The organism is Superficieibacter sp. (assembly GCF_032071645.1).
Taxonomy (GTDB): Bacteria; Pseudomonadota; Gammaproteobacteria; order Enterobacterales; family Enterobacteriaceae; genus Superficieibacter.
Window position 1 is genome coordinate 115,343 of the sequence record NZ_DAMAPU010000007.1, and the last position, 57,671, is coordinate 173,013.

At 55.6% G+C, this 57,671-nt stretch carries 48 protein-coding genes and 1 riboswitch (1 of these 49 cut by a window edge); of the genes, 28 read left to right on the forward strand and 20 right to left on the reverse strand.

Translation table 11 applies throughout. The features are described from left to right. Positions 1 to 267: 267 nt before the first annotated feature. From rluA to araB, 6 genes are all read right to left on the reverse strand, one after another. Positions 268 to 927, reverse strand: a complete 660-nt coding sequence (rluA, locus tag RT197_RS14625) for a bifunctional tRNA pseudouridine(32) synthase/23S rRNA pseudouridine(746) synthase RluA (RefSeq protein WP_312951801.1) — start codon at positions 925 to 927, stop codon at positions 268 to 270. A 12-nt stretch (positions 928 to 939) separates the two neighbouring features. Further along, positions 940 to 3,846: an RNA polymerase-associated protein RapA gene (gene rapA, locus RT197_RS14630; RefSeq protein ID WP_312951803.1), complete on the reverse strand. Its 2,907-nt coding sequence runs from the start codon at positions 3,844 to 3,846 to the stop codon at positions 940 to 942. A 130-nt stretch (positions 3,847 to 3,976) separates the two neighbouring features. Next, complete coding sequence (gene polB / locus RT197_RS14635; protein WP_312951805.1) at positions 3,977 to 6,334, reverse strand: DNA polymerase II; 2,358 nt, start codon at positions 6,332 to 6,334, stop codon at positions 3,977 to 3,979. Between the two features lie 312 nt (positions 6,335 to 6,646). Beyond that, entirely contained in the window at positions 6,647 to 7,342 is a 696-nt protein-coding gene (gene araD / locus RT197_RS14640) for an L-ribulose-5-phosphate 4-epimerase (RefSeq protein ID WP_312951806.1), read from the reverse strand. A gap of 75 nt (positions 7,343 to 7,417) precedes the next feature. Further along, complete coding sequence (araA, locus tag RT197_RS14645; RefSeq protein ID WP_312951808.1) at positions 7,418 to 8,920, reverse strand: L-arabinose isomerase; 1,503 nt, start codon at positions 8,918 to 8,920, stop codon at positions 7,418 to 7,420. 10 nt (positions 8,921 to 8,930) lie between these two features. Then, positions 8,931 to 10,640, reverse strand: coding sequence for a ribulokinase (gene araB / locus RT197_RS14650; protein WP_312951810.1), 1,710 nt, complete (start codon positions 10,638 to 10,640; stop codon positions 8,931 to 8,933). A 326-nt stretch (positions 10,641 to 10,966) separates the two neighbouring features. On the opposite strand from araB, the gene araC reads away from it, so the two are divergent. After that, positions 10,967 to 11,812 carry an arabinose operon transcriptional regulator AraC gene (gene araC / locus RT197_RS14655; RefSeq protein ID WP_312951812.1) on the forward strand — a complete coding sequence of 282 codons (846 nt, stop codon included), beginning with the start codon at positions 10,967 to 10,969 and terminating at the stop codon, positions 11,810 to 11,812. A gap of 121 nt (positions 11,813 to 11,933) precedes the next feature. Continuing rightward, the gene (locus tag RT197_RS14660) at positions 11,934 to 12,704 is read left to right on the forward strand and encodes a DedA family protein (protein WP_312951813.1); all 771 of its coding nucleotides are present in this window, start codon (positions 11,934 to 11,936) and stop codon (positions 12,702 to 12,704) included. On the opposite strand, the gene thiQ is transcribed toward RT197_RS14660, so the two are convergent. From thiQ to sgrR, 4 genes are all read right to left on the reverse strand, one after another. Next, on the reverse strand, positions 12,654 to 13,397 hold the full coding sequence (gene thiQ / locus RT197_RS14665) for a thiamine ABC transporter ATP-binding protein ThiQ (RefSeq protein ID WP_312951814.1): 744 nt from the start codon (positions 13,395 to 13,397) through the stop codon (positions 12,654 to 12,656). The two genes, RT197_RS14660 and thiQ, sit on opposite strands and share 51 nt — an antisense overlap. Next, complete coding sequence (gene thiP / locus RT197_RS14670) at positions 13,381 to 14,991, reverse strand: thiamine/thiamine pyrophosphate ABC transporter permease ThiP (RefSeq protein ID WP_312951816.1); 1,611 nt, start codon at positions 14,989 to 14,991, stop codon at positions 13,381 to 13,383. Before thiP ends, thiQ begins: the two co-directional genes overlap by 17 nt. After that, on the reverse strand, positions 14,967 to 15,950 hold the full coding sequence (gene thiB, locus RT197_RS14675) for a thiamine ABC transporter substrate binding subunit (protein ID WP_312951817.1): 984 nt from the start codon (positions 15,948 to 15,950) through the stop codon (positions 14,967 to 14,969). Before thiB ends, thiP begins: the two co-directional genes overlap by 25 nt. 32 nt (positions 15,951 to 15,982) lie before the next feature. After that, positions 15,983 to 16,075, reverse strand: a riboswitch (TPP riboswitch). Between the two features lie 36 nt (positions 16,076 to 16,111). Further along, positions 16,112 to 17,767, reverse strand: coding sequence for an HTH-type transcriptional regulator SgrR (gene sgrR / locus RT197_RS14680; RefSeq protein ID WP_312951818.1), 1,656 nt, complete (start codon positions 17,765 to 17,767; stop codon positions 16,112 to 16,114). An 88-nt stretch (positions 17,768 to 17,855) separates the two neighbouring features. Here sgrR and sgrT point away from each other — a divergent pair, with 88 nt between their 5' ends. From sgrT to hokA (RT197_RS14695), 3 genes are all read left to right on the forward strand, one after another. Continuing rightward, positions 17,856 to 18,008, forward strand: a complete 153-nt coding sequence (gene sgrT / locus RT197_RS14685; RefSeq protein WP_312951820.1) for a glucose uptake inhibitor SgrT — start codon at positions 17,856 to 17,858, stop codon at positions 18,006 to 18,008. 104 nt (positions 18,009 to 18,112) lie between these two features. Continuing rightward, positions 18,113 to 19,294 (forward strand): sugar efflux transporter, encoded by a 1,182-nt coding sequence (locus RT197_RS14690; RefSeq protein WP_312951821.1) that lies wholly within the window; start codon positions 18,113 to 18,115, stop codon positions 19,292 to 19,294. A 236-nt stretch (positions 19,295 to 19,530) separates the two neighbouring features. Beyond that, complete coding sequence (gene hokA, locus RT197_RS14695) at positions 19,531 to 19,683, forward strand: type I toxin-antitoxin system toxin HokA (protein ID WP_312951823.1); 153 nt, start codon at positions 19,531 to 19,533, stop codon at positions 19,681 to 19,683. A gap of 71 nt (positions 19,684 to 19,754) precedes the next feature. Here hokA (RT197_RS14695) and aroD read toward each other — a convergent pair whose 3' ends face one another. Then, positions 19,755 to 20,510, reverse strand: coding sequence for a type I 3-dehydroquinate dehydratase (aroD, locus tag RT197_RS14700; protein ID WP_312951824.1), 756 nt, complete (start codon positions 20,508 to 20,510; stop codon positions 19,755 to 19,757). A 305-nt stretch (positions 20,511 to 20,815) separates the two neighbouring features. On the opposite strand from aroD, the gene hokA (RT197_RS14705) reads away from it, so the two are divergent. After that, complete coding sequence (hokA, locus tag RT197_RS14705) at positions 20,816 to 20,968, forward strand: type I toxin-antitoxin system toxin HokA (protein ID WP_312951823.1); 153 nt, start codon at positions 20,816 to 20,818, stop codon at positions 20,966 to 20,968. Positions 20,969 to 21,035: 67 nt separating this feature from the next. On the opposite strand, the gene RT197_RS14710 is transcribed toward hokA (RT197_RS14705), so the two are convergent. The 9 genes from RT197_RS14710 to leuL all read right to left on the reverse strand — a co-directional run bounded on the left by RT197_RS14710 (position 21,036) and on the right by leuL (position 31,765). Next, complete coding sequence (locus RT197_RS14710; protein WP_312951825.1) at positions 21,036 to 22,394, reverse strand: NosD domain-containing protein; 1,359 nt, start codon at positions 22,392 to 22,394, stop codon at positions 21,036 to 21,038. A gap of 23 nt (positions 22,395 to 22,417) precedes the next feature. Beyond that, entirely contained in the window at positions 22,418 to 24,106 is a 1,689-nt protein-coding gene (locus tag RT197_RS14715; RefSeq protein ID WP_312951826.1) for a glycoside hydrolase family 32 protein, read from the reverse strand. 3 nt (positions 24,107 to 24,109) lie between these two features. Continuing rightward, positions 24,110 to 25,510 carry a glycoside-pentoside-hexuronide (GPH):cation symporter gene (locus RT197_RS14720; protein ID WP_312951828.1) on the reverse strand — a complete coding sequence of 467 codons (1,401 nt, stop codon included), beginning with the start codon at positions 25,508 to 25,510 and terminating at the stop codon, positions 24,110 to 24,112. Positions 25,511 to 25,587: 77 nt separating this feature from the next. Beyond that, positions 25,588 to 26,598 carry a LacI family DNA-binding transcriptional regulator gene (locus tag RT197_RS14725; protein ID WP_312951952.1) on the reverse strand — a complete coding sequence of 337 codons (1,011 nt, stop codon included), beginning with the start codon at positions 26,596 to 26,598 and terminating at the stop codon, positions 25,588 to 25,590. A gap of 299 nt (positions 26,599 to 26,897) precedes the next feature. Next, positions 26,898 to 27,503: a 3-isopropylmalate dehydratase small subunit gene (leuD, locus tag RT197_RS14730; protein WP_312951830.1), complete on the reverse strand. Its 606-nt coding sequence runs from the start codon at positions 27,501 to 27,503 to the stop codon at positions 26,898 to 26,900. Positions 27,504 to 27,513: 10 nt separating this feature from the next. Further along, entirely contained in the window at positions 27,514 to 28,914 is a 1,401-nt protein-coding gene (gene leuC, locus RT197_RS14735; RefSeq protein ID WP_312951832.1) for a 3-isopropylmalate dehydratase large subunit, read from the reverse strand. A gap of 2 nt (positions 28,915 to 28,916) precedes the next feature. Then, positions 28,917 to 30,008 (reverse strand): 3-isopropylmalate dehydrogenase, encoded by a 1,092-nt coding sequence (leuB, locus tag RT197_RS14740; RefSeq protein ID WP_312951834.1) that lies wholly within the window; start codon positions 30,006 to 30,008, stop codon positions 28,917 to 28,919. Continuing rightward, the gene (leuA, locus tag RT197_RS14745; RefSeq protein ID WP_312951835.1) at positions 30,008 to 31,579 is read right to left on the reverse strand and encodes a 2-isopropylmalate synthase; all 1,572 of its coding nucleotides are present in this window, start codon (positions 31,577 to 31,579) and stop codon (positions 30,008 to 30,010) included. Before leuA ends, leuB begins: the two co-directional genes overlap by 1 nt. A gap of 90 nt (positions 31,580 to 31,669) precedes the next feature. Next, positions 31,670 to 31,765 (reverse strand): leu operon leader peptide, encoded by a 96-nt coding sequence (leuL, locus tag RT197_RS22015; protein ID WP_409529700.1) that lies wholly within the window; start codon positions 31,763 to 31,765, stop codon positions 31,670 to 31,672. A gap of 612 nt (positions 31,766 to 32,377) precedes the next feature. On the opposite strand from leuL, the gene leuO reads away from it, so the two are divergent. The 22 genes from leuO to secA all read left to right on the forward strand — a co-directional run. Next, positions 32,378 to 33,322: a transcriptional regulator LeuO gene (gene leuO, locus RT197_RS14750; RefSeq protein ID WP_312951837.1), complete on the forward strand. Its 945-nt coding sequence runs from the start codon at positions 32,378 to 32,380 to the stop codon at positions 33,320 to 33,322. A 366-nt stretch (positions 33,323 to 33,688) separates the two neighbouring features. Then, on the forward strand, positions 33,689 to 35,413 hold the full coding sequence (gene ilvI / locus RT197_RS14755; protein WP_312951839.1) for an acetolactate synthase 3 large subunit: 1,725 nt from the start codon (positions 33,689 to 33,691) through the stop codon (positions 35,411 to 35,413). A gap of 2 nt (positions 35,414 to 35,415) precedes the next feature. Further along, positions 35,416 to 35,907, forward strand: a complete 492-nt coding sequence (ilvN, locus tag RT197_RS14760) for an acetolactate synthase small subunit (RefSeq protein WP_312951841.1) — start codon at positions 35,416 to 35,418, stop codon at positions 35,905 to 35,907. Between the two features lie 172 nt (positions 35,908 to 36,079). Continuing rightward, complete coding sequence (cra, locus tag RT197_RS14765; protein ID WP_312951843.1) at positions 36,080 to 37,084, forward strand: catabolite repressor/activator; 1,005 nt, start codon at positions 36,080 to 36,082, stop codon at positions 37,082 to 37,084. A gap of 620 nt (positions 37,085 to 37,704) precedes the next feature. Next, positions 37,705 to 38,163 (forward strand): division/cell wall cluster transcriptional repressor MraZ, encoded by a 459-nt coding sequence (gene mraZ / locus RT197_RS14770; RefSeq protein ID WP_312951844.1) that lies wholly within the window; start codon positions 37,705 to 37,707, stop codon positions 38,161 to 38,163. Between the two features lies 1 nt (position 38,164). Then, positions 38,165 to 39,106, forward strand: coding sequence for a 16S rRNA (cytosine(1402)-N(4))-methyltransferase RsmH (gene rsmH / locus RT197_RS14775; RefSeq protein ID WP_312951846.1), 942 nt, complete (start codon positions 38,165 to 38,167; stop codon positions 39,104 to 39,106). Then, positions 39,103 to 39,468, forward strand: a complete 366-nt coding sequence (gene ftsL, locus RT197_RS14780; protein ID WP_312951848.1) for a cell division protein FtsL — start codon at positions 39,103 to 39,105, stop codon at positions 39,466 to 39,468. Before rsmH ends, ftsL begins: the two co-directional genes overlap by 4 nt. A 15-nt stretch (positions 39,469 to 39,483) precedes the next feature. Beyond that, positions 39,484 to 41,250, forward strand: a complete 1,767-nt coding sequence (locus RT197_RS14785) for a peptidoglycan glycosyltransferase FtsI (RefSeq protein ID WP_312951849.1) — start codon at positions 39,484 to 39,486, stop codon at positions 41,248 to 41,250. Further along, positions 41,237 to 42,724 carry a UDP-N-acetylmuramoyl-L-alanyl-D-glutamate--2,6-diaminopimelate ligase gene (gene murE, locus RT197_RS14790; protein WP_312951851.1) on the forward strand — a complete coding sequence of 496 codons (1,488 nt, stop codon included), beginning with the start codon at positions 41,237 to 41,239 and terminating at the stop codon, positions 42,722 to 42,724. Before RT197_RS14785 ends, murE begins: the two co-directional genes overlap by 14 nt. Beyond that, positions 42,721 to 44,079 carry a UDP-N-acetylmuramoyl-tripeptide--D-alanyl-D-alanine ligase gene (murF, locus tag RT197_RS14795; protein ID WP_312951853.1) on the forward strand — a complete coding sequence of 453 codons (1,359 nt, stop codon included), beginning with the start codon at positions 42,721 to 42,723 and terminating at the stop codon, positions 44,077 to 44,079. The genes murE and murF overlap by 4 nt, the downstream gene beginning before the upstream one ends. Beyond that, positions 44,073 to 45,155 carry a phospho-N-acetylmuramoyl-pentapeptide-transferase gene (gene mraY, locus RT197_RS14800; protein ID WP_312951855.1) on the forward strand — a complete coding sequence of 361 codons (1,083 nt, stop codon included), beginning with the start codon at positions 44,073 to 44,075 and terminating at the stop codon, positions 45,153 to 45,155. Before murF ends, mraY begins: the two co-directional genes overlap by 7 nt. 2 nt (positions 45,156 to 45,157) lie before the next feature. Further along, positions 45,158 to 46,474: a UDP-N-acetylmuramoyl-L-alanine--D-glutamate ligase gene (murD, locus tag RT197_RS14805; RefSeq protein ID WP_312951856.1), complete on the forward strand. Its 1,317-nt coding sequence runs from the start codon at positions 45,158 to 45,160 to the stop codon at positions 46,472 to 46,474. Then, positions 46,474 to 47,718 (forward strand): cell division protein FtsW, encoded by a 1,245-nt coding sequence (gene ftsW, locus RT197_RS14810; RefSeq protein ID WP_312951858.1) that lies wholly within the window; start codon positions 46,474 to 46,476, stop codon positions 47,716 to 47,718. Before murD ends, ftsW begins: the two co-directional genes overlap by 1 nt. After that, entirely contained in the window at positions 47,715 to 48,782 is a 1,068-nt protein-coding gene (gene murG / locus RT197_RS14815; protein ID WP_312951860.1) for an undecaprenyldiphospho-muramoylpentapeptide beta-N-acetylglucosaminyltransferase, read from the forward strand. Before ftsW ends, murG begins: the two co-directional genes overlap by 4 nt. A gap of 53 nt (positions 48,783 to 48,835) precedes the next feature. Continuing rightward, on the forward strand, positions 48,836 to 50,311 hold the full coding sequence (gene murC, locus RT197_RS14820) for a UDP-N-acetylmuramate--L-alanine ligase (protein WP_312951862.1): 1,476 nt from the start codon (positions 48,836 to 48,838) through the stop codon (positions 50,309 to 50,311). Next, positions 50,304 to 51,224 carry a D-alanine--D-alanine ligase gene (locus RT197_RS14825; protein ID WP_312951864.1) on the forward strand — a complete coding sequence of 307 codons (921 nt, stop codon included), beginning with the start codon at positions 50,304 to 50,306 and terminating at the stop codon, positions 51,222 to 51,224. The genes murC and RT197_RS14825 overlap by 8 nt, the downstream gene beginning before the upstream one ends. A gap of 1 nt (position 51,225) precedes the next feature. Next, on the forward strand, positions 51,226 to 52,056 hold the full coding sequence (gene ftsQ, locus RT197_RS14830) for a cell division protein FtsQ (protein ID WP_312951865.1): 831 nt from the start codon (positions 51,226 to 51,228) through the stop codon (positions 52,054 to 52,056). Beyond that, positions 52,056 to 53,312 (forward strand): cell division protein FtsA, encoded by a 1,257-nt coding sequence (ftsA, locus tag RT197_RS14835; protein ID WP_312951867.1) that lies wholly within the window; start codon positions 52,056 to 52,058, stop codon positions 53,310 to 53,312. The genes ftsQ and ftsA overlap by 1 nt, the downstream gene beginning before the upstream one ends. 61 nt (positions 53,313 to 53,373) lie before the next feature. After that, positions 53,374 to 54,522, forward strand: a complete 1,149-nt coding sequence (gene ftsZ / locus RT197_RS14840; protein ID WP_176917977.1) for a cell division protein FtsZ — start codon at positions 53,374 to 53,376, stop codon at positions 54,520 to 54,522. Positions 54,523 to 54,622: 100 nt separating this feature from the next. After that, positions 54,623 to 55,540, forward strand: a complete 918-nt coding sequence (lpxC, locus tag RT197_RS14845) for a UDP-3-O-acyl-N-acetylglucosamine deacetylase (protein ID WP_312951873.1) — start codon at positions 54,623 to 54,625, stop codon at positions 55,538 to 55,540. A 269-nt stretch (positions 55,541 to 55,809) separates the two neighbouring features. Then, a complete protein-coding gene (gene secM / locus RT197_RS14850) occupies positions 55,810 to 56,307 on the forward strand; it encodes a secA translation cis-regulator SecM (RefSeq protein ID WP_312951874.1) in 498 nt (165 codons plus the stop codon). A 58-nt stretch (positions 56,308 to 56,365) separates the two neighbouring features. After that, positions 56,366 to 57,671, forward strand: the 5' portion of a protein-coding gene (gene secA / locus RT197_RS14855) for a preprotein translocase subunit SecA (RefSeq protein ID WP_312951876.1). 1,400 nt of this gene lie beyond the right edge of the window; the window shows 1,306 of its 2,706 coding nt (coding positions 1–1,306); its start codon is at positions 56,366 to 56,368; the stop codon falls past the right edge of the window.

Below are 57,671 nucleotides of genomic sequence, written 5' to 3' on the forward strand. Positions count from 1 at the left end.
TTTTCCCCCTCTCCCTCGAGGGAGAGGGCCGGGGAGAGGGGGCGTCTGGTGAAATTAGGTGGGTATGGGGATGCTTTTTCGCCCTCTCCCTGACCCTCTCTCCCAGGAGAGGGAACTGTCCGTGGCACAGGTTTACCCCTGTTCCCCGACGCCGCTTTTCCCCCTCTCCCTTGAGGGTGAGGGAACAGTCCGGCGTCATAGTCACGTTCAGTGACGCTTTTCCCCCTCTCCCTCGAGGGAGAGGGCCGGGGAGAGGGGGGGAAGCCCTCAGAAATCAGCCGGAGCCTTAAACGTCATTGAATTTCCGTACGCCGGATGAGTAATGGTCAGCATTTCGGCATGGAGCTGCAGGCGTGGTGCCATTGCCAGCGCGTCCGGTGTGGCATAGAAGCGATCCCCAAGAATCGGATGCCCCAGTGCCAGCATATGGACGCGCAGCTGATGCGAGCGCCCGGTAATGGGCTTTAGCACCACGCGGGCGGTGTTATCCGCCGCGTAGTCCACCACCTCATACTCCGTTTGCGCCGCTTTCCCGGTCTCAAAACAGACTTTCTGTTTTGGCCGGTTCGGCCAGTCGCAAATCAGCGGCAAATCTACCAGTCCTTCCGCTTTTTCCGGATGTCCCCAGATGCGTGCAACGTACTGCTTTTTCGGTTCACGCTCGCGGAACTGGCGCTTTAGTTCCCGCTCGGCGGCTTTGGTCAGCGCCACTACAATCACGCCGCTGGTCGCCATATCCAGACGATGCACTGATTCCGCCTGCGGGTAATCCCGCTGAATGCGCGTCATCACGCTGTCTTTGTGCTCTTCAAGACGCCCCGGCACGGACAGCAGGCCGCTCGGCTTGTTGACCACCATAATGTGCTCATCCTGATACAGAATGACCAGCCAGGGTTCCTGCGGCGGATTGTAGTTTTCCATCCCCATTTTTAGTTTCCGTTACTGATGCGTGACGACAATCAGACGCAGCGCGTCCAGACGCCAGCCCGCCTGCGCCAGGCTTTCCAGCACCTGCTGGCGATTGCTGTCAATGGCGGCCAGCTCGTCCTCACGAATGTTCGGGTTGACCGCCTTCAGCGCTTCCAGACGCGACAGCTCCGCCGACAGTTTTTCGTCTGCTTCATGGCGTGCCGCGTCGATCAGCGCGCGGGCAGCTTTCTCGATCTGCGCTTCGCCCTGTTGCAGAATGGCGTGAACCTCCTGCTGGACGGCGTTGACCAGCTTGCTGCCGGTATGACGATTCACCGCGCTAAGCTGGCGGTTAAAGGTCTCAAACTCGACCTGCGCCGCCAGGTTATTGCCGTTTTTATCGAGCAGCATCCGCACCGGTGTGGCAGGCAGGAAGCGGTTAAGCTGAAGCTGTTTCGGGGCCTGCGCTTCGACCACGTAAATCAGTTCCAGCAGTAGCGTACCGACAGGCAGCGCCTTGTTTTTCAGCAGAGAAATCGTGCTGCTACCGGTATCGCCGGAGAGGATCAGATCCAGACCGTTGCGGATCAGCGGGTGCTCCCAGGTAATAAACTGCGCGTCTTCCCGCGACAGCGCCACGTCACGTTCAAAGGTGATGGTGCAACCGTCTTCCGGCAGACCAGGGAAATCCGGCACCAGCATATGATCGGAAGGCGTCAGTACAATCAGGTTATCCCCGCGATCGTCCTGGTTAATGCCGACGATATCGAACAGGTTCATGGCGAAGGCGATGAGACTGGTATCGTCATCCTGCTCTTCAATACTCTCAGTCAACGCCTGCGCTTTTTCGCCGCCGTTAGAGTGGATTTCCAGCAGGCGGTCGCGCCCCTGTTCCAGCTTCGCTTTCAGCGCGTCATGCTGCTCGCGGCAGGATTTGATCAAATCGTCAAAGCCGTCGGTGTTTTCCGGCGTCGCCAGATAGGTAATCAGGCTGTTATAAACGGTGTCGTAAATAGCGCGTCCGGTCGGGCAGGTGTGCTCAAACGCGTCCAGCCCTTCGTGATACCAACGCACCAGCACTGACTGCGCGGTTTTTTCCAGATAAGGCACGTGGATCTGAATATCGTGCGCCTGACCGATGCGGTCCAGACGACCAATGCGCTGCTCCAGCAGATCCGGGTTAAACGGCAGGTCAAACATCACCAGGTTGCTGGCAAACTGGAAATTGCGCCCTTCCGAGCCGATTTCCGAGCACAGCAGCACCTGCGCACCGCTGTCTTCTTCGCCAAACCACGCGGCGGCGCGGTCACGTTCGATGATCGACATCCCCTCGTGGAACACGGCGGCGCGAATGCCTTCACGCTCGCGCAGTACCTGCTCCAGTTGCAGCGCGGTGGTGGCTTTGGCGCAAATCACCAGCACTTTCTGCGAGCGGTGAGCGGTCAGGTAGCCCATCAGCCATTCAACGCGCGGGTCAAAATTCCACCAGGTGCCGGTATCGCCTTCAAACTCCTGATAAATCTGTTCCGGGTAAAGCATGTCGCGGGCGCGGTCTTCCGCGCTTTTGCGTGCGCCCATAATGCCCGAGACTTTAATCGCCGTCTGATACTGGGTCGGCAGCGGCAGCTTGATGGTGTGCAGTTCACGCTTCGGAAAGCCTTTCACGCCGTTACGGGTGTTGCGGAACAACACGCGACTGGTGCCGTGGCGGTCCATTAACATGGCGACCAGTTCCTGACGGGCAGACTGCGCGTCATCGCGGTCGCTGTTGGCGGCCTGGAGCAGCGGTTCAATATCCTGCTCGCCGATCAGATCGCCCAGCATATTCAGTTCGTTGTCGCTGAGTTTATTGCCCGCCAGCAGCATCGCCACGGCGTCGGCGACCGGACGGTAATTGTTTTGTTCTTCAACAAACTGGGCAAAATCGTGGAAGCGGTCGGGATCGAGCAGGCGCAGACGTGCAAAATGGCTCTCCATGCCGAGCTGTTCCGGCGTCGCGGTCAGCAGCAGTATGCCGGGGACGTGACCTGCCAGTTCTTCGATAGCGGCATATTCACGGCTGGGCGCGTCTTCGCTCCACACCAGATGATGCGCTTCATCGACCACCAGCAAATCCCACTCGGCCTCGCACAGATGCTCCAGGCGCTGTTTATTACGGCGCACGAAGTCCAGCGAGCAGATCACCAGTTGTTCAGTCTCAAACGGATTATCGGCATCATGCTGCGCTTCGGCATAGCGTTCGTCGTCAAACAGGGCGAAGCGCAGGTTAAAGCGGCGCAGCATTTCTACCAGCCACTGGTGTTGCAGGGTTTCCGGGACGACGATCAGCACGCGCTCGGCGGCACCTGACAGCAACTGCTGATGCAGGATCATCCCGGCTTCAATGGTTTTACCGAGACCCACTTCGTCCGCCAGCAGCACGCGCGGCGCGTGGCGACGACCCACATCATGGGCAATGTTAAGCTGGTGCGGGATCAGGCTGGTGCGCTGTCCGCGCAGGCCGCTCCACGGCATCCGGTACTGTTCGCTCTGGTATTTACGCGCGCGAAAACGCAGCGAAAAGCGGTCCATCCGATCGATTTGTCCGGCGAACAGACGGTCCTGCGGCTTGCTGAACACCAGTTTGCTGTCGAGGAACACTTCTCGCAGTAGCACGTCAGTCTCTTCAGTATCCAGGCGCGTGCCGGTATAGGCGAGCAGGCCGTTTTCTTCTTTCACATCTTCAATGTGTAACTGCCAGCCTTCATGACTGGTCACCGTATCGCCGGGGTTAAACATGACGCGGGTCACAGGGGAATCACTGCGTGCATAAAGACGGTTTTCACCGGTTGCCGGGAATAGCAGGGTGACAGTGCGCGCATCCATCGCGACGACGGTTCCAAGTCCTAGTTCGCTTTCGGTGTCGCTGATCCAGCGTTGACCAAGTGTAAAAGGCATATGTGTTCGGCTCTATTTCTTTAATTTCAGGCAATAACTGACCTCTGCCTGGCTAAGAGGCAGGGATCTGAATTGGGTCCAGGGATGGAGAGGGCGCTATGGTACTGGATGGCAGCGGATTCGTCACCTGTCAAAACAGTCCCAGTTGCCCCGTCACTAGTGTAGCAAAGTTATCATTCATGAAAGGGAGTATCCCTTCGGCCACCGGCTCCAGTTGGCGGGTCAGATAATGGTCGTAATCCAGCGGTGAACGCTGATAATCCACCGGCTCCGGGCCGTTGGTGGTCCAGACGTATTTAATGGTCCCGCGATTCTGATACTGCGCCGGTCGACCAAGCCGCAGGTTTTCTTCGTCCGCCAGCCTTGCCGCGCGCACGTGTGGCGGGACGTTACGCTGGTATTCCGCCAGCGGCCGACGCAGCCTTTTGCGATACACCAGCTGTGCGTCCAGTTCGCCCGCCATCAGTTTTTCGATGGTTTCGCGCACGTAGTCTTTATACGGCTCGTTGCGGAAAATGCGCAGATACAGCGCCTGCTGAAACTGCTGCGCCAGCGGCGTCCAGTCGGTTCGCACCGTCTCCAGCCCCTTAAAGACCATCCGCTGCTGCTCGCCTTCCTGAATCAATCCGGCGTAGCGTTTTTTGCTGCCGGTATCTGCGCCGCGAATGGTTGGCATCAGAAAGCGGCAAAAATGGGTTTCAAATTCCAGCTCCAGCGCGCTGGTCAATCCCTGCTGCTGCAACGACTGCACCCACCAGGCGTTAACATGGCTGACCAGTTGGCGACCGATTTTCGCGGCGTCTTCTTCAGAATGGGCCTTTTTCAGCCAGACAAACGTGGAGTCGGTATCACCGTAAATAACGTCGTAGCCCTGCGCTTCAATCAGCGCCTGGGTCTGGCGCATGATCGCATGGCCGCGCATGGTGATCGACGAGGCCAGCCGGGGATCGAAGAAGCGGCAGGCGCTGGTCCCCAGCACGCCATAAAACGCGTTCATGATGATCTTCAACGCCTGGGAAAGCGGCTTATTGCCGTGGCGCTTTGCCTCATCGCGCCCGTGCCAGATTTGGGTGACGATTTCTGGCAGGCAGTGCTTTTCTCGCGAGAACCAGGCGTCAAGAAAACCTTCAGTGCTGTGCGCCGGGTCGGGCTGCGCCATACCTTCAATCAGCCCGACCGGATCGATAAGAAACGTGCGGATGATCGACGGATACAGGCTTTTGTAATCCAGCACCAGCACCGAATCATACAAACCGGGCCGCGAGTCCATTACGTAGCCACCGGGGCTGGCCTGCGGCGGCACCGCGCCCATATTAGGCGCGACGTAACCCGCGCGGTGCATTCGGGGAAAATAGAGATGGCTGAAGGCCGCGACCGATCCACCGTGCCGATCCACCGGCAGGCCGTTGACCGTCGCGCGCTCCAGCAGGAAAGGCATAATTTCCGTTTTGTGGAAAATGCGCGTGACCAGCTCGCAGTCTTTCAGGTTATAGGTGGCGAGCGCGGGTTTATCTTCGGCAAAACGGCGGTTGATTTCGTCCATCCGATCCCAGGGGTTGTCGATGGATTTGCCTTCACCCAGCAGCTCCTGTGACACGGACTCCAGCGAAAAAGAGGAAAAATTCCAGAACGCCGATTTGAGAGCGTCAATGCCGTCGATAATCAGCCGACCGTTCGCCTGCGCGAAAAATACGCCGTTTTTAAAGCCGTGCTCGCGCCACTCCAGCTCGCTGTTGCCACGTCCCAGACGCAGCGGCACCCCGTAGCGCTCGGCGTGTTTTTGCAGCATTCGCAGGTCGAACTGCACCACGTTCCAGCCGATCAGCACGTCCGGGTCATGCTCGGCAAACCAGGCGTTGAGTTTTTCCAGCAGCAGTGGACGGCTGGCGACGTATTCAAGCTGAAAATCGACGGAGGAAGCATCGCCGTTGGGCGGCCCCAGCATGTACACCACCCGCTGCCCGCAGCCTTCAAGACCAATGCAGTACAGCTCGCCGTGGCGGGTGGTTTCGATATCCAGCGACACCCATTTCAGCGGCGGGCGATAGTGGGGATTGGGCTTCAGGCGGGCGTTGATTAGCGCGCCGTTACGCTCGTCGCCGTCGAACCAGACCGGCGCGGTAATAAAGCGCTTCATCAAAAAGCGCTCCGGCGGGCGGACGTCTGCTTCGTACACCTTCACGCCGTTCTCGCGCAGCCGTTTTTCGTAGTTCATCAGTTGACGATGGGCACGGCAGTAAAGACCGTAAACCGGCTGGCGGTGAAAATCTTTCAGCTCCAGCGGCGTCAGGCGAAAACCGTTTTCGCCGCTTAAGGTTTGTTTGGCGCGGGCAACGTGGTCGGCGGGAATAAAAGCCACGGATTCCTGCGGCGGCAGGGTGACGTGCAGCGGGCCGTCGTCGGTCGCCAGCCAGAATGTGACCTCCGTACCCTGCGGGGTATCCCGCCAGTGCCGGGTTAAAATAAAGCCTTCTCGCGCCTGCGCCACGCCGTTTTCTCGTCAGCTAAAATCAGCGCTTATTATAGCCTGGTTAGCTGGTCGATACTGACTTTTTGTACAGGTATTCGGGGAATATAACGCCAGAGGCGACAGACGCTGTCGTAAAACGACTCGCGCAGCAGAAAAGGCAACCGGGCGGGGCATACCCGACGAGCGATCGCCACAAAACGCGACTGGGGATGGCGGCAAGCGGGAAAATACCCCGAATTAACGGCACTAAAATAGCCTCATTATTGTTTCGCGCTAAAAAAGGGAGGCTGAATAAATCAGCCCCGTGATGATGGATAGCGTAATAAACGTTTACTGCCCGTAATACGCTTTTGCCCCGTGCTTGCGCAGATAATGCTTGTCCAGCAGGGTTGGCTGCATATCCGGCAGCTGCGGTGCGAGCTGGCGGCAGAAAATGCCCATATAGGCGACCTCTTCCAGCACGATAGCGTTGTGTACCGCGTCGTCGGCGTTTTTTCCCCAGGCAAACGGGCCGTGCGAGTGGACCAGCACGCCGGGCATTTGTGCCGCATCAATGCTCTGTTTTTGGAAGGTTTCGACGATGACGTTACCGGTTTCCCATTCGTACTCGCCGTTAATCTCCGCGTCGGTCATTTTACGGGTGCAGGGAATGGTGCCGTAGAAATAATCGGCGTGGGTGGTACCGGTTGCCGGGATGGATTGCCCCGCCTGCGCCCAGATGGTGGCGTGGCGGGAATGGGTATGAACGATGCCGCCGATGGTCGGAAATGCCTGATACAGCAGGCGATGCGTTGGCGTGTCGGAAGAGGGTTTTTTCGTTCCCTCGACCACTTCACCGGTCTCCAGGCTGACCACCACCATGTCTTCCGCACGCATCACGCCGTAATCAACGCCGGAAGGCTTGATCACCAGCACGCCGCGATCGCGGTCGACCGCGCTGACGTTGCCCCAGGTGAGCGTCACCAGGTTGTGTTTCGGCAGGGCAAGGTTCGCTTCCAGCACCTGACGTTTAAGATCTTCTAACATTATGTGCTCCTGATAGCGTACATCCCCCTCGCCCTGGTCTTTTCGCCAGCAAAAGGGCAGGGGAGGGGGAAAGGCTTAGCGTCTGGAACCGAAATACACGTCGTTCCAGCGCAGCGCGTCTTTAAACGCGGGCAGGCGGGTGTCGTTGTCGATCACCGCGATCTCAATACCGTGCAGTTCGGTAAACTGACGCATATCGTCGAGCGTCAGCGCATGGCTGAAGACGGTATGATGCGCGCCACCGGCGATGATCCAGGCTTCCGACGCCGTCGGCAGATCCGGCTGCGCTTTCCACAGGGCGTTGGCTACCGGCAGCTTCGGCAGATCGTGCGGCGTTTTAACCGCGTCAACGCAGTTGACCAGCAGGCGGAAACGATCGCCGAGATCGATAAGGCTGGCGGCGATCGCCGGACCGGTTTTGGTATTGAAAATCAGGCGCGCTGGATCGGCCTTGCCCCCGATGCCGAGCGGCTGTACGTCGAGGATCGGTTTTTCATCCAGCGCGATGGTCGGGCACACTTCCAGCATGTGCGAGCCGAGCACCAGATCGTTACCCGCTTCAAAGTGGTAGGTGTAATCCTCCATAAATGAAGTGCCGCCCTGCAGACCGGTTGACATCACCTTCATGATGCGAAGCAGCGCGGCGGTTTTCCAGTCGCCTTCGCCCGCAAAGCCGTAGCCCTGCTGCATCAGACGCTGTACGGCAAGACCCGGAAGCTGTTTCAGGCCGTGTAAATCTTCAAACGTGGTCGTGAAAGCGTGGAAGCCGCCCTCTTCAAGAAAGCGTTTCATGCCCAGTTCAATGCGCGCCGCGTCGATGACGTTCTGACGCTTGTCGCCGTGTACCTGCGCCGCCGCCGTCAGGCGATAGCTGCTTTCATATTCATCTACCAGCGCGCTGATTTCGCCGTCGCTGACCGCGTTCACCACCTGCACCAGATCGCCCACCGCCCAGGTATTGACCGAGAAACCGAATTTGATCTGTGCGGCGACTTTATCGCCGTCGGTAACCGCCACTTCACGCATGTTGTCGCCGAAACGGCAGACTTTCAGGTGGCGGGTATCCTGTTTGGACACCGCCTGACGCATCCACGCGCCGATGCGCTGGTGGGCGGCGCTGTCCTGCCAGTGACCGGTGACAACGCTGTGCTGCTGACGCATCCGCGCGCCAATAAACCCAAACTCACGGCCGCCGTGCGCGGTCTGGTTCAGGTTCATAAAGTCCATATCAATGCTGTCCCACGGCAGGGCGGCGTTGAACTGGGTGTGGAACTGGAGCAGCGGTTTATTGAGGATAGTCAGGCCGTTGATCCACATTTTCGCCGGGGAGAAGGTGTGCAGCCAGACCACCAGGCCTGCGCATTTATCGTCGTAGTTGGCGTCGCGGCAAATGGCGGTGATCTCATCAGGCGAGGTACCGAGCGGCCTGAGGACCAGTTTGCAGGGCAGTTTAGCTTCGCTGTTGAGCGCGTTGACCACGTGTTCAGCGTGCTGCGTTACCTGGCGCAGGGTTTCCGGGCCATAGAGATGCTGGCTACCAATCACAAACCATACTTCGTAGTTATCGAAAATTGTCATTGTGGGGTCCTTAACAGGTCAGAGTTGTCTGGCTGACCGGCGCGTTTTGCACCGGCGCGGCATCAGGGAGGTATTGCTGTTCGGCGCTCACCGCCCACTGCTGATAGCGGCGATAGAGCTGTTCAAAACGCTGCGCCTGCTGCGGGCGCGGTTGCAGGGTGATTTCCACGGCGCTGGCCATCTTCGCCTGTGCCGTCGGGATATCGGCATGGACGCCTGCGGCAACGGCGGCGAAAATCGCGGCGCCGAGCGCACAGCACTGATCGGAGGCGACGATTTGCAGCGGCCGATTCAGCACATCGCAGCAGGCCTGCATAATCACCGGGTTTTTGCGCGCAATGCCGCCGAGCGCCATCACGTTGTTGACCGCAATACCCTGTTCGGTGAAACACTCCATAATGGCGCGTGCGCCAAAGGCAGTGGCGGCGATCAGCCCGCCAAACAGCGCCGGGGCGTCAGTGGCGAGGTTTAAATCGGTGATCACCCCTTTCAGCCGCTGGTTGGCGTTGGGCGTGCGCCGACCGTTAAACCAGTCGAGGATCACCGGCAGATGGTCGAGAGACGGATTTTTCGCCCATGCCTCGGTGAGCGCGGGAAGCAGCTGTTTCTGACTGGCGGCGATCGGTTCTTTCAGTTCGGGATGCTGCGCGGCGAGCTGTTGCAGCGGCCAGCCGAGAATGCGGCCAAACCAGGCGTACATATCGCCGAAGGCCGATTGCCCGGCCTCCATGCCGATAAAGTCCGGCACCACGCTGCCGTCAACCTGACCGCAGATGCCTTTTACCGCGCGCTCGCCGACGCTGCGTTTGTCGGCAATCAGAATGTCGCAGGTGGAGGTGCCGATCACTTTGACCAGCGCGTTCGGCTGTGCGCCCGCGCCGACGGCTCCCATATGGCAGTCAAACGCGCCGCCAGAGATCACCACGCTCTGCGGCAGGCCCAGACGCTGTGCCCACTCGGGGCACAGATTGCCGACGGGAAGATCGGCGGTGTAAGTTTCGCTGAACATCGGCCAGGCGAGGTGCTGATTCAGGCGCGGGTCCAGTTCATCAAAAAAGCGGGCCGGAGGCAGTCCCCCCCAGCTTTCGTGCCACAGCGATTTATGTCCGGCGCTACAGCGGCCCCGGCGGATATCCTGCGGCCGGGTAGTGCCGGAAAGCAGGGCGGGCACCCAGTCACACAGTTCGATCCACGATGCGGCGGCCTGCGCCACGACGCTGTCCTTGCGGGTCACATGCAGAATCTTGGCCCAGAACCATTCACTGGAGTAAATGCCGCCGATGTAGCGCGAGTAATCTTCTTTACCTGGCTGATGACACAGGCGGGTGATTTCTTCCGCTTCTTCTACAGACGTGTGGTCTTTCCACAGCACGAACATCGCGTTCGGGTTATCGGCGAACTCCTCGCGCAGTGCCAGCACGTGTCCGTCGGCGTCAATCGGGGCGGGCGTGGAGCCGGTACTGTCCACGCCAATGCCGACCACCTGCTGACGCTGGGCGACGGTAAGTTCAGCCAGCACGCTTTTTATCGCCTGCTCCATGGATTCAATGTAATCACGCGGATGATGACGAAACTGATTGTTCGGGGCATCGCAATAGCGGCCCTCCTGCCAGCGCGGATACCACTCCACGCTGGTGGCGATCTCCTCGCCGCGGGTACAGTCCACCGCCAGAGCGCGTACAGAATCACTACCAAAATCGAGGCCAATTGCTATCGCCATCGTGTTACTCCATCCAGAAAAACAGTGATGCTGAAACAGTAGAGACTGAAGGGAAAAAGCGTCAGGCTGGAACCGCTAATCTTATGGACTATTTTGCTATGCCATTGCAAAGTGTGACGGCGTGCAAATATTCAATGTGGACTTTTTAGCCTTCTTTATAGACACTCTTGTTACGGATTTCGCCGCGTTAGTGTGAATGAAGTGCCGCTGTGAAGCGGGATTGGCCCGACTTTTTCTCGTTTTGGCTGCGCTGGCCCGGTCTGTACCGATCAAAAATGCAATATGGACAATTGGTTTCTGAAAACTCTATTGGGAGTATGAAGTTCATGGCTGAAACGCAAAACGATCCGCTATTGCCGGGCTACTCATTTAATGCCCATCTGGTGGCGGGATTAACGCCGATTGAGGCAGGCGGCTATCTCGATTTTTTTATCGACCGTCCGCTGGGCATGAAAGGCTATATCCTTAATCTGACCGTGCGCGGGGAAGGGGTGATTGATAACAGCGGCCAGCGTTTTGTTTGCCGTCCGGGTGATATGCTGCTGTTCCCGCCGGGAGAAATTCACCACTACGGACGTCACCCGGAGGCGAAAGAGTGGTATCACCAGTGGGTTTATTTCCGCCCGCGCGCTTACTGGCAGGAGTGGCTGGCGTGGCCGACCATTTTTGCGCAAACGGGATTTTACCGCCCGGACTCGTCTCATGAACCGATGCTTCGCGCCCTGTTCGGGCAAATTATCGATGCCGGGCAGGGAGCCGGACGCTACTCTGAACTGCTGGCGATTAACCTGCTGGAACAACTGCTGCTGCGACGTATGGAAGCGGTGAATGAATCGCTGCATCCGCCGATGGATCACCGGGTGCGCGAAGCCTGCCAGTACATCAGCGATCATCTCTCCGATACCCAGTTTGATATCGCCAGCGTCGCGCAGCACGTTTGCCTTTCACCTTCGCGCCTGTCGCATCTGTTTCGCCAGCAGCTTGGCGTGAGCGTGCTGAGCTGGCGCGAAGATCAACGCATCAGCCAGGCCAAATTCCTGCTGAGCACCACCCGGATGCCGATTGCCAGCGTGGGGCGCAATATTGGCTTTGAGGATCAGCTCTATTTTTCCCGCGTCTTTAAGAAATGCACCGGTGCCAGTCCCAGCGAGTTCCGCTCCGGTTGTGAATAAAAAGTGAATGATGTGTCAGGATACTTGTCATAACCGTTAATCTATTCAGACAATTGATGGCTTGACGAAGACTGCGCCGCTTTGCAGAATCGCGGTTTCCAACATCCTGACGGACATTTTAATGCAAGCATTGCTGGAACATTTTATTACCCAATCCGCCAGTTACTCGTTGATTGCCATCGCGCTGGTGGCGTTTCTGGAATCGCTGGCGCTGGTCGGGCTGATCCTGCCGGGCACGGTGATGATGGCCGGGCTGGGCGCACTGATCGGCAGTGGCGAAGTGAACTTCTGGCAGGCATGGCTGGCGGGGATTGTCGGCTGTTTACTGGGGGACTGGATATCGTTCTGGCTGGGCTGGCGTTTCAAAAAACCGCTGCACCGCTGGTCGTTCATGAAGAAGAATAAATCGCTGCTCGATAAAACCGAGCACGCGCTGCATCAGCACAGCATGTTTACCATTCTGGTCGGGCGCTTTGTCGGGCCGACCCGTCCGCTGGTGCCGATGGTCGCCGGTATGCTCGATCTGCCAGTGGCTAAGTTTGTGTTGCCCAATATTATCGGCTGCCTGTTCTGGCCGCCGGTTTACTTCCTGCCGGGCATTCTGGCGGGAGCGGCGATTGATATTCCCCCCGACGCGCAGAGCAGCGCGTTTAAGTGGCTGCTGCTGGCGGCAGCGCTGCTGCTGTGGATTGCCGCCTGGCTGTGCTGGCGCTTATGGCGCAGCGGGAAAAGCGGGCGCGACCGTCTGTCTTTATTATTGCCACGCCAGCGTCTGCTGTGGATTGCCCCGCTGATCGGCGGTGTGGCGGTGGTGGCACTGGCGGCGGCGATCCGCCATCCGTCAATGCCGGTCTATGCTGACATCCTCCTGAAGGTCGTCACCGGTCACTGAGTGAATTCCCAATAGCGACGAGGCGCTGGCGCGGCCGCTGAGCAGCGCGCGGGTTTCCCCATCCCAGGCGATTCTGCCGTCGGCGACGACCAGCGAGCGCGGCGCAATGCGCGCTGCATCTTCCACGCTGTGCGATACCATCAGCAGCGTCAGATGCTGGCGACGGCAGACGTCGCTCACTAACGTCAGCATTTCCTGACGCAGCGCCGGATCGAGCGCCGAAAACGGCTCATCAAGCAGCAGCACCGGCTGCTCGCGCACCAGGCAACGCGCCAGTGCCGCCCGCTGACGCTGACCGCCGGAAAGCTCTCCCGGCAGGCGCTCCAGCAGCGACTCAATGCCCATCTGGCTGGCGATCAACTGCAATTTCTGCCGCTGCGCCTCGCTAAGTTTCAGCCCCGGATGCAAACCCAGGCCAATATTCTGCCGCACCGTCAGATGGCTAAACAGATTATTTTCCTGAAACAGCATCGACACCGGACGGCGCGCGGGCGGCGTGTGAGTGTGAAGCTGATTTTCAATCAGGATGGTGCCGCTTTCCGGTTGCAGAAAACCGGCAATCAGATTGAGCAGCGTGCTTTTGCCCGCGCCGCTCGGTCCCAGCACCGCCACCTGTTCACCCTGCTTAAGCGACAGAGTGAAGCGCATCGGCAGATGCTGATAAAGCCAGATAACATCAGTAAGTTTCAGCATGGCGTCCCGGAAGTTTTTCAATAGCGGTAAAAAGCGCAAAGCACAGTAGCAGCAGGAGCAGCGCGGTTACGGCCCCTTCCTGGCTGCGGTAGGAGCCGATTTGCTGATACAGGTAAAACGGCAGCGTGCGGAAATCCTCATTGCCAAACAGCGCCACCACGCCAAAGTCGCCAATTGACAGTACGCAGGCAAAAGCCAGCGCCTGGGCCAGCGGGCGCTTCAGCGCACGCAGCTCCACCACTTTCAGGCGGGTAAAGCCTTCCATGCCCAGAGACTGGCACAGCAGGGTGTAACGGGCGGTGAGATCGCGCATCGGATTTTCCAGCACTTTCAGCGCGTAGGGAATGGCCATCAGCGCGTTGGTGAAAATAACGATGCCGTCTGCCGAACCCGGCAGGCCGATGCTGTTACTGAGCAGCAGAAAGAAGCCCGTCGCCAGCACGATACCGGGCATGGCGAGGATCAGCATCCCGGAAAGCTCCATCGCCTGACCCGCCAGCGGACGGGCGCGGGCGCGAAGCTCGCGGCTGCTCCACAGCAGCATTACGGTGAGGATCACGCAGAGCACGCCCGCTGCCAGCGCAATGCGCAGCGACGTCCACAGCGCCTGCCACATCGCGGGCTGGGCCAGCACGTCAGGCAAGTCGCGATTGAGTCCCTCAACGATCACCGCCAGCAACGGCGGTAACAGCAGCAGCAGGGCACCGACGATCAGCAGCGCGTCGGCAAGACGGCTGAAGCGTCGATCGTCGGGATCGCGCCAGCCCTGAAGATGCGAGTTTCCCACGGCAATCGCTTTGCTTAGCCGTTGGCTGAGCAGCACCAGTCCGAGGCAGCAGACCATCTGGATCAGCGCCAGCATTGCCGCGCGCCCGGGATCGTAATCAAAATTCAGCGCCTGATAGATCGCCAGTTCAATGGTCGTCGCCTGCGGCCCGCCGCCCAGCGACAGCACGGTGGCAAAGCTGGCGAAGCAGAGCATGAAAATCAGCGCGGCGATGGGGGGGATCTGGCGACGCAGCCACGGCCACTCGACCAGCCGGAAGAAGTCGTAACCGCGCATCCCCAGTTGCGCCGCCAGTTGCCGCTGCTCGCCGGGGATTTGCTCCAGCGCCTGAAGCAGCAGGCGGCTCGCCATCGGCAGATTAAAGAATACGTGCGCCAGCAGAATGCCCTGTAGTCCGTAGGGAGAAAAGGTCCACTCCAGCCCCAGCGCCTGAAACAGCGAGGCCAGCCAGCCCTGCCGCCCGTAGACGCTCAGAATGCCGAATACCGCGACCAGCACCGGCAGGATCAGGGTCATGGCGCACAGGCGCAGCAGCGCCAGCCTGCCGGGAAAGCGGCGGCGGTACAGCGCACGGGCCAGAAAGATCGCCGGAACCACCGACAGCAGCGCCGACAAAAACGCCTGCCAGAAGGAGAAGCGCACCACGTGCCACAGGTAGCTGTCCGCAAACAGCGTGCGCCAGGCCGCCTGCGGCGCGCTGAACCACAAGGCCAGGAATGCCGCCAGCGCGACCGCCACCATCAGGGTGGCGGCACTCAGACCCGGCAGCATCCAGCCCGGAATTAGCGGCTGACGGCGCGTTGCCACTGGCTAATCCATGACTGACGGTCGGCTGCGACCTGTTGCGGGGTAAATTCCAGCGTGGTTTTGGGTTTCGCCAGCGCGGCAAACCCGTCCGGCAGGGTGACGTCAGCGACCGGATACATCCAGTTACCGGTCGGAATGGCGTTCTGGAAAGCAGGCGAAACCATAAAGGTGAGGAACTTTTTCGCCAGTTCCGGCTGCTTGCTGGCTGCGGTGCGCGCGGCGACCTCAACCTGCAAATAGTGGCCTTCGGCAAAATCCGCCGCCGCATACTGGTCTTTTTTCTCTTCGATGATGTGATAGGCCGGGGAAGTGGTGTAGCTCAGCACCAGGTCGCTCTCACCTTTCAGGAACAGGCCGTAGGCTTCGCTCCAGCCTTTGGTGACGGTGACGGTTTTCGCCGCCAGTTTCTGCCAGGCTTCCGGGGTTTTATCGCCGTAGACTTTTTGCATCCACAACAGCAGGCCCAGACCCGGCGTGCTGGTACGCGGATCTTCATAAATTACCCGCCATTTCTGGTCACTTTCTACCAGTTCCTTCAGGCTTTTCGGCGGGTTTTTCAGTTTGTTTTTATCGTAGACGAAGGCGAAATAGCCATAATCGAACGGCACGAAGGTGTCGTTGTTCCAGCCGCCAGGCACCTTGACCGCGCTTGCCGGGACGTCGCTTTTGGCAAACAGTTTGGTCTGGGTGGCGGCTTCCAGCAGGTTGTTGTCCAGCCCCAGCACTACGTCAGCTTTGCTGTTTTTGCCTTCCATGCGCAGACGATTAAGCAGCGATACGCCGTCCTCCAGCGTCACGAATTTCAGTTCGCACTGGCAGTCGGCTTCAAAGGCTTTTTTGACCACCGGCCCCGGTCCCCAGTCTGCGGAGAAAGAGTCGTAGGTATAGACGGTAAGAACAGGTTTAGCGAAAACGGGCGCGGCGACCAGCGCCAGCAACGGCAGATATTTTTTCAACACTTTGCACCTCAGTCGATGGGTGGCAAAGGATTTTGAGCACCAGCCTCAAATCCCTTCGCCGGCATTATCCGGATCAGGTTCGACGGGTATTTTCTCAGCCTTACGCGGCACCCCGTTGAGAACGTCATCAGTGTAATAATTTTGTGAGTTTTCTGAAAGCTTTATGGTTCCGGCGGCGCAAACCAGGCCGATTTAAAATCGAACCAGCCCAGCGTGTTCATGCGCAGACCGCGCATACTGCGCTGTCCCTGAATGATTAGCCAGTGGTGGATCAGCGGCACGATGGCCTGGCTGGTCAGTAACTGCTGGCACCAGACTGCCAAATCCATTTCACCCGCGTGCCAGCGCGTGGCGTCTTTCTGCCAGTCGATGGGAATGCAGTGCTGGATCAACGGTACTTCATACAGGTGCGAGAAAAGCGAGAAATCGAGCGGCAGGGTAAAATTGGCGCTGTTGAGCCAGATGTCGCTGATTGCATCGCCCCGGTGCCATTCATCATAGTCCACCTCGTTGATGTCCAGTTTTACCCCGTGCTCCGCCAGCAACCGCGCCATAATCTGCGCAATAATATGATGTTCGACGTGATCGCGGTAATAGGTCATCGTCACCGCTTCCAGGCCCGCCGGTTTTTCGCAGCGTTCACTGTGAGCGTGATGCCAGCGCGGCAGCAGTCCATAGGCCGGGAACCAGCGGTATTTATAACTATCTTCAGCGTGATAAAGGAGGCTGGCGGGGGCAAGGATATAGCTTAGCCACTGGCGCACCGCCATGTTTGACCCGCGCGGCGAGCGGGCATCGAACAGCAGATAGTAGCAACCCTCTTCGAGACGACTCTCTACCGCTTTTTCCCCGTCCGGCGATCCCTCCAGCATCAGGCTGCCGTTAAGTTCTTCGCTAAGATCCGGCAGCACCCAGACATTCACCTCATCAATCAGCGCCCGGTAGCCAAAATAGTCGTCGAACGCGTGAATTTTCAGCTGGTTCTGGTTATTGCGCCCGACGGCGTAGGGGCCGGTGCCAATCGGCTGGCTGGCGAAGCGGCTCATCGTTTCCCACTCGCGGGGCAAAATCATGGCCGGCGTATTTCCCAGCAGCCAGGGCAGCCAGCGGTCCGGCTGGCTGAGATGAATATCCAGCGTCCAGGCGGTGGGGGAGTGAATGCGGGTGATGTGCGCATACAGCGGCTGGGGGTTGATTCGGCTGAGCGAGGCGATGACATCCTCCATCTCCAGTTCGCGCCCGTGATGAAAATGAATGCCGGGACGTAAAAAAAATCGCCAGTGCAACGGAGAAATTTGCTGCCAGTGGTGGGCAATGTCCGGTTCCAGTTCCCCGTTTTCCTCATTTATACGCGTCAGCGCGCTAAAGATTTGTCGCGCCATATGGGTTTCTGAACGGCGCAGCGCGCTGCCGGGAAGCAGATTTTTCATCGGCCGATAGTAGAGCACGCGCAGAATATGCCGCCCCTGACGGAAGCTGCGCCCAAGATGGGAGACCAGCATCTGGCGGACAGTGGCTTTATCGCCCACCAGCTGGACCAACTGGTCGATACGATCCTGCTCCAGCAGGTCTTCCGCCCGCTGCTGCTGGAGCGCCAGCCCGGTATACAGGAACGTCAGGCGCGAGCGCTTGCCGCGTCCGGCCTCGGCTTCCCAGGTCAGCCAGCCGCGGGCCTGCATGGTATTCAGCAGGGTGCGCATATGCCGCCGCGAGCAGCTCAGCAGTTCTGCCAGCTCGTTCAGGGTGGTCTCCTGCGATTTGCCGTCGCAGCATTGCCACAGGCGGATGAATTGTTGTTGTAGACGGCCAGAGGACATAAAAGAGGAACTCCCGCTAAAAACCCAGCAATTTATTTATCCCCATATTAAGACAATAATCATCAGCGATGAAGCAAGGAGGTGGAATATGAAGGGGTCTTTCATTCGTCAGTTTTATCTGCGCTATTTTATTGCGACACAGGGAGTGTCCTGGCTGGCCCGTCAGAGCGCACTACAGCGGCTCCGGTTGCTTGAGGAACTGATGCAGTGGGACGTTACAGACCGGACCTCTGAAAACTGATTTGCAGACATCATGTGTGACTGAGTATTGGTGTAAAATCACCCGCCAGCAGATTATTTCTGCTGGCTTTTTTCGTTTTCATTCTTGTGCGTAAGGGACTTTTCATGCTCTGGGTAATGACGATGGCACGGCGGCTCAACGGAATTTATGCCGCATTTATGATCGCAGCGTTTATGGTAGGTATCGCCGGGGCGCTACAGGCTCCAACGCTCAGTTTGTTTCTGAACCGCGAAGTGGGGGCCGAACCGTTTTGGGTCGGTTTTTTTTACACCGTTAACGCCATTGCCGGGATACTGATTAGCCTGCTGCTGGCAAAGCGCTCCGACAGCCAGGGCGACCGGCGAAAACTGATTGTCTTCTGCTGCCTGTTGGCGGTCGTCAATGCGCTGCTGTTTGCGTTTAACCGCCACTACCTGACGCTCATTACCTGCGGGGTATTGCTCAGTTCGATAGCCAGCTGTGTAATGCCGCAGCTATTTGCCCTTGCGCGGGAATATGCCGATCGTTCTGCCCGCGAAGTCGTGATGTTCAGTTCGATAATGCGTGCTCAGCTCTCGCTGGCGTGGGTTATCGGCCCACCGCTGGCCTTTATGCTGGCGCTGAACTACGGCTTTACCACCATGTTTATCACCGCGGCCGGTATTTTCGCCGTCAGCCTGGTGCTGATTGCGCTATGGCTGCCGTCGGTGCCGCGCGTGGAACCGCTTTCCGGGGCGGCGATTGCGCTACCCACCGGCGGCTGGCAGGATAAAAACGTCCGCCTGTTATTTATTGCCTCCACGCTGATGTGGACCAGCAACACCATGTATTTTATCGATATGCCGATATGGATCAGCCAGGATTTAGGCCTGCCGGATAAACTGGCCGGGTTGCTTATGGGCACCTGCGCGGGGCTGGAAATCCCGGTGATGATCATCGCCGGGTATTATGTCAAACGCTTCGGCAAGCGCCGAATGATGATACTTGCGACGCTCTCAAGCTTTATTTTCTACTGCGGGCTGATCTTTTTTCACAGCCAGCAGGGGCTGCTGGTTTTACAGTTTTTTAACGCCGTTTTTATCGGGATTGTTGCCGGAATCGGTATGCTCTGGTTTCAGGATCTGATGCCGGGACGGGCAGGGGCCGCTACCACTCTTTTCTCCAACAGCATTTCTACCGGCGTTATTCTGGCCGGAATGATCCAGGGCGTGCTGGCGCAATACGCTGGTCACGCCGTGGTCTACTGGGCGATTGCGGCAATCTCGATTGTCACCCTGACCATGATCAGCCGGGTAAAGGATGTATAAATTGCCGTAAGCGAAATTCTGGAAGGCAGCGCGTAAAAACGAGACGACAGGGGTTACAGCAGAGAGTAGCTGGCATAGAGTGTGCGACGGGTGCCTGAGGCTGTATGCCTTTGGCGCTGGCTGAATGGCATGCAGAGAAAAGCCCCACCCGACTTTAAATCGAATGAGGCCAATTCCATGCATGAACAACATGAGAATAGCCTCTTAACTGCTGGAAAGCAACGAAGGGGGCTGGAATGCCGCAACGTTATCTGCTGTACGGACTGATAGTGATTTGCATCACTATTCTGCTGTTTACCTGGATGGTACGCGACTCGCTGTGTGAGCTGCATATGAAACAGGGAAAAACGGAGCTTGCGGCGGTTTTAGCCTACGAAGTTAAACGTTAAGAGCTGAACGGCGGGGGCGCGTTTTTCCCCGCCGCTCATGAAGTGACCGCATCCTCAACGCACCCAACTTTTTAGCTAAGCACCGACATTATTTCCCGCAGTTGGCGGATCTCAATTTGCCCCGGCGCTGAAACCTGGCCCGCCGCGCCAAAGGTCATGGCGGAGCCAAACAGTTTTCCCGTCACCCGACTGACGCCCCCTATTTTACCCATCGACATGGTGATCAGTGGCCGGGTGGCGAACTGCTGCTTCATGGTCAACGTGGCGTCGAGCAGCCGTAGCACATCTTCTGCGCACTGGGGCATAACGGCAATTTTAGGCAGATCGGCACCCAGATCCTGCATTCGCCGCAGGCGGTGGATAATCTCTTCTTTAGCGGGCGTTTTTTGGAAGTCATGGCTGCTCATAATGACCTTCACCCCCGACGCGTGAGCGGTGGCGATCGCGTCGCGGATACGCGTTTCATCATTGAACAGTTCAATATCAATAATATCGACCAGGCCGCTCACCGCTATCTGCTGGTTGAGGGCGAAATAGGCCTCTTCGGAGAGTTCGCATTCTCCGCCCTCTTTTTTGCTGCGAAAGGTAAAAATCAGCGGTATATGTGGCAGGGCCTGGCGAATAGCCCGTAATGCGTTGAGCACAAGGGATGAGGTGGCAACCTCAGCGTAATGATCGACGCGCCATTCAATAATATCGGCCCCCACCGTGGCGAGATACTCTGCCTGGCTCTGTAATTCGTCGCGTGATTTACCTACCAGCGGGACACAAATCAGCGTTTCTCCTTCACGGAAAGTGATGTTTTTTACGGTAACCGATTTATCCATTGTTATCTCTGTCATCTTTTTTAGATCAGCTGACGCTGACGATAGCCGATATTACGCGGAATCACAAAATCTGTTCTGAACGAAATTCTGGAAGGCAACGCGTAAAAACGAGACGACAGGAGTTACAGCAGAGAATAGCAGGCATAGAGTGTGCGACGGGTGCCTGAGGCTGTATGCCTTTGGCGCTGGCTGAATGGCATGCAGAGAAAAGCCCCACCCGACTTTAAATCGAATGAGGCCAATTCCATGCATGAACAACATGAGAATAGCCTCTTAACTGCTGGAAAGCAACGAAGGGGGCTGGAATGCCGCAACGTTATCTGCTGTACGGACTGATAGTGATTTGCATCACTATTCTGCTGTTTACCTGGATGGTACGCGACTCGCTGTGTGAGCTGCATATGAAACAGGGAAAAACGGAGCTTGCGGCGGTTTTAGCCTACGAAGTTAAACGTTAAGAGCTGAACGGCGGGGGCGTGTTTTTCCCCGCCGCTCATGAAGTCACTGCATCCTCAACGCACCCCTCTACACCCCTGCTGCGGGTGTCGCCCTGAAGGCATTGACCGTCCTGTCCATCACCACTTCAGTATCGCTTGCCGAATCAAGGATGGTGTTGTGCCGGGAGGCTTTTTCAATCACAACCGCGCTGACATCCAGCGCCGTCAGCCGGTCCGTCGTCAGTAACGCCTCTACCTGGGCAGTAAAACAGGACGCATCCACTGCCGCCGTCTGCGTGTCAGCGGTTTCGGTGGTGGCAACAATATGATTACTGGCAAGATAATTTCCCTGCCCGGACACGAGGCGAACGATCACCGGCTTGCTGCCCGATGGCTGGATGTATTGCTGGTCTATCGTTTCTGAAATATGGTTGGCAACGATCGAATTATGGCTGCCATTGATATGCAGCAGGCCATATAAATCATCGAGGCCATTGTCGTATGTCTGCATCGGCGGCCAGGGTTCACGATCGCGTAAAAAATGATTGGCAGATACCAGGTTTTCCGTGCAGTTATTCTCAAATACCAGCATCCCCGGATAGAAGGAATGGAAGCGGTTGCTGGTCACGGTTGAACGCACCACGCCAGAAAAATGGAGGCTGCTGGCACCGCGCGGGAAAATATTATTGGCTGCAATTAACAGGCCGCCAAAATTCTGCGCGTAAATGGAATATCCTTTATAGCCCGCCCCCATCAGATTATCGGTGATCTTTGATGCCTGTCCTGCCCCCCGTAATTCGAGGCAGTTACCGCATTCCGCGATAAAATTATCATGCACGGTAAGCGCATCTGAATAATATGTCGTGATGCCATGCTCCAGATAGATCAGCCCCATCCCGGTAATGCGAAAGGAGTCATGGGGGCTTTCAATATAAATGCCCGTTTTACCATTCACATAGGTGTTTTCTGGATCGTTTTTTCCTGAACCATCATCAACAAAATGCAAACCATCGATGCAAAAATCGGCAAATTCAACCGAGCTGATGCGAGGCTCTCCGCGACGCTTAACGTAAAACGCGGCCCCGGCATGCTCATCATCATCCGCTGCCGGGCTAAGGTCCACAAGGATGCGGCTGCCGCCAGGCCATAGCTCGTGTAAGTTTTTCCATTCACTCGCGGGCGTATTAAAACGGATGCTGGAAGAAACAAACCCGTGCCCAGAGCCTTTGATTTTCAGATAGCTAATATCAATGACGATCTGGCTGCGTAAATGATAGTCTCCCGGTGGAATATAAATTACCGCACCCGGTTTTCCTCCCTCGTTAATATCAGTCGCGGTTTGTCTTTTTTTGATATCGAAAATGATACTGTTAATCACTTCGCCGATGTCTTCACAGGGATCGCCCACGTTCCATTGCGTCACATCGTAATAATTTTTACCTGTCATTATTTATCCTCCTGCTAATAAATTTATTCTTCCACGTACGTTGCCCGATAGCGGGTAAGCACGGCTGACGCGCCGCTAATCTGAACGCCGGTTAAATGACTGCATGAGTAATAGCGCCGCGTGCCGCATACGCTGCCCTGATGGGCAAAGACCTCAACGATCCCGGCATCAAAGCACAGCGTCACATCGCCAGCGGCGGCGAGCGGGGCGTGGTAGCGTCCGTCATCCACGCCGTGTTCCCGCAGCGTCAAATTTTTGCCGTCATAGTCCAGGCTGATTTGCTGACCGCTATCACCGGTGAGCATCAGATGGAAAAGAGCGGCAGGCGTGAAGACGATCGTGCAGGCCTTGCAACCTTCACGACAGGTCCAGCGGTGATGATCGGGCAGTATCTCCCGGCTTAAGATCAGCGATTCGGGTGGCAGAACGGGCGTCATGCAAAGCTGCTGCCGGGTATTCAGATGAAAACGACGCGGCAATGACATCTCTCCGCTGTAAGCTGAATCAACATTTTTCTGCGTCGCCCAGTTATAGAGCCAGGCAAAACCCGTTCGGCTGTCTTCTTCGCCCCAGGTCTGCAAGGCATAGAAATCGGTGCCAAAATCCAGCATTTGCAGCGGTTGGGAGGACGGCGTGAAAAAGCCCCGGCAGAAATCACCGGTTTGCGCGAACAGGATATTATGCCGACCGGTGACAGGCTCCGTGTAACCGACCACGCTGATGATCAATACCCAGATACCGTCGAGGCAGTAAAAGTCCGGGCATTCAATGCTACGTCCGCCGTTTTCACGGAAATACGCGGGAGCCACATACAGAACGTGGTGAAATGTCCAGTGCTCACTGTCCGGGGAATGAAACAGCAGCATGGCCGGATCGCCGTTAACCGCTGCGCCAAGAATCATATAAAAAGTGGCATCGGCTTCCTCATACCAGACTTTTGGATCGCGAAAATCGCAATCGACGCCGGGTGGGAGTTCGGTCAAGGCGGTTTTTACCAGCGCGGGTTTATCGTAATCCGGGTGTGGTATGGCCATCTTCTGAATTTCGCGGTAGTCGCGGTACAGATCGTAAGCCGGAAGACGTTCGGTGTACCAGAAGCGGGTCTGGCCCTGTTTATCGGTATATGCGCTACCGGAGAACGCGCCGCCGGTCGCTCCGAGCGCCGCCAGATTTTGCTCCGGTTGAAGAAAGACGGGATAGTGTCGCCAGTGGTAAAGATCGCGGCTGACCGCGTGCCCCCAGTGCATCGGTCCCCACTGGGTTGAATGGGGATGATATTGATAAAACAGATGCCACTCGTCGCCTTTACGATGCAGGCCGTTGGGATCGTTCATCCAGCCCGTGCGCGGTGAGAAGTGCAGTGCCGGGCGTAACGGCTCCTGCTGATACCAACGCGCCGTGTCGTGGTCGTTCAACAGGCGAAAATCATCGGGTTGGGTGGAGATAAAGGTGACGCCGTTGCCCGGCAGCGAATCCGGGTGCCAGCTGTAGCACAGCGAAATCTCGCTATACGCAGGCCGCCATTCAATACTGGCAACGCCATCCTGACAGGCAGTCCAGCTAAAATACTGGAAATAACGTGCTGTCCCGACGATCTTAAAAACCTCTTTGCCATTAATACTTATGGCGAACAGAGCCTGTGCTGCTGGCTGCGTCTCTTTCAGCCATAAATCCAGGCGCTGGCCGTGCTTAACATTCAATAACAGCATCATTTTTTATTCCTGTGAATGCGGTTGGCAACGCGTTAATTCGCGTTTGGCAAGGTCAGTTTTAATTTTTTCAAGGAAGGTATTATTCAGTTTGAAATAGCGCACCATAAATGCGCTGATGAAATAGCTCACCATCGGCAGCAGCGAAAACATAATAATAATGCCCTGAATGGTTTGCGGATTTTGTTCTGGTTTGTTCGCGATATAACCGGTGTAAGCCAGAATCCAGGCCACGATTGCCCCGGCGATGGCCAGACCCATTTTCAACATAAACAGATTGCCTGCAAACGAGATCCCGGTAAGGCGTTTGCCGAATTTCCAGTCACCATAGTCATCGACGTCAGACATCATGCCCCACAATATCGGACCAGCCTGGATAAGATGCAGAATATTAATGATGATAAATAAAGTGAGTAATGGCAGCAGGGAATGGGGATTAACAAACCACAGGGCCAGAGAAAGTAAACCGAGGATGATATTGAGCGTCTGGAACAGTTTAATTTTATCGAAGCGGTCTGTCAGTGGTTTAGCGATAATGCTGCCCAGCATACTACAGGCGACGCCAAGTCCCATAAAGAAAGTGATAAATCCAACAGAGGCTTGCATTACGTAGGTCGCATAATAAATGGTTACCGCACCACGAATAAATGCCGGAAAGACGTTTAAAAAGGTAATTGAAATCATCAATAACCACTGATCGTTTTTGACGATATCTTTCAGGTCTCGCAGTAATGAATCATTGCTTTTCACTGATATGACGCGCTCTTTGATGCTGGCGAAGCAGAACAGAAACATCAGCGTACCCGCAGCACCCATAATCATCATGGTTAACTGGAAACCGGAAGCCCGGTCGCCGTTACCGAGCCAGTCAGTTAATGGCAGGATAGAGGAGGAGATAATCAGCGTTGCCAAACCGTTCAGGAAGAAACGCCATGATAAACAGCCCATTCGCTCTTTTTGGTTGAGCGTAATCACGCCAGCAACGGAACAGTAGGGAATATTAATCGCAGTGTAAATTAGCGACATCACAATATACGTTGCCCAGGCATAGAGGATTTTTCCATTCATGCTCAGGTCAGGCGTGGTAAACATGACGGCGGCACCTAAACCAAACGGTAAGGCCATCCAGAGTAACCACGGACGAAATTTTCCCCAGCGGCTTTGGGTTCGATCGCAAATCGCCCCCATCAGCGGATCGGTAAAGGCATCAAAAATACGCACGACGAGAAACAGTGTGCCGACAATTCCAGCATCAAGGCCATACACGTCGGTATAAAACCAGGTCAGATACAGCGCCAGCACGCTCCAGATCATACACGATCCGGCATCGCCCATCCCGTAGCCTATTTTCTCTCGCAAACTTATTTTTCCGTATGCGTTTTGCTTATCCATTGCAGTAACAGACATAATTACACCTCTTTGTGTGCAGTCATAAATACAGGCAAATAAATGCCTGTGATAAGAATGGGGCAGTGAAATAAAATCTACAGGGTGGTCATAGTAATATCGATGCTACTGTCCCGTATCATAAGTCGGGAGACAATTTCATACATTTCGATACTTTCCTGACGATGTTTATTTTTAACTAATTGAAATGCCAGATGGGCAATTTCATTGATCGGTTGCGCCACGCTGGTTATTTTTTTAGTTTGCGCCAGTAAGGTATTATCGAAACTGGCAATGGCGATATCTCCGGGAACAATAACGCCCCTTTCTTTCAGACCCTCTATAATATAACTGGCGACGACATCGTTATAGACTAAAAGGGATGCGCAGGGTTGCTGTCCTGAAGCCAGTTTTTCAATGATGACATCAAGGATATGAATATGCCCTGATATTTTTTCGCCTTCTCCTTTACTGATCCAGAACTGGTTTTCTTTGGCGATGGTCAGACCGTGACTGGCGATCTTTTTACTATAAGAAGAGACTTTTCGGTTATCGACACCCTGTTGGGCGACAAATCCAAAAGAGGTACATCCCGTGTGGATGAAATGTTCTGCTATGCTTTCCGCGCCCTTTGCCTGATTAATCGACACGGAATTAAAAAAACGCGATACCTGCGTGACCACCGCGACCGGAATGTTGGTTATCGTCAACCACTCTGAAAGCCCGGCCTCGGCTTCGGTCGGCACCCACAGCAGGCTGTCGATTCCCATCCCAACCAGCGTGTGAATAATTTGTTTATCCTGCTGCGGCTGGTTTTGATGAGTTTTAACGATTATTGACTTTCCAATGTGTTTTGCTTCTTCTTCAAATGTGGCTAACAACTCACAGAAATGCGGATTAACCAGATTCGGTAATACCACACCCACCAGCCCGGAACATTTCCCGCTAAGTTGAAACGCGCTTTTATCTGGCACATAACAAAGATAATCCATCGCATCGTGTACCGCTTTGCGGGTTTCCTGAACCACACCGGGATGGTTATTGATAACCCGTGACACGGTGGCAGTAGAGACTCCGGCTCTTTTTGCTACATCTTTCAGTGATGCCATAGTGATTAAATGTGTTGTCCATAAGATAAAAGAACTATAAGTGGCGAGCGCGGGAGAAAATGTAAGCCAGTTCACATGTTGTTGCGTTACATAAAACGCCGCTGGCTATCGCAGTTTTATTACTACTGAAATCCTGTGCGCCAAAGAAGCCCGTAACAGGTTTACTAAAAATTATTCTGTTTAATAACAGGGCGGGGGGAGAGAAATAACGCGGCTGGTAATGTTCAGGTCAATCCAAAAAGAGGCAGGTGAGCAGATCCCTGGACAATAAAAAACAGGGGCCGCTGGCCCCCGATAGATTAGCGCATAAACGCGGGCTGCTTATTTTCGTAAGTAGCAATGGCGTCGTCATGCTGCAACGTCAGACCGATACTGTCGAGGCCATTTAACATGCAGTGGCGGCGGAAAGCGTCAATGTTAAAACGGTAGGATTTATCACCCGCTTTCACCATCTGCGCTTCGAGGTCGACCTCAAAGGTGATGCCCGGCCGGGATTGCACCAGCGTAAACAGTTCATCAACCTGCTCATCGCTGAGCGTGACCGGCAGTAACTGGTTATTAAAACTGTTGCCATAGAAGATGTCGGCGAAGCTCGGCGCGATCACCACTTTAAAGCCATAATCGGTCAGCGCCCACGGCGCATGCTCGCGCGAGGAACCGCAGCCAAAGTTTTCCCGCGCCAGCAGGATCGACGCGCCTTTGTACTGCGGAAAGTTCAGCACAAATTCCGGGTTTGGCTGCTGACCATTTTCATCCAGAAAACGCCAGTCGTTGAACAGATGCGCGCCAAAACCGGTGCGCGTTACCTTCTGCAAAAACTGCTTTGGAATGATGGCGTCGGTATCGACGTTAGCGGCATCCAGCGGAACCACCAGGCCAGTATGTTGAGTAAATTTCTCTGCCATGATGTGCTCCTTATTTTATGCTGCGAATGTCGGCAAAACGACCAGTGACGGCGGCGGCGGCGGCCATTGCCGGGCTAACCAGATGCGTGCGTCCGCCGCGCCCCTGGCGACCTTCAAAATTACGGTTGCTGGTGGAGGCGCAGCGCTCACCTGGATTCAGGCGGTCGTTGTTCATCGCCAGGCACATGGAGCAGCCCGGCAGACGCCATTCAAAACCGGCTTCGATAAAGATTTTATCCAGACCTTCCGCTTCCGCCTGCGCTTTTACCGGGCCGGAGCCGGGCACGACCAGCGCCTGGACGCCAGGCGCGACTTTACGCCCTCTGGCAACCTCTGCCGCCGCGCGCAGATCTTCAATACGTGAGTTGGTACAGGAGCCGATAAACACTTTGTCGATGGCGACGTCGGTCAGCGGAATACCCGGCTTCAGCCCCATATAGGCCAGCGCTTTTTCGGCGCTGGCGCGCTCGACCGGATCGCTGAACGATGCGGGATCGGGGATGATCTCGTTAACGGAGATCACCTGACCCGGATTGGTGCCCCAGGTGACCTGCGGGGCGATCTCTGCGGCCTGCAAAGTGACGACGCTGTCAAAATGTGCGCCCTCGTCGGTGTTCAGGGTTTTCCAGTACGCAACCGCATCGTCAAAATCTTTGCCCTTTGGCGCGTGCAGGCGGCCTTTCACATAGTTAAAGGTGGTTTCATCCGGCGCAACCAGGCCCGCTTTGGCACCCATTTCAATCGCCATATTGCACAGGGTCATCCGGCCTTCCATGCTCAGCGCGCGGATCGCGTCGCCGCAGAATTCCACTACATGGCCCGTACCGCCCGCGCTGCCGGTTTTGCCGATAATCGCCAGCACGATATCTTTGGCGGTGATCCCCGCCGCCGCCGTGCCCTGGACTTCAATTTTCATGGTTTTGGCGCGGCCCTGTTTCAGAGTCTGCGTTGCCAGCACGTGCTCAACTTCCGAGGTGCCGATGCCGAACGCCAGCGCGCCAAACGCGCCGTGGGTCGCGGTATGGGAGTCGCCGCAGACGATGGTCATGCCCGGCAGGGTCACGCCCTGTTCTGGCCCCATCACGTGGACGATCCCCTGATACGGGTGATTCAGGTCGTACAGCTCGACGCCAAACTCGTTGCAGTTTTTGATCAGCTCCTGCATCTGGATACGCGCCATCTCGCCGGAAGCGTTGATGTCTTTGGTCTGCGTTGAGACGTTATGATCCATGGTCGCGAAGGTTTTCCCCGGCTGGCGGACCGGCCGACCATGGGCGCGCAGACCGTCAAATGCCTGCGGAGAAGTCACTTCGTGTACCAGATGACGGTCGATGTACAGCAACGGGGTCTCATTCGGCGCTTCATAAACAACGTGCGCATCAAACAATTTTTCATACAGCGTCTTAGCCATGATCATACCCCTTCGGCAACATAGCGGGCGATGATGTCGCCCATTTCATCGGTACTGACCGCCGCCGCGCCACGGGCTAAATCCCCGGTGCGGACGCCTTCTTCTAATGCGCGGTTAATGGCGCTTTCAATGGCGGTTGCCGCGTCGCCTGCGTTCAGGCTGTAGCGCAGCAACAGCGCCAGCGACAGGATCTGCGCGATGGGGTTGGCGATGTTTTTCCCGGCGATATCCGGCGCGGAGCCACCAGCCGGTTCGTACAGGCCAAAACCTTGTTCATTCAGACTGGCGGAGGGCAGCATCCCCATCGAGCCGGTGATCATGGCGCATTCGTCAGACAAAATGTCGCCAAACAGGTTGGAGCACAGCAGCACGTCGAACTGAGAAGGATCTTTAATCAGCTGCATGGTGGCGTTGTCGATGTACATATGCGCCAGCTCAACGTCAGGGTAATCCCCGGCAATTTCGCTGACGATTTCGCGCCACAGAATAGACGATTGCAGGACGTTTGCTTTATCAATGGACGTCACTTTACGGCGACGCTGGCGGGCGGATTCAAAGGCAATCCGCGCGATGCGCTCGATCTCAAAGCGGTGATAAACCTCAGTATCAAACGCTTTCTCATGCTGGCCTGTGCCTTCGCGGCCTTTTGGCTGACCGAAATAGATGCCGCCGGTCAGTTCACGCACGCACAGGATGTCGAAGCCGTTGGCGGCAATGTCAGCACGCAGCGGGCAGAATGCTTCCAGCCCCTGGTACAGTTTAGCCGGGCGCAGGTTGCTGAATAATTTGAAGTGTTTACGCAGCGGCAACAGCGCGCCGCGTTCCGGCTGCTGATCCGGCGGTAATTTTTCCCATTTCGGGCCGCCAACCGAGCCAAACAAAATAGCGTCGGCCTGCTCGCAGCCTGCTACGGTTGCCTGCGGCAGCGGGTTGCCGTGGCGATCGATGGCAATTCCACCCACGTCGTAATGGCTGGTGGAGATGGTCAGGTTGAAGCGCTGACGCACGGCGTCCAGCACTTTCAGGGCTTGCGTCATCACTTCCGGGCCGATGCCATCACCCGGCAACACGGCAATATGGTAATTCTTCGACATTACACGGTTTCCTTGTTGTGTTCTTTATTATGAGCTTTACGTTGTAATTCTTTTTCGACTTCGGCGGCGCGCCAGATATTGTTCAGCACGTGGACCATGGCTTTTGCCGATGATTCGATGATATCGGTTGTCAGACCCACGCCGTGGAAGCGGCGACCATTGTAGTTGACCACGATATCCACCTGGCCCAGCGCATCTTTGCCGTGGCCTTTCGCGGTCAGGCCATATTTCACCAGTTCAATGTTGTAATCGGTGATGCGGTTGATCGCCTGATACACGGCGTCCACCGGACCGTTGCCGTTGGCGGCTTCGGCTTTCACTTCGTCACCGCAGGCCAGCTTCACGGAGGCGGTGGCAATATCATTCGAACCGGACTGCACGGTGAAGTAGTCCAGGCGGAAATGCTCCGGTTCTTCCTGCTGCTTATTGATAAAGGCCAGCGCTTCCAAATCGTAATCAAAGACCTGGCCTTTTTTGTCTGCCAGTTTCAGGAAGGCGTCGTACAGGTTGTCCAGATTGTAATCGGTCTCTTTGTAACCCATCTCGTCCATGCGGTGTTTTACCGCCGCCCGGCCAGAGCGGGAAGTCAGATTCAGTTGAACCTGATTCAGGCCGATAGATTCCGGGGTCATAATTTCGTAGTTGGAGCGGTTTTTCAGCACGCCGTCCTGATGGATGCCGGAAGAGTGAGCGAATGCGCCGGTGCCGACAATCGCTTTGTTCGCCGGGATCGGCATGTTGCAAATCTGGCTGACCATCTGGCTGGTGCGCCAGATCTCCTGATGATTAATCTGCGTGTGGACGTTCAGAATGTCATGGCGCACTTTGATCGCCATGATCACTTCTTCCAGCGAGCAGTTACCGGCGCGTTCGCCGATGCCGTTCATTGCGCCTTCAACCTGACGTGCGCCCGCATGGACCGCCGCCAGCGCGTTGCCGACGCCCAGGCCCAGATCGTCATGAGTATGTACAGAGATAATCGCTTTATCAATATTGGGGACGCGCTCGTACAGCCCCTGAATGATGCCGCCAAATTCAAATGGCATGGTGTAGCCGACGGTATCCGGGATGTTAATCGTTTTCGCACCCGCATTGATGGCGGCTTCCACCACCCTGGCCAGATCGGCAATCGGAGTGCGCCCGGCATCTTCGCAGGAGAATTCCACATCATCGGTATAGTTGCGTGCGCGTTTGACCATGTACACCGCCCGCTCAATCACTTCGTCCAGGGTGCTGCGCAGCTTGGTGGCGATATGCATCGGGGAGGTCGCAATAAAAGTATGAATGCGGAACGCGTCAGCCACCTTCAGGGATTCAGCGGCAACGTCGATATCTTTCTCGACACAGCGGGCCAGGGCGCAGACGCGGCTGTTTTTAACCTGGCGCGCAATAGTCTGGACAGATTCGAAATCCCCCGGAGAAGAGACCGGGAAACCCACCTCCATCACGTCAACGCCCATACGCTCAAGTGCCAGCGCAATCTGCAATTTCTCTTTCACACTCAGACTTGCCTGTAACGCCTGTTCACCGTCGCGTAAGGTGGTATCGAAAATAATGACTTGCTGGCTCATGGTTTAGGTCCTTTTTGTCTGTCCGGGGCGCTGTGCAACGAGCATAAAAAAACCCGCGCAGTGGCGCGGGTTTTTTCTTACTGAAGAGGCTTAACGTTGTCCGTCGCCCGCCAGTCTACCGCGCAATGAGGATGCGTTTAGTAGTAGTAGACCGAGGCGACGAGTGGAACGAATCATGTAAGCCATACTCCAGATGAATAAGATATGCCTTTAGTGGTACTGGATAGCGCGATCGATGTCAACCCCTTGCCTGACAAAACGCCGCTAATCGGTGTTTTATCCAGAACGAACTTTAGCTAATTGTGCTGAAGAAGCGCCGTTTTAATGGAGGAATATATTAGTGAGCGCGGATGATTTAATCACGGGATTAACATCAATAACATTTTTTTCAAAATTTTATTTTTAGAAATATTTATAATGTATTGATTTTTATCCTGTTTGCTAATGAGGGTATGGGTTTTTAACGTAAATAGATATTATTTGATCATTCAGTGTAAAATATTTGTATTTAAAGAGGTGAGGGTTAAGTTTTACTTAAATCGTTATTAACCAGATGGCTGATTGTTTATTGATGGTGTTTATGATTAAACTTGATCTATAAGGTCATGGTTATGGTTCTGGCGTTTTTTTGTCTCATTCAGTTTGGGCTTCATCTCCATTTTTAATCTTCCAAACCTTTATATATTCCTAAAATGTAAACTTTCCCTTTTGCTCATTCTATATGCATGGTAAATCATATTAATAGTATTTATCGCTGCGTAATGGCAAAGGGAACTTAGTGTGACAGTGGAGTTAAATATGCAGGCTGAAAAAACAGAACACCCCCAAAGTCGCGAAGAAATTAAGCCTCAGCTTCGGATGGTGGATTTAAATCTTCTAACGGTATTTGACGCGGTCATGCAGGAGCAAAATATCACCCGTGCTGCTCACGCGTTAGGTATGTCTCAACCTGCCGTCAGTAATGCGGTAGCACGCCTTAAAGTGATGTTTAATGATGAACTTTTTGTGCGCTATGGTCGTGGTATTCAACCAACGGCAAGAGCTTTCCAGCTTTTTGGCTCCGTGCGTCAGGCGCTGCAACTGGTTCAAAATGAACTGCCGGGGTCTGGATTCGAACCGGTGAGCAGCGAACGTATTTTTAACCTGTGCGTTTGCAGCCCGCTGGATAATTACCTGACCTCCATTATCTATAACAAAGTGGAAGAAATCGCACCGAATATCCACCTGGTTTTCAAATCGTCGCTCAATCAAAATACAGAACATCAGCTGCGTTATCAGGAAACAGAATTTGTTATCGGCTATGAAGATTTTCGTCGCCCGGAGTTTTCGTGCGTGCCGTTGTTTAAAGATGAAATGGTGCTGGTTGCCAGCAGAAAACATCCACGTTTAAAAGGCCCACTGCGCGAAAGCGATGTGTATAACGAAGAACATGCCGTTGTTGCGCTTGACCGTTTTGCCTCTTTCAGCGCCCCGTGGTACGACACGCCAGACAAACAATCCTGCATTGCTTATCAGGGCATGGCATTAATCAGCGTACTGAACGTGATTTCTAAAACCGATCTGGTGTGTATCGCCCCGCGCTGGCTGGCGGAAGAGTTTTCCGGCAAGCTGGAAATCCAGATCCTGCCGTTACCGCTGAAGCTGAATAGCCGCACCTGCTATCTGTCATGGCATGAGGCCGCAGGCCGCGATAAAGGCCATCAGTGGATGGAAGAACTGCTGGTTTCAGTTTGCCGCCGCTAATATCTCCCGCCAATAAACCGGATGCCAGACGTCCGGTTTATTCTTTTTATTTCCTCATTTAAAGTATCTTATTCTGTTATGTCGGGTGGGCGCTGCTCACGCGGCAGAAAAAAATGGATGATTTCCTGTGTTTTATCCTCATCGCCGAGTATTGAACATCATTTTTTATCATCACTCGAACTTTCCGCTAATTTCCCTCCGTTTGCTGTTATTTCCTCTTCTGATTTGCCCTTGTACCTTCTGTTAATCGATTGCCTGCCTTATACCGAGCGGTTATGTTAGAGATGTGCAAGGAATAATCCCGTAAAAATCAGCGGCGGAAAATGAGTTCTGCCCTAATTAAAAACAGAAGCCTGGAGGCAAACCATGGAGATGTTGTCAGGAGCCGAGATGGTCGTCCGGTCGCTTATCGACCAGGGCGTAAAGCAGGTTTTCGGCTATCCCGGAGGCGCAGTCCTCGATATTTATGATGCGCTACATACCGTTGGCGGCATCGATCATGTGCTGGTCCGCCACGAGCAGGCCGCCGTGCATATGGCCGACGGGCTGGCGCGCGCCACGGGGGAGGTGGGTGTCGTGCTGGTGACATCCGGCCCCGGCGCGACCAATGCAATAACCGGTATCGCCACGGCCTATATGGATTCGATTCCGCTGGTGATCCTCTCGGGACAGGTAGCCTCATCGCTGATTGGCTACGATGCTTTCCAGGAGTGCGATATGGTGGGGATCTCCCGCCCGGTGGTAAAACACAGCTTTCTGGTCAAGCAGACGGAAGATATTCCTGGGGTGCTGAAAAAAGCCTTCTGGCTGGCGGCAAGCGGTCGCCCTGGTCCGGTGGTGGTCGATCTGCCAAAAGACATTCTTAACATCGCGAATAAATTACCCTACGTCTGGCCGGAGTCGGTCAGTATGCGATCCTATAATCCCACCACGTCCGGGCATAAAGGCCAGATCAAGCGCGCGCTGCAAACGCTGGTCGCCGCGAAAAAACCGGTGGTGTACGTCGGCGGCGGGGCGATCAACGCAGAGTGTCACGATCAATTACGCGCACTGGCCGAAACGCTAAATCTGCCGGTCGTTTCCTCTCTTATGGGACTTGGCGCATTTCCCGCCACCCACCGGCAGGCGCTGGGTATGCTGGGGATGCACGGCACTTACGAAGCCAATATGACGATGCATCATTCCGATGTGATTTTTGCCGTTGGCGTGCGCTTTGACGATCGCACTACCAATAATCTGGCAAAATATTGCCCGAATGCCACGGTGTTGCATATTGATATCGATCCTACTTCAATTTCAAAAACCGTGAATGCTGACGTGCCCATTGTCGGCGATGCCCGCCGCGTGCTGGAGCAGATGCTGGAGCTGCTGGAGCCAGAGCGTGCCGCCCAGCCGCTGGATGAGATCCGCGACTGGTGGCTGCAAATCGACCAGTGGCGCGCTCGTCAGTGCCTGAAGTACGACACGCAAAGCGAAAGTATCAAGCCACAGGCGGTGATTGAGGCGATCTGGCGTCTGACGAAGGGCGAGGCCTATGTGACTTCCGACGTCGGTCAGCACCAGATGTTTGCCGCGCTCTATTATCCTTTCGACAAGCCGCGCCGCTGGATCAACTCCGGTGGCCTGGGGACGATGGGCTTTGGCCTTCCTGCCGCGCTGGGCGTGAAAATGGCGCTGCCGGAAGAAACCGTAGTCTGCGTAACCGGTGACGGCAGCATCCAGATGAACATTCAGGAGCTGTCCACAGCATTACAATATGATTTGCCGGTGCTGGTGCTCAATCTCAACAACCGCTATCTCGGTATGGTGAAGCAGTGGCAGGATATGATCTACTCCGGCCGCCATTCCCACTCTTATATGCAGTCGCTGCCGGATTTCGTGCGGCTGGCGGAAGCCTATGGTCATGTCGGTATTCAAATCACCCATCCGCAGGATCTTGACGCGAAGCTGAGTGAAGCGCTGGAGCAGGTCCGCAATCAACGGTTGGTCTTTGTCGATGTCACCGTTGACGGGAGCGAGCACGTCTACCCGATGCAGATCCGGGGCGGTGCAATGGATGAAATGTGGCTGAGCAAAACGGAGAGGACCTGATTATGCGCCGGATATTATCGGTTTTACTGGAAAATGAGTCTGGCGCACTGTCGCGCGTGATCGGCCTTTTTTCGCAGCGTGGCTATAACATTGAAAGCTTAACGGTCGCGCCTACCGACGATCCCACACTTTCGCGGATGACGATCCAGACCGTCGGGGATGAAAAAGCCATCGAGCAGATCGAAAAGCAGCTCCATAAGCTGGTGGATGTACTGCGCGTGAACGAGCTGGGGCAGGGGCCACACGTTGAGCGGGAAATTATGCTGGTAAAGGTACAGGCCAGCGGTTACGGGCGTGAAGAGGTCAAACGCAACACGGAGATCTTCCGTGGGCAAATTATTGACGTTACCCCATCGATGTATACCGTTCAGCTAGCCGGAACCAGCGATAAACTGGATGCGTTTCTCGCCACTTTGCGCGACGTGGCCCGCATTGTAGAAGTGGCGCGCTCAGGAATTGTTGGACTGTCGCGCGGCGATAAAATCATGCGTTAATCGTTAAAACCGCCTGATATAACGCCCGACCGCGCGCTGGTCGGGCTTTTTTTTACGAAAACCGGGATGAGCGCAAAGAAAAGCGGTTGCCCCTGTGATTATTCTGCGCTTAGATGTTAAGGATTTTAACCTTAAAAAGGTTATGGAGTATCTTTTTTCTTAAGGGGCAATTGTGAAACTGGATGAAATCGCCCGGCTTGCCGGCGTCTCAAGGACTACCGCCAGCTATGTGATTAACGGTAAAGCGAAGCAGTACCGTGTCAGCGATAAAACCGTCGAAAAAGTCATGGCCGTAGTGCGCGAGCACAATTATCACCCGAATGCGGTGGCGGCAGGGCTACGCGCAGGACGCACCCGCTCTATCGGGTTGGTGATCCCGGATCTGGAAAATACCAGCTATACCCGCATTGCTAACTATCTTGAGCGTCAGGCGCGTCAGCGTGGGTATCAGTTATTAATTGCCTGTTCGGAAGATCAACCGGATAACGAAATGCGCTGTATTGAGCATCTGCTACAGCGTCAGGTGGATGCCATTATCGTTTCCACATCGCTGCCCCCGGAGCATCCTTTTTATCAGCGCTGGGCGAATGATACTTTCCCAATTGTGGCGCTGGATCGTGCGCTGGATCGCGAACACTTCACCAGCGTGGTCGGTGCGGATCAGGATGATGCCGAAATGCTGGCGGCGGAACTGCGCACTTTCCCGGCGGACACCGTGCTTTATTTAGGCGCGTTACCGGAGCTTTCGGTCAGCTTCCTGCGCGAGCAGGGTTTCCGCACGGCCTGGAAAGACGATCCGCGCGACGTCCATTACCTGTATGCCAATAGCTATGAGCGTGAGGCCGCCGCGCAATTGTTTGAGAAATGGCTTGAAACGCATCCGATGCCGCAGGCGTTATTCACCACCTCCTTTGCGCTATTGCAGGGCGTGATGGATGTCACGCTGCGTCGCGATGGCAAGCTGCCGTCCGATCTGGCGATTGCCACTTTCGGCGATAATGAGCTGCTGGATTTCTTACAGTGTCCGGTGCTGGCGGTAGCCCAGCGTCATCGTGATGTGGCTGAGCGGGTTTTAGAAATCGTCCTTGCCAGCCTTGATGAACCGCGTAAACCTAAGCCGGGCTTAAGTCGCATCCGCCGTAATCTGTATCGCCGCGGTATACTCAGCCGTCACTAACTTCACGCCTCACGTCCGGCGGTGTCGACCGTCGGACGCGCTTGCCGGATGCAGTCTATATTGTTCATTTATTACTGATATTTTGAATAACAGTTAATTAAGATTCAGATAAATCCATTTTTTCTGCAGGGTAAATTTATTTCATCTTTAATGCGTCGCTTAAAAGCCGTTATCAGGGGGTAGATAAGTAAATTTATATTTCTGTCGTATCTTTTTGTTACATTCGTTGCCCGCCTGGGCCTCTTATCATCCGCCCGGTGTATGTTTATCAGGCGACAACCCTGCATTTCACTCACTGCGTAGCCAAGATGTGCTGTTAACCCTTCCGGGAATGTCCTAAAATGCCGCTCGCGTCGCAAACTGACACTTTATATTTTCGCCTGAAGATACCGATCGCTTTCTTCTGAGAATGAAGCGCGGGATTTTTTTCTTACAAATATTCATAGCGTTAATTTGCTTCACATATCGCTCGGTATTTAATCAAAGCCATCAACGACCGTCAGGATCGGGTTTTTTAATCGCTCTGGCGTTTTTGCTGGCTTGACAAGCTTTTCCTCCGCTCCGTAAACTCCCTCTGGTGGGAATTTGTGGGATAAAGTGGTGATAAGGGGTGAGCGGGCATGTTCCGTGGAGCGGCACTGGTCAATCTTGACAGCAAAGGTCGGTTATCCGTACCTACCCGGTATCGGGATACGCTGATTGAAAGCGCCTCCGGTCAAATGGTTTGCACCATTGATCTCCATCACCCTTGTCTGCTGCTTTACCCTTTGCCTGAGTGGGAAATTATCGAGCGAAAATTATCTCGTTTGTCAGGCATGAATCCCCTTGAGCGTCGTGTGCAACGCCTGCTTCTGGGACACGCCAGCGAATGTCAGATGGACAACGCTGGGCGGTTATTAATTGCGCCGGTTTTACGGCAGCATGCCGGACTGACCAAAGAAGTGATGCTGGTTGGACAGTTTAATAAATTTGAACTGTGGGACGAAACGGCCTGGTATCAACGAGTCAAGGAAGACATCGATGCTGAGCAATCCGCCACCGGAGAATTATCGGAGCGGTTGCAGGACTTATCTCTATAATATGATGGAAAATTTTAAACACACCACGGTCTTGCTTGATGAAGCCGTCAACGGTCTGAACATTCGCCCGGAAGGTATCTATATTGATGGTACTTTTGGTCGTGGTGGTCACTCACGCCTGATCCTCGGTCAGCTTGGACCGCAGGGACGTCTGCTGGCGATCGACCGCGATCCGCAGGCCATTGCCGTAGCGCAGGCGATCAACGATCCGCGTTTTTCCATTATTCATGGGCCTTTTTCCGCGCTGGCAGACTATGTTAGCGAGCGCGAACTTACCGGCAAGATCGACGGCATCCTCCTCGATCTTGGCGTCTCTTCCCCCCAGCTTGACGATGCTGAACGCGGCTTCTCTTTTATGCGCGACGGTCCGCTGGATATGCGTATGGACCCGACCCGTGGGCAGTCGGCTGCCGAATGGCTGCTGAAGGCGGAAGAGGCCGATATCACCTGGGTGCTTAAAACTTTTGGCGAAGAGCGCTTTGCCAAACGTATTGCCCGTGCCATCGTCGAGCGTAACCGCGTAGAGCCAATGACCCGCACCAAAGAGCTGGCGGAAGTCGTGGCGGCGGCAACGCCGGTAAAAGACAAATTCAAACATCCCGCGACCCGTACCTTCCAGGCGGTGCGCATCTGGGTAAACAGTGAACTGGAGGAGATAGAGCAGGCGCTAAAAAGCTCGATCGATGTACTGGCCCCCGGCGGGCGGCTTTCGATCATCAGTTTCCACTCGCTGGAAGACCGCATTGTGAAGCGCTTTATGCGCGAACAAAGCCGTGGTCCGCAGGTTCCGGCAGGGTTACCGATGACTGAAGCACAGCTGAGCAAACTGGGCGGTCGTCAGTTACGAGCGTTAGGCAAGTTGATGCCGGGCGAAGATGAAGTGGCAGAGAATCCACGCGCCCGCAGTTCAGTTCTGCGCATTGCAGAGAGGACGAACGCATGATCGTCAGAGTGACAGAAGCCATAGGCAAAGTTAAAGGATCGTTAGGAAGCAACGAGCGCCATGCCTTGCCTGGCGTGATCGGCAGCGATCTCATGCGCTTTGGCAAACTGCCACTCTGTCTGTTCATTTGCATTATTGTTACCGCGATTACGGTGGTCACCACCGCGCACCATACGCGCCTGCTAACCGCCCAGCGCGAACAACTGGTGGTGGAGCGTGATGCGCTGGACATTGAATGGCGCAACCTGATCCTTGAAGAAAATGCGCTCGGCGATCACAGCCGGGTTGAGCGGATCGCAACGGAAAAGCTGCAAATGCAGCATGTCGATCCTTCGCAGGAAAATATCGTCGTACAAAAATAAGGATTTATACAACGCATGAAAGCCGCGGCAAAGACGCATAAGTTAAAACGGCAGGAAGAACAAGCCAACTTTATCAGTTGGCGTTTTGCGTTGCTGTGCGGCTGCATTTTACTGGCGCTGGGTTTTCTGCTTTGCCGCGTCGCCTGGTTGCAGATCATCGCCCCGGATATGCTGGTGCGCCAGGGCGATCTACGCTCGCTGCGCGTGCAGGAAGTCTCCACTTCCCGTGGCATGATCACCGACCGCTCCGGTCGTCCTTTGGCCGTCAGCGTGCCGGTGAAAGCGATCTGGGCCGATCCCAAAGAGCTACATGATGCGGGCGGCATCACCCTTGATAACCGCTGGAAAGCGCTTTCCGATGCGCTGAAAATGCCGCTCGACCAGCTTTCCGCTCGCGTAAACGCCAATCCCAAAGGGCGCTTTATTTATCTTGCCCGTCAGGTCAACCCGGATTTGGGTGACTATATCAAAAAGCTTAAGCTGCCCGGTATTCACCTGCGGGAAGAGGCGCGCCGCTACTACCCTTCCGGGGAAGTGACTGCTCACCTCATTGGTTTTACTAACATCGATGGTCAGGGAATTGAAGGCGTCGAAAACAGTTTCGATAAGTGGCTGACCGGACAACCCGGTGAGCGCATCGTGCGTAAAGACCGCTACGGGCGCGTTATTGAAGATATTTCCTCCACGGACAGTCAGGCGGCGCACAATCTGGCGCTGAGCATCGACGAACGCCTTCAGGCGCTGGTGTATCGTGAACTGAACAACGCCGTGGCCTTCAATAAAGCCGAGTCGGGCAGCGCCGTGCTGGTCGATGTAAACACCGGCGAAGTGCTGGCGATGGCTAACAGCCCCTCCTACAACCCGAACAATCTGAGCGGCACCGCGAAAGACGTCATGCGTAACCGCACTATCACTGACGTGTTTGAACCCGGCTCCACGGTGAAGCCTATGGTGGTAATGACCGCGCTCCAGCGTGGCGTGGTGCGTGAAAACAGCGTCCTGAATACCGTTCCCTATCGCGTTAATGGTCATGAAATTAAAGACGTGGCGCGCTACAGCGAATTAACCCTTACCGGGGTATTGCAGAAGTCGAGTAACGTTGGCGTTTCCAAGCTGGCGTTAGCGATGCCGTCCTCAGCGTTAGTAGATACTTACTCACACTTTGGACTGGGAAAAGCGACCAATTTGGGGTTGGTCGGAGAACGCAGTGGCTTATATCCTAAAAAACAACGGTGGTCTGACATAGAGAGGGCCACCTTTTCTTTCGGCTACGGGCTAATGGTAACGCCGTTACAGTTAGCGCGAGTCTATGCAACGATTGGCAGCTACGGCGTGTATCGTCCGCTGTCGATCACCAAAGTTGACCCGCCGGTTCCCGGTGAACGTATTTTCCCGGAGCCCATCGTGCGCACCGTGGTGCACATGATGGAAAGCGTCGCGCTGCCCGGTGGTGGTGGCGTGAAGGCTGCCATCAAAGGCTATCGCATCGCGATTAAAACCGGTACGGCGAAAAAAGTTGGCCCCGACGGGCGCTATATCAATAAATACATTGCTTATACCGCAGGCGTTGCGCCCGCCAGCCAGCCGCGTTTTGCGCTGGTGGTGGTCATCAACGATCCGCAGGCGGGTAAGTACTACGGTGGTGCCGTTTCCGCACCGGTGTTTGGTGCCATCATGGGCGGCGTACTGCGCACCATGAACATCGAGCCGGACGCGCTGGCAACGGGCGAAAAAAGTGAATTCGTAATTAATCAAGGCGAGGGAACCGGTGGCAGATCGTAATTTGCGCGACCTTCTTGCTCCGTGGGTGGCAGGTCTGCCTGCGCGGGCGCTGCGGGAAATGACGCTCGACAGCCGGACGGCTGCATCGGGCGATCTTTTTGTGGCGGTAACAGGTCATCAGGCGGACGGGCGTCGATATATCCCGCAGGCGATAGCGCAAGGTGTAGCTGCCATCATTGCTGAAGCTAAAGATGAAGCCACCGACGGCGAAATCCGTGAAATGCACGGCGTGCCGGTGGTGTATCTTAGCCAGCTTAACGAGCGCCTTTCAGCGCTGGCAGGCCGTTTTTACGGGCAGCCAGCCGAACAATTGCGTCTGGTCGGCGTGACCGGCACCAATGGCAAAACCACGACCACGCAACTGCTGGCGCAGTGGAGCCAGTTGCTGGGTGAGACCAGCGCGGTGATGGGCACCGTGGGCAACGGCCTGCTGGGGAAAGTCAGCCCCACCGAAAATACGACCGGTTCCGCCGTCGATGTACAACAGGTGCTGGCGAATCTGGCAGGGCAGGGGGCGACCTTTGCCGCCATGGAAGTCTCTTCACACGGTCTGGTGCAGCACCGCGTTGCCGCGCTGAAGTTTGCCGCCTCGGTATTCACCAATTTAAGCCGCGATCATCTTGATTATCACGGTGATATGGAACACTACGAAGCGGCGAAATGGCTGCTTTATTCTACCCATCATTTTGGTCAGGCCATCGTCAATGCCGACGATGAAGTTGGTCGCCGCTGGCTGAGCAAATTGCCGGACGCGGTTGCCGTGTCGATGGACGATCACATTAATCCGAACTGTCATGGTCGCTGGCTGAAGACAACGGTGGTGAATTACCACGACAGCGGCGCGACGATCCGCTTTTCCTCCTCCTGGGGCGACGGCGAAATCGAAAGCCGCCTGATGGGGGCATTTAACGTCAGCAATCTGCTGCTGGCGCTCGCTACGCTGCTGGCGCTGGGCTATCCGCTGGCGGAACTGCTGAAAACCGCGGCGCGGCTACAGCCTGTTTGCGGGCGAATGGAAGTCTTCAGCGCACCGGGCAAACCGACCGTGGTGGTGGACTACGCCCATACGCCGGACGCGCTGGAAAAAGCGCTGGCGGCAGCGCGTTTACACTGCACGGGGAAACTGTGGTGCGTATTTGGCTGCGGCGGCGACCGCGATAAAGGCAAACGCCCGCTGATGGGCGCGATTGCCGAGCAGTTCGCCGACATCCCGGTCGTCACCGACGATAACCCGCGTACCGAAGAGGCGCGTGCCATCATCAACGATATCCTCGCCGGAATGCTTGACGCAGGCCGGGCGAAAGTGATGGAAGGCCGTGCCGAAGCGGTTACCAGCGCTATCATGCAGGCGAAAGAAAACGACGTGGTACTGCTGGCAGGGAAAGGCCATGAAGATTATCAGATCGTCGGTACCCGTCGTCTGGACTATTCCGATCGCGTCACCGCTGCACGTCTGCTGGGGGTGATTGCATGATCCGTGTTACGTTAAGCCAGCTTGCCACCATCCTGAAAGGCGAATTGCACGGCAGCGACCTGACCCTTGAGGCGGTGACTACCGATACCCGCAACGTCATGCCAGGCTGCCTGTTTGTGGCGCTGAAGGGCGAGCGCTTCGATGCCCACGACTTCGCGGACAACGCGAAAGCAGGCGGCGCGGGCGCGCTGCTGGTCAGTCGTAAACTGGATATCGACCTGCCGCAGTTGGTCGTCAGCGATACCCGCCGCGCCTTTGGCGAACTGGCGGCATGGGTACGTCAGCAGGTGCCAACCCGCGTGGTGGCCCTGACTGGTTCCTCCGGTAAAACCTCTGTAAAAGAGATGACCGCTTCCATTCTCAGCGAATGCGGCAAAACGCTTTATACCGCAGGTAATCTGAATAATGACATCGGCGTGCCGATGACGCTGCTGCGCCTGACGCCGGAATATCAGTACGCGGTTATTGAACTGGGCGCGAACCATCAGGGTGAAATCGCCTGGACCGTCGGGCTGACCCAGCCGGAAGCGGCGCTGGTCAACAACCTGGCCGCTGCCCATCTGGAAGGGTTTGGATCGCTGGCGGGCGTGGCGAAAGCGAAAGGCGAAATCTACACCGGACTACCGGTAGACGGTATCGCCATTATGAACGCCGATAACAACGACTGGCTGAACTGGCAGAGTGTGATTGGCGAACGCAAAGTGTGGCGCTTTTCACCGAATGCCGCCAACAGCGACTTTACCGCCACCAATATTCACGTTACCACCCGTGGTACTGAATTTACGCTGCAAACGCCCGTCGGCAGTATCGATGTCCTGCTGCCGCTGCCGGGCCGACACAACATAGCCAACGCTCTGGCGGCGACAGCTCTGGCGATGGCGGTCGGTGCCGACTTGTCTGCGGTGAAAAACGGCCTTGCCACTTTGCAGGCGGTACCAGGGCGTCTGTTCCCGGTACAGCTGGCAGAAAATCAGCTGCTGCTGGACGATACCTATAACGCCAACGTTGGTTCCATGACCGCTGCTGTGCAGGTACTGGCTGAAATGCCGGGTTACCGCGTGATGGTGGTAGGGGATATGGCAGAACTGGGAACGGAAAGTGAAGCCTGCCATGTTCAGGTTGGCGAAGCAGCGAAAGCGGCGGGCATTGACCGGGTGCTGAGCGTCGGCACGCAAAGCCAGGCCATCAGCCAGGCCAGCGGCGTGGGTGAACATTTTACTGAAAAGAGCGCGCTCATCGCGCGCCTGAAAGAACTTATTGCTGAACAGCAAATTATTACCCTTCTTGTGAAGGGTTCACGTAGCGCCGCTATGGAAGAGGTGGTACTCGCACTACAGGAGAACGGGACATGTTAGTTTGGCTGGCCGAGCATTTGGTCAAATATTATTCCGGCTTTAACGTCTTTTCCTATCTGACGTTTCGCGCCATTGTCAGCCTGCTGACCGCGCTGTTCATCTCCTTGTGGATGGGCCCGCGTATGATCGCCCGCCTGCAACAACTCTCTTTTGGTCAGGTCGTCCGTAATGACGGCCCGGAATCGCACTTCAGCAAACGCGGTACGCCAACGATGGGCGGGATTATGATCCTGACCTCCATTGTTATCTCCGTCCTGCTGTGGGCCTATCCTTCTAATCCTTACGTCTGGTGCGTGCTGGTCGTGCTGGTGGGCTACGGCATCATTGGTTTTGTGGACGACTACCGCAAAGTGGTGCGCAAAGACACCAAAGGACTGATTGCCCGCTGGAAGTATTTCTGGATGTCGATCATCGCGCTGGGCGTTGCCTTTGCGCTGTACCTGGTCGGCAACGATACCCCCGCCACGCAGCTGGTGGTGCCGTTCTTTAAAGACGTCATGCCGCAGCTGGGCGTTCTGTACATCCTGCTGGCCTACTTCGTGATCGTTGGCACCGGCAATGCCGTTAACCTGACCGACGGCCTCGATGGTCTGGCGATTATGCCGACTGTCTTCGTGGCCGCCGGGTTTGCGCTGGTCGCGTGGGCGACCGGTAACATGAATTTTGCTAACTATTTGCATATTCCTTATCTGCGACACGCGGGCGAACTGGTGATTGTCTGTACCGCCATCGTGGGCGCGGGGCTGGGCTTCCTGTGGTTTAACACCTATCCGGCGCAGGTATTTATGGGCGACGTCGGTTCGCTGGCGCTGGGCGGCGCGCTGGGCATTATTGCCGTGCTGCTGCGTCAGGAGTTTTTGCTGGTGATCATGGGCGGTGTGTTTGTGGTGGAAACGCTGTCGGTGATCCTGCAGGTCGGATCGTTCAAACTGCGCGGTCAGCGCATTTTCCGCATGGCACCGATCCACCACCACTATGAGCTGAAAGGCTGGCCGGAACCGCGCGTGATCGTGCGCTTCTGGATTATTTCGCTGATGCTGGTGCTGATTGGCCTGGCTACGCTGAAGGTACGTTAATCATGGCAGATTACCAGGATAAAAAAGTCGTTATTATCGGTCTGGGGTTGACCGGCCTGTCGTGCGTGGATTTCTTTATGGCGCGTGGCGTTACGCCGCGCGTGATGGATACCCGTACCGCGCCGTCGGGGCTGGATAAGCTCCCGGAAGGCGTGGAAAGCTATGTCGGCGGACTGAATGACGACTGGTTGCTGGCAGCGGATCTGATTGTCGCCAGTCCTGGTATTGCACTCGCCCATCCTTCACTGAGCGCCGCTGCCGATGCGGGTGTGGAAATCGTCGGCGACATCGAACTGTTTTGCCGCGAAGCCCAGGCACCGATCGTTGCCATCACCGGTTCAAACGGCAAAAGCACCGTGACGACGCTGGTGGGCGAAATGGCAAAAGCGGCAGGCGTGAATGTCGGCGTGGGTGGCAATATCGGCCTGCCTGCTTTAATGCTGCTGGATGCGGCGCGTGAACTGTACGTGCTGGAACTGTCCAGCTTCCAGCTCGAAACCACTTCCAGCCTGCAGGCGGCTGCGGCGACGATCTTAAACGTCACCGAAGATCATATGGATCGCTATCCGTTCGGTCTGCAACAGTACCGTGCGGCAAAGCTGCGGGTCTATGAAAACGCCAAAACCTGCGTGGTTAACGCCGACGATGCGCTGACCATGCCGGTACGCGGCGCGGATGAACGCTGCCTGAGCTTCGGCGTGGACGTTGGCGACTATCACCTTAATCGTCAGCAGGGCGAAGTCTGGCTGCGGGCAAAAGGTGAGAAGGTGCTGAACGTCACCGAGATGAAACTCACCGGGCAGCATAACTACACTAACGCGCTGGCGGCGCTGGCGCTGGCGGATGCCGTCGGCCTGCCACGCGCCAGCAGCCTGAAAGCGCTGACCACCTTTAGCGGTCTGGCGCACCGTTTCCAGACGGCGCTGGTGCATAACGGCGTGCGCTGGATCAACGATTCTAAAGCGACCAACGTCGGCAGCACCGAAGCGGCGCTGAACGGCTTGCAGGTTGAGGGTACGCTCCACCTGCTGCTCGGCGGCGACGGCAAATCAGCGGATTTTTCGCCGCTAAAACGCTACCTGAGCGGCGATAACATCTGCCTGTGGTGCTTCGGTCGTGACAGCGAACAGCTTGCGGAGCTGCGCCCGGAAGTGGCTGAACAAACCGCAACGATGGAAGAGGCGATGCGTCTTATCGCCACGCGCGTCCAGCCTGGCGATATGGTGCTGCTGTCACCGGCCTGCGCCAGTCTGGACCAGTTTAAAAATTTTGAGCAGCGGGGCGATATCTTTACCCGTCTGGCGAAGGAGTTAGGCTGATGCGTTTATCTCTCCCACGCCTGAGAATGCCGCGCCTGCCGGGGTTTAGTGTCTTCGCCTGGCTCTTTGCGGCGCTGAATGGCTGGGTGATGGCGTCCCGTCAGAAAGACGCTGACAGTCTGATTATGTACGATCGCACGTTGGTCTGGCTGACGCTGGGCCTCGCGGCGATTGGTTTTGTGATGGTGACGTCCGCGTCAATGCCGGTCGGGCAGCGTCTGACGGAAGATCCGTTCTTCTTCGCTAAACGCTACGCGCTGTATCTGTTCCTCGCCTTTTGTCTGGCGCTGATCACTCTGCGGTTGCCGATGGATTTCTGGCAGCGCCATAGCACGTCGCTGCTGATTGCCGCCATCATCATGCTGCTGATCGTGCTGGTCATCGGGAGTTCGGTGAACGGGGCATCGCGCTGGATTGCGCTCGGTCCGTTGCGTATTCAGCCTGCGGAATTTACCAAGCTGGCGCTATTTTGTTACATCGGCAACTACCTGGTGCGCAAGGCGGATGAAGTCCGTAATAACCTGCGCGGCTTTTTAAAACCGATGGGAGTGATTTTTGTGCTGGCGATCCTGCTGCTGGCGCAGCCGGACCTCGGCACGGTGGTGGTGCTGTTTGTCACTACGCTGGCAATGTTATTTCTGGCGGGCGCAAAGCTGTGGCAGTTTATTGCCATCATCGGCATGGGGATATCGGCGGTGGTGCTGCTGATCCTCGCAGAGCCGTATCGTGTCGCGCGCGTGACGTCTTTCTGGAACCCGTGGGCCGATCCGTTCGGCAGCGGTTATCAGCTCACCCAATCTCTGATGGCTTTTGGTCGCGGCGAATTGTGGGGGCAGGGGCTGGGCAACTCGGTACAGAAGCTGGAATACCTGCCGGAAGCCCACACGGACTTTATCTTTGCCATTATTGGTGAAGAACTGGGTTATATCGGTGTGGTACTGGCGCTGCTGATGGTATTCTTCGTCGCTTTTCGCGCGATGTCGATTGGCCGCAAAGCGCTGGAACTCAATCAGCGCTTTTCGGGCTTTCTGGCCTGTTCTATTGGCGTCTGGTTTAGCTTCCAGGCGCTGGTTAACGTCGGTGCGGCAGCGGGGATGCTGCCAACCAAAGGGCTGACGTTGCCGCTGATCAGCTACGGGGGGTCAAGCCTGCTGATCATGTCGACGGCAATCATGATGCTGTTACGTATTGATTATGAAACGCGTCTGGAAAAAGCCCAGGCGTTTACACGAGGTCAACGATGAGTGGTCAGGGCAAGCGGTTGATGGTGATGGCGGGCGGCACCGGCGGACATGTGTTCCCGGGGCTGGCCGTCGCACACCATCTGATGGCGCAAGGCTGGCAGGTGCGCTGGCTCGGCACCGCCGACCGTATGGAAGCAGACCTGGTACCGAAAAACGGCATTGAGATCGACTTTATTCGTATCTCCGGGCTGCGTGGTAAAGGAATTAAAGCTCAGTTACTGGCTCCGGTGCGGATCTTCAACGCCTGGCGTCAGGCGCGGGCAATCATGAAACGTTTTAAGCCGGACGTGGTGCTCGGTATGGGCGGTTACGTTTCTGGGCCTGGCGGGCTGGCAGCGTGGTCGCTGGGCATTCCGGTGGTGCTGCACGAACAGAACGGCATTGCCGGGCTGACCAATAAATGGCTGGCGAAAATCGCCAAAAAAGTGATGCAGGCATTTCCCGGCGCCTTCCCCCATGCGGATGTCGTCGGTAATCCGGTGCGTACCGATGTGCTGGCGCTGCCACTGCCGCAGTCGCGGCTGGCAGGGCGTGAAGGCCCGGTGCGGGTGCTGGTCGTCGGCGGCTCCCAGGGTGCGCGGGTGCTTAACCAGACGCTGCCGCAGGTCGCAGCGCAGCTGGGTGACAAAATCACCCTCTGGCATCAGAGCGGGAAAGGCGCGCAGCAAACGGTCGAGCAGGCTTATGCCCAGGCGGGTCAGCCGCAGCATAAAGTGACCGAGTTTATTGATGATATGGCGGCTGCCTATGCGTGGGCGGACGTGGTCGTCTGTCGCTCCGGCGCGCTGACGGTAAGTGAAATCGCTGCCGCTGGTCTACCCGCGCTGTTTGTGCCGTTCCAGCATAAGGATCGTCAGCAGTACTGGAATGCGCTGCCGCTGGAAAAAGCGGGCGCGGCAAAAATTCTTGAGCAGCCACAGTTCACCGTGGAGGCCGTCGTTGAAACGCTGGCAGGATGGGATCGGGAAACCTTACTGAACATGGCAGAGCGCGCGCGTGCCGCCTCCATTCCCGATGCGACGGAACGTGTAGCAAATGAAGTAAGCCTGGCTGCCCGGGCTTAACTGTGGTGGTGCCGTTTGCACCGCATGAATATTTGAAGTTATGGCGTTAGAGAATGAATACACAACAACTGGCTAAACTGCGTTCAATCGTGCCCGAGATGCGTCGCGTCCGGCACATTCACTTCGTCGGCATCGGTGGTGCCGGTATGGGCGGTATTGCCGAAGTGCTGGCCAACGAAGGCTATCAGATTAGCGGGTCCGATCTGGCTCCGAACCCGGTCACGCAGCAGTTGGCGTCGCTTGGCGCGACAATCTATTTTAACCATCGCCCGGAAAACGTTCTCGACGCCAGCGTGGTGGTGGTATCCACCGCAATTTCTGCCGATAACCCGGAAATTGTTGCGGCGCACGAAGCGCGTATTCCGGTGATCCGCCGCGCTGAAATGCTGGCGGAGCTGATGCGTTTTCGTCACGGCATCGCCATTGCGGGCACCCACGGAAAAACGACCACTACGGCAATGGTCGCCAGCATTTATGCCGAGGCCGGTTTAGATCCGACCTTTGTTAACGGTGGCCTGGTCAAAGCGGCGGGCGTACATGCGCGTCTGGGCCACAGCCGCTATCTGATTGCAGAAGCGGACGAGAGCGACGCGTCGTTCCTGCATTTACAGCCGATGGTCTCTATCGTGACCAATATTGAAGCCGACCATATGGATACCTACCAGGGCGACTTCGAGAACCTTAAGCAGACGTTTATTAATTTCCTGCACAACCTGCCGTTTTACGGACGCGCGGTGATGTGCGTTGACGATCCGGTGATCCGCGAACTGCTGCCGCGCGTAGGTCGTCAAACCACGACCTACGGTTTCAGCGACGATGCTGACGTTCGCGTGGAGAATTACGAGCAGAATGGCCCGCAAGGACATTTTACGCTGCTGCGTCAGGACAAACCCGCGCTGCATGTCGTCCTCAACGCGCCGGGCCGCCACAATGCGTTAAACGCGGCGGCGGCGGTTGCGGTGGCGACTGAAGAAGGTATCGAAGACGAAGCGATCCTCCGCGCGCTGGAAAGCTTCCAGGGCACCGGACGGCGTTTTGACTTCCTCGGTGAATATCCGCTGGAAGAGGTCAACGGCAAGCCAGGAACCGCGATGCTGGTTGACGATTACGGTCATCATCCCACTGAAGTAGATGCGACTATCAAGGCTGCACGCGCAGGCTGGCCGGATAAAAATCTGGTCATGCTCTTCCAGCCGCATCGCTATACCCGTACCCGCGACCTCTACGACGACTTCGCGCGGGTCTTGACACAGGTCGATGCGCTGTTGATGCTGGACGTCTATCCGGCGGGAGAAGCCCCCATTCCCGGCGCGGACAGCCGCTCTTTATGCCGTACCATCCGTGGACGTGGCAAAGTAGACCCGATTCTGGTGTCCGATCCGGCACAGGTCGCTGAAATGCTGGCACCGGTGCTGACCGGCAACGATCTGATTCTGGTCCAGGGTGCCGGGAATATAGGCAAAATCGCCCGTTACCTGTCGGAAACTAAACTGAAGTCGCAAACGTCGGAGGAAGAGCGCCGTGGCTGATAAGATTGCAGTCTTGCTCGGTGGGACTTCCGCTGAGCGTGAAGTATCACTCAATTCCGGCGCTGCGGTGCTGGCCGGGTTACGGGAAGCTGGTGTTGATGCCTGGCCCGTTGATCCACGCGAAACTGACATCACCCATCTTAAAGACATGGGGTTTCAGAAAGTATTTATAGCCTTACACGGACGTGGGGGTGAGGATGGAACGTTACAGGGATTACTGGAACTTTCAGCTCTTCCATATACGGGTAGCGGCGTAATGGCGTCTGCTATCTCCATGGATAAACTGCGCAGCAAGCTGCTGTGGCAGGGCGCGGGCCTGCCCGTCGCGCCATGGGTCGCCGTCACACGTCAGGCCTTTAATCAGGGGCTTTCCACGGACGTTCATCAACGCATTGCCGCACTTGGCCTGCCGCTTATCGTTAAGCCAAGCCGGGAAGGTTCCAGCGTGGGCATGTCGAAAGTAACGGAAGGTGACAATTTACAGGATGCCTTATCTCTGGCTTTTCAGCATGATGAAGAAGTTTTAATTGAGAAATGGCTCAGCGGGCCAGAATTTACTGTCGCGATACTCGGTGAAGAAATTTTACCGTCAATTCGTATTCAACCCGCCGGAACCTTCTATGATTATGAGGCGAAGTATCTCTCTGATGAAACGCAGTATTTTTGCCCAAGCGGTCTGGAAGCAGAACGTGAAGCAAAATTACAGGCTCTGGTAGTCAATGCATGGAATGTTCTCGGCTGTCGCGGCTGGGGGCGAATTGACGTCATGCTGGACAGCGATGATCAGTTTTACCTGCTGGAAGCCAATACCTCTCCGGGTATGACAAACCACAGTCTGGTCCCGATGGCTGCGCGCCAGGCCGGAATGAGCTTCTCGCAACTTGTCGTTCGTATTCTGGACCTGGCGGGGTGATATGTCGCAGGCGGCGCTGAACACGCGAAACCGCGAAGAGGAAGCGGCTTCTTCTTCCCGGCGAAATAATGGAACACGCCTGGCGGGAATCACTTTCCTGCTGGCGGTGCTGTGTACCGTGTTAGTCAGCGGCTGGATGGTGCTGGGCTGGATGGAAGATGCGCAGCGGTTGCCGCTGTCAAAACTGGTGCTCACGGGCGATCGTCATTACACGCGTAATGATGATATTCGTCAGGTTATTCTGGCGCTTGGCGAACCCGGCACGTTTATGACCCAGGACGTAAACATTATTCAGAGCCAGGTTGAACGGTTGTCCTGGATTAAACAGGCTAGCGTAAGAAAGCAGTGGCCGGACGAATTAAAGATTCATCTGGTTGAATATGTGCCGATAGCACGATGGAATGATCAGCATATGGTCGATGCTGAAGGCAATTCTTTCAGCGTCCCCGTAGATCGCACCAGCAAAATTAATTTGCCGATGTTATCCGGGCCTGAAGGCAGTGAAAATGAAGTATTGCAGGGCTATCGCGATATGGGGCAGGTGCTGGCAAAGGACAAATTCACGTTAAAAGCGGCAGCAATGACTGCGCGTCGCTCCTGGCAATTAACGCTTAATAACGATATCAGGCTTAATCTGGGACGCGGCGACACGATGAAACGTCTGGAGCGCTTTATAGAACTGTATCCAGTTTTACAACAGCAGGCGCAGACCGATGGCAAACGGATTAGCTACGTTGATTTGCGCTATGACTCAGGCGCAGCGGTCGGTTGGTTACCGGCGCCGACTGAGGAACCTAATCAACAACAGAATCAGGCACAGGCAGAGCAATAATGATCAAGGCGACGGACAGAAAACTGGTAGTTGGACTGGAGATTGGCACCGCGAAGGTGGCCGCTTTAGTAGGGGAGGTTCTGCCCGACGGTATGGTCAATATCATTGGCGTGGGCAGTTGCCCGTCGCGTGGTATGGATAAAGGCGGAGTAAACGATCTTGAGTCGGTCGTAAAATGCGTCCAGCGCGCTATCGATCAGGCTGAATTAATGGCTGATTGCCAAATCTCCTCGGTTTATCTGGCGCTTTCAGGTAAACATATAAGTTGTCAGAATGAAATTGGTATGGTACCGATTTCAGAAGAGGAAGTGACGCAGGAAGATGTCGAAAACGTCGTACATACGGCAAAATCCGTTCGCGTGCGTGACGAACATCGGGTACTGCATGTTATTCCTCAGGAATATGCGATTGACTACCAGGAAGGCATTAAAAATCCGGTAGGTCTGTCGGGCGTGCGGATGCAGGCAAAAGTGCACTTGATCACATGTCACAACGATATGGCGAAAAATATCGTCAAAGCCGTTGAACGTTGTGGGCTAAAAGTTGACCAACTGATCTTTGCCGGACTGGCCTCGAGTTATTCAGTACTAACTGAAGACGAACGTGAGCTGGGTGTCTGTGTGGTTGACATTGGTGGTGGTACAATGGATATCGCCGTCTACACAGGCGGAGCGCTGCGCCACACGAAAGTGATCCCTTATGCAGGGAACGTAGTGACCAGCGATATCGCTTATGCCTTCGGTACGCCTCCAAGCGACGCCGAAGCCATTAAAGTTCGTCATGGCTGTGCTTTTGGCTCAATTGTCGGAAAAGACGAGAGCGTGGAGGTCCCAAGCGTAGGTGGACGTCCGCCGCGCAGCCTGCAACGTCAGACGCTGGCAGAGGTTATCGAACCGCGATATACCGAGCTGCTGAATCTGGTGAACGAAGAAATTTTGCAATTGCAGGAAATGCTGCGCGAGAAAGGGGTGAAGCATCACCTGGCAGCAGGCATTGTATTAACCGGTGGTGCGGCGCAAATTGAAGGTCTTGCGGCCTGCGCGCAACGCGTATTTCACACGCAGGTGCGCATTGGCGCGCCGCTGAATATTACCGGACTTACGGATTACGCCCAGGAGCCGTATTATTCAACGGCGGTGGGGCTGCTGCACTACGGCAAAGAGTCTCATTTAAGTGGTGAAGCAGAAGTTGAAAAACGTGTAACGGTCGGGTCGTGGATCAAGCGGCTCAATAGTTGGCTACGAAAAGAATTTTGATTTTTTAAAGAGAACGCAGAAAATTAGCGGTCTCAGGCGACAGGCACAACGGAGAGAAACTATGTTTGAACCTATGGAACTAACCAACGACGCGGTGATTAAAGTCATCGGCGTCGGTGGCGGCGGCGGCAATGCCGTTGAACACATGGTGCGCGAACGCATCGAAGGTGTTGAATTCTTCGCGGTAAATACCGACGCTCAGGCGCTGCGTAAAACGGCGGTTGGCCAGACGATTCAGATTGGCGGTGGCATCACCAAAGGTCTGGGCGCAGGCGCTAACCCGGAAGTGGGTCGCAACGCGGCTGACGAAGACCGTGAAGCATTGCGTGCAGCGCTTGACGGGGCAGACATGGTATTCATCGCCGCAGGTATGGGCGGCGGTACCGGTACGGGTGCTGCGCCGGTTGTTGCTGAAGTAGCAAAAGATCTGGGCATCCTGACGGTTGCTGTCGTCACCAAGCCTTTTAACTTTGAAGGCAAAAAGCGCATGGCGTTTGCCGAGCAGGGCATCACCGAGCTGTCCAAGCACGTTGACTCCCTGATCACCATTCCGAACGACAAGCTGCTGAAAGTGCTGGGTCGCGGTATCTCTCTGCTCGACGCGTTTGGCGCAGCGAACGACGTGTTGAAAGGCGCGGTGCAGGGTATTGCCGAACTGATCACCCGTCCGGGTCTGATGAACGTCGACTTTGCAGACGTGCGCACCGTGATGTCCGAAATGGGTTATGCGATGATGGGTTCCGGCGTTGCCAGCGGTGAAGACCGTGCGGAAGAAGCGGCTGAAATGGCTATCTCCTCCCCGCTGTTGGAAGACATCGACCTGTCCGGCGCGCGTGGCGTCCTGGTCAACATTACGGCGGGCTTCGATCTGCGTCTGGACGAGTTTGAAACCGTGGGTAACACCATCCGTGCTTTTGCTTCGGATAACGCGACCGTGGTTATCGGTACTTCTCTCGACCCGGATATGAACGACGAACTGCGCGTCACTGTTGTTGCCACCGGTATCGGTATGGACAAACGTCCTGAAATTACCCTGGTTACAAACAAACAAACGCAGCAGCCCGTACTGGATCGTTATCAGCAGCACGGTATGGCACCGCTGACGCAGGAACAAAAACCTGCCGCGAAGGTTGTTAATGACAACACTTCACAAGCTAAAGAGCCGGATTATCTCGATATTCCTGCATTTTTGCGTAAGCAAGCGGACTAAGAATTGGCTGGAAGTTGGGCATCTTAGCTCTTTGTGCTAAACTGCTCGCCCGAATGTATTGTACACTTCGGTTGGATAGGTTATTTGGCGAGATTATACGATGATCAAACAAAGGACACTTAAACGTATCGTTCAGGCGACTGGCGTCGGTCTACACACCGGCAAAAAAGTCACGCTGACGCTGCGCCCTGCGCCGGCAAATACCGGGGTCATCTATCGTCGCACCGACTTGAATCCACCGGTTGATTTTCCGGCCGATGCCAAATCTGTGCGTGATACCATGCTCTGTACTTGCCTGGTTAATGAGCATGACGTGCGGATTTCAACGGTAGAACACCTGAACGCCGCGCTGGCTGGCCTGGGTATCGACAACATCATTATTGAAGTCGATGCGCCGGAAGTCCCCATTATGGACGGTAGCGCCGCGCCGTTTGTGTATTTGCTGTTAGATGCCGGTATTGACGAGCTGAACAGCGCGAAGAAATTTGTGCGCATCAAAGAGACCGTTCGCGTCGAAGATGGCGACAAATGGGCTGAATTCAAACCGTTTAATGGTTTTTCGCTGGACTTTACCATCGATTTTAACCATCCGGCGATTGATGCCAGCAACCAGCGCTACGCGATGAACTTCTCTGCTGATGCCTTCATGCGTCAAATCAGCCGTGCCCGTACTTTCGGCTTTATGCGTGATATCGAATATTTGCAGTCCCGTGGCCTGTGCCTGGGCGGCAGCTTCGATTGTGCCATCGTTGTTGACGATTATCGCGTACTGAACGACGACGGCCTGCGTTTTGAAGACGAGTTTGTGCGTCACAAAATGCTGGATGCTATCGGCGATCTGTTCATGTGTGGTCACAATATTATCGGCGCATTTACCGCCTTTAAATCGGGTCATGCACTGAACAACAAACTGTTGCAGGCGGTCCTGGCTAAACAGGAAGCCTGGGAATATGTCACCTTCGAAGATGACGCTGAACTGCCGCTGGCATTCAAAGCACCTTCTCTGGTTCTGGCATAACATTCCGTAATTCGACTGGTTTACCTGGCACCCTCTCCGTCCAGGGAAACCAGTCGTTTTTCATTTCTGCACCGCAACAAATTTCCCGTCCTGCTTTTTTATTGCCCCCGCACCTGACATACCTGATGCGATTGCCGTTTTCTTAGCCGGTTTATCTCCCCCTCTGGCTTGATTCCTGCTGTCGGGCATCCGCATTAATGGTAATATCATTGCAGGATATAAAATTAAGAGCGTCAGTCTCTTCCAGATTTTACAGAGTGGTGGATTACGTGAGTGGGTTACTGACGCGTTGGCGACAGTTAGGCAGACGGTACTTCTGGCCGCATCTCCTGTTGGGGATGGTCGCGGCTGGCTTTGGCCTGCCTGCGCTCGGCAATACCGAACCCACCGTTCCGGCGAAAGCCGCCGCCAGTCATAACCATCCTTCCAGCGTAAATTTTACCCATCTGGCGCTGCTGGAAGCGAACCGCCGTCCGTCTTTTACCGTCGATTACTGGCATCAACACGCTATTCGTACGGTGATTCGTCATCTTTCCTTTGCCATGGCCCCGCAGGTACTGCCGGTGGCAGAGGAGCCGCTGGCGCTTGACGCGCACCATATTGCCTTACTGAACACGCTCAGCGCGATGCTGACTCAGGAAAGCAAGCCGCCGGTGATCATCCGCCAGGTCGCATTTGCTTCCATTGCTCCCCCATCCACCTTTAGCGTTTGTGCCTGGATAAGCCAGGCACAGGGCATCCGCGCCGGACCTCAACGCCTTAGCTGAACGATCCTTCTTTCAACTAATTTTTGCTTCCGCACGGCGGGGCGTTTGAGATTTTATTATGCTAATCAAATTATTAACTAAAGTTTTTGGTAGTCGTAACGATCGTACCCTGCGCCGTATGCGCAAAGCGGTCAACCTGATCAACAGCATGGAACCGGAGATGGAAAAGCTCTCTGATGAAGAGCTGAAGGCGAAAACAGAAGAGTTTCGCACCCGTCTGGCGAAAGGTGCAACCGTAGAAAGCCTGATCCCGGAAGCGTTCGCGGTCGTTCGTGAGGCCAGCAAACGCGTCTTCGGCATGCGTCACTTTGACGTCCAGCTGCTTGGCGGCATGGTCCTCAACGAACGCTGTATCGCGGAAATGCGTACGGGTGAAGGTAAAACCCTGACCGCAACGCTGCCAGCTTACCTTAATGCGCTGTCAGGTAAAGGCGTACACGTCGTTACCGTCAACGATTATCTGGCGCAGCGTGACGCCGAAAACAACCGTCCACTTTTCGAATTCCTCGGCATGACCGTAGGCATCAACATGTCCGGCCTGCCAGCCCCCGCTAAACGTGAAGCTTACGGCGCGGATATCACCTACGGCACCAACAACGAATACGGTTTCGACTACCTGCGTGACAACATGGCGTTCAGCCCGGAAGAGCGCGTCCAGCGTAAACTACACTACGCGCTGGTGGATGAAGTAGACTCCATCCTGATCGACGAAGCGCGTACGCCGCTGATCATCTCCGGCCCGGCCGAAGATAGTTCAGAAATGTACAAGCAGATGAACAAAATCATTCCGTACCTGATCCGCCAGGAAAAAGAGGACTCCGACACCTTCCAGGGCGAAGGCCACTTCTCCGTGGATGAAAAAGCGCGTCAGGTTAACCTGACCGAGCGCGGGCTGGTGCTGATTGAAGAACTGCTGGTGAAAGAAGGCATCATGGAAGAGGGCGAATCGCTGTACTCGCCGGGCAACATTATGATGATGCACCACGTCACCGCCGCGCTGCGTGCGCACGTGCTGTTTACCCGCGACGTGGACTACATTGTTAAAGACGGTGAAGTCATCATCGTTGATGAACACACCGGTCGTACCATGCAGGGCCGCCGCTGGTCAGACGGTCTGCACCAGGCCGTTGAAGCAAAAGAAGGCGTGGAAATCCAGAACGAAAACCAGACGCTGGCTTCCATCACCTTCCAGAACTACTTCCGCCTGTATGAAAAACTGGCCGGTATGACCGGTACGGCAGATACCGAAGCGTTCGAATTCAGCTCTATTTACAAGCTGGATACGGTAGTGGTGCCGACTAACCGTCCGATGATCCGTAAGGATATGGCGGATCTGGTCTATATGACCGAAGCGGAAAAAATTC

Bases quoted from the DNA above. Each gene is read 5' to 3' on its own strand.
- rluA (WP_312951801.1), bottom strand. From the start codon at position 927: ATGGGGATGGAAAACTACAATCCGCCGCAGGAACCCTGGCTGGTCATT.
- rapA (WP_312951803.1), bottom strand. From the start codon at position 3,846: ATGCCTTTTACACTTGGTCAACGCTGGATCAGCGACACCGAAAGCGAA.
- araD (WP_312951806.1), bottom strand. From the start codon at position 7,342: ATGTTAGAAGATCTTAAACGTCAGGTGCTGGAAGCGAACCTTGCCCTG.
- araA (WP_312951808.1), bottom strand. From the start codon at position 8,920: ATGACAATTTTCGATAACTACGAAGTATGGTTTGTGATTGGTAGCCAG.
- araB (WP_312951810.1), bottom strand. From the start codon at position 10,640: ATGGCGATAGCAATTGGCCTCGATTTTGGTAGTGATTCTGTACGCGCT.
- araC (WP_312951812.1), top strand. From the start codon at position 10,967: ATGGCTGAAACGCAAAACGATCCGCTATTGCCGGGCTACTCATTTAAT.
- RT197_RS14660 (WP_312951813.1), top strand. From the start codon at position 11,934: ATGCAAGCATTGCTGGAACATTTTATTACCCAATCCGCCAGTTACTCG.
- thiQ (WP_312951814.1), bottom strand. From the start codon at position 13,397: ATGCTGAAACTTACTGATGTTATCTGGCTTTATCAGCATCTGCCGATG.
- sgrR (WP_312951818.1), bottom strand. From the start codon at position 17,767: ATGTCCTCTGGCCGTCTACAACAACAATTCATCCGCCTGTGGCAATGC.
- sgrT (WP_312951820.1), top strand. From the start codon at position 17,856: ATGAAGGGGTCTTTCATTCGTCAGTTTTATCTGCGCTATTTTATTGCG.
- RT197_RS14690 (WP_312951821.1), top strand. From the start codon at position 18,113: ATGCTCTGGGTAATGACGATGGCACGGCGGCTCAACGGAATTTATGCC.
- hokA (WP_312951823.1), top strand. From the start codon at position 19,531: ATGCCGCAACGTTATCTGCTGTACGGACTGATAGTGATTTGCATCACT.
- aroD (WP_312951824.1), bottom strand. From the start codon at position 20,510: ATGGATAAATCGGTTACCGTAAAAAACATCACTTTCCGTGAAGGAGAA.
- hokA (WP_312951823.1), top strand. From the start codon at position 20,816: ATGCCGCAACGTTATCTGCTGTACGGACTGATAGTGATTTGCATCACT.
- RT197_RS14710 (WP_312951825.1), bottom strand. From the start codon at position 22,394: ATGACAGGTAAAAATTATTACGATGTGACGCAATGGAACGTGGGCGAT.
- RT197_RS14715 (WP_312951826.1), bottom strand. From the start codon at position 24,106: ATGATGCTGTTATTGAATGTTAAGCACGGCCAGCGCCTGGATTTATGG.
- RT197_RS14720 (WP_312951828.1), bottom strand. From the start codon at position 25,510: ATGTCTGTTACTGCAATGGATAAGCAAAACGCATACGGAAAAATAAGT.
- RT197_RS14725 (WP_312951952.1), bottom strand. From the start codon at position 26,598: ATGGCATCACTGAAAGATGTAGCAAAAAGAGCCGGAGTCTCTACTGCC.
- leuD (WP_312951830.1), bottom strand. From the start codon at position 27,503: ATGGCAGAGAAATTTACTCAACATACTGGCCTGGTGGTTCCGCTGGAT.
- leuC (WP_312951832.1), bottom strand. From the start codon at position 28,914: ATGGCTAAGACGCTGTATGAAAAATTGTTTGATGCGCACGTTGTTTAT.
- leuB (WP_312951834.1), bottom strand. From the start codon at position 30,008: ATGTCGAAGAATTACCATATTGCCGTGTTGCCGGGTGATGGCATCGGC.
- leuA (WP_312951835.1), bottom strand. From the start codon at position 31,579: ATGAGCCAGCAAGTCATTATTTTCGATACCACCTTACGCGACGGTGAA.
- leuL (WP_409529700.1), bottom strand. From the start codon at position 31,765: ATGGCTTACATGATTCGTTCCACTCGTCGCCTCGGTCTACTACTACTA.
- leuO (WP_312951837.1), top strand. From the start codon at position 32,378: ATGCAGGCTGAAAAAACAGAACACCCCCAAAGTCGCGAAGAAATTAAG.
- ilvI (WP_312951839.1), top strand. From the start codon at position 33,689: ATGGAGATGTTGTCAGGAGCCGAGATGGTCGTCCGGTCGCTTATCGAC.
- ilvN (WP_312951841.1), top strand. From the start codon at position 35,416: ATGCGCCGGATATTATCGGTTTTACTGGAAAATGAGTCTGGCGCACTG.
- mraZ (WP_312951844.1), top strand. From the start codon at position 37,705: ATGTTCCGTGGAGCGGCACTGGTCAATCTTGACAGCAAAGGTCGGTTA.
- rsmH (WP_312951846.1), top strand. From the start codon at position 38,165: ATGATGGAAAATTTTAAACACACCACGGTCTTGCTTGATGAAGCCGTC.
- ftsL (WP_312951848.1), top strand. From the start codon at position 39,103: ATGATCGTCAGAGTGACAGAAGCCATAGGCAAAGTTAAAGGATCGTTA.
- RT197_RS14785 (WP_312951849.1), top strand. From the start codon at position 39,484: ATGAAAGCCGCGGCAAAGACGCATAAGTTAAAACGGCAGGAAGAACAA.
- murF (WP_312951853.1), top strand. From the start codon at position 42,721: ATGATCCGTGTTACGTTAAGCCAGCTTGCCACCATCCTGAAAGGCGAA.
- mraY (WP_312951855.1), top strand. From the start codon at position 44,073: ATGTTAGTTTGGCTGGCCGAGCATTTGGTCAAATATTATTCCGGCTTT.
- murD (WP_312951856.1), top strand. From the start codon at position 45,158: ATGGCAGATTACCAGGATAAAAAAGTCGTTATTATCGGTCTGGGGTTG.
- ftsW (WP_312951858.1), top strand. From the start codon at position 46,474: ATGCGTTTATCTCTCCCACGCCTGAGAATGCCGCGCCTGCCGGGGTTT.
- murG (WP_312951860.1), top strand. From the start codon at position 47,715: ATGAGTGGTCAGGGCAAGCGGTTGATGGTGATGGCGGGCGGCACCGGC.
- murC (WP_312951862.1), top strand. From the start codon at position 48,836: ATGAATACACAACAACTGGCTAAACTGCGTTCAATCGTGCCCGAGATG.
- ftsQ (WP_312951865.1), top strand. From the start codon at position 51,226: ATGTCGCAGGCGGCGCTGAACACGCGAAACCGCGAAGAGGAAGCGGCT.
- ftsA (WP_312951867.1), top strand. From the start codon at position 52,056: ATGATCAAGGCGACGGACAGAAAACTGGTAGTTGGACTGGAGATTGGC.
- ftsZ (WP_176917977.1), top strand. From the start codon at position 53,374: ATGTTTGAACCTATGGAACTAACCAACGACGCGGTGATTAAAGTCATC.
- lpxC (WP_312951873.1), top strand. From the start codon at position 54,623: ATGATCAAACAAAGGACACTTAAACGTATCGTTCAGGCGACTGGCGTC.